General features: G+C 44.3%; 51 protein-coding genes and 1 pseudogene (1 of these 52 running past the window's edge). 36 read left to right on the plus strand and 16 right to left on the minus strand.

Going from position 1 to position 57,671, the window contains the following annotated elements:
* Positions 1 to 564: the 3' portion of an ROK family protein gene (locus FS818_RS07350; protein ID WP_145330967.1), read on the plus strand. 417 nt of this gene lie to the left of the window's left edge; 564 of the gene's 981 nt are visible here — the last part of the coding sequence; its start codon lies beyond the left edge, outside the window; the stop codon is at positions 562 to 564.
* 68 nt (positions 565 to 632) lie between these two features.
* On the opposite strand, the gene FS818_RS07355 is transcribed toward FS818_RS07350, so the two are convergent.
* A complete protein-coding gene (locus tag FS818_RS07355) occupies positions 633 to 1,835 on the minus strand; it encodes an AraC family transcriptional regulator (protein ID WP_186375428.1) in 1,203 nt (400 codons plus the stop codon).
* Between the two features lie 310 nt (positions 1,836 to 2,145).
* On the opposite strand from FS818_RS07355, the gene FS818_RS07360 reads away from it, so the two are divergent.
* Together FS818_RS07360 and uidA are read left to right on the plus strand one after the other, a co-directional pair.
* Positions 2,146 to 3,498, plus strand: coding sequence for an MFS transporter (locus FS818_RS07360; protein ID WP_145330971.1), 1,353 nt, complete (start codon positions 2,146 to 2,148; stop codon positions 3,496 to 3,498).
* Positions 3,499 to 3,580: 82 nt separating this feature from the next.
* A complete protein-coding gene (uidA, locus tag FS818_RS07365) occupies positions 3,581 to 5,368 on the plus strand; it encodes a beta-glucuronidase (protein WP_145330973.1) in 1,788 nt (595 codons plus the stop codon).
* A 209-nt stretch (positions 5,369 to 5,577) separates the two neighbouring features.
* On the opposite strand, the gene FS818_RS07370 is transcribed toward uidA, so the two are convergent.
* The 3 genes from FS818_RS07370 to FS818_RS07380 form a co-directional block, all read right to left on the minus strand.
* Positions 5,578 to 6,324, minus strand: a complete 747-nt coding sequence (locus FS818_RS07370; RefSeq protein ID WP_260989805.1) for an AAA family ATPase — start codon at positions 6,322 to 6,324, stop codon at positions 5,578 to 5,580.
* Positions 6,325 to 6,385: 61 nt separating this feature from the next.
* Positions 6,386 to 6,907, minus strand: coding sequence for a DinB family protein (locus tag FS818_RS07375; protein ID WP_145330975.1), 522 nt, complete (start codon positions 6,905 to 6,907; stop codon positions 6,386 to 6,388).
* Positions 6,908 to 7,145: 238 nt separating this feature from the next.
* Complete coding sequence (locus FS818_RS07380; RefSeq protein ID WP_145330976.1) at positions 7,146 to 7,904, minus strand: AraC family transcriptional regulator; 759 nt, start codon at positions 7,902 to 7,904, stop codon at positions 7,146 to 7,148.
* A 140-nt stretch (positions 7,905 to 8,044) separates the two neighbouring features.
* Here FS818_RS07380 and FS818_RS07385 point away from each other — a divergent pair, with 140 nt between their 5' ends.
* Positions 8,045 to 9,466: a family 43 glycosylhydrolase gene (locus FS818_RS07385; protein ID WP_145330978.1), complete on the plus strand. Its 1,422-nt coding sequence runs from the start codon at positions 8,045 to 8,047 to the stop codon at positions 9,464 to 9,466.
* Between the two features lie 125 nt (positions 9,467 to 9,591).
* On the opposite strand, the gene FS818_RS07390 is transcribed toward FS818_RS07385, so the two are convergent.
* A complete protein-coding gene (locus FS818_RS07390; RefSeq protein ID WP_145330980.1) occupies positions 9,592 to 10,506 on the minus strand; it encodes an AraC family transcriptional regulator in 915 nt (304 codons plus the stop codon).
* 398 nt (positions 10,507 to 10,904) lie between these two features.
* Between FS818_RS07390 and FS818_RS07395 the strand changes: the two genes are divergently transcribed.
* The 4 genes from FS818_RS07395 to FS818_RS07410 all read left to right on the plus strand — a co-directional run bounded on the left by FS818_RS07395 (position 10,905) and on the right by FS818_RS07410 (position 17,068).
* The gene (locus FS818_RS07395; RefSeq protein WP_145330982.1) at positions 10,905 to 11,792 is read left to right on the plus strand and encodes a fumarylacetoacetate hydrolase family protein; all 888 of its coding nucleotides are present in this window, start codon (positions 10,905 to 10,907) and stop codon (positions 11,790 to 11,792) included.
* 48 nt (positions 11,793 to 11,840) lie between these two features.
* Positions 11,841 to 13,307, plus strand: a complete 1,467-nt coding sequence (gucD, locus tag FS818_RS07400; protein ID WP_145330984.1) for an alpha-ketoglutaric semialdehyde dehydrogenase GucD — start codon at positions 11,841 to 11,843, stop codon at positions 13,305 to 13,307.
* A gap of 114 nt (positions 13,308 to 13,421) precedes the next feature.
* Positions 13,422 to 15,386: a YjhG/YagF family D-xylonate dehydratase gene (locus FS818_RS07405; protein ID WP_145332800.1), complete on the plus strand. Its 1,965-nt coding sequence runs from the start codon at positions 13,422 to 13,424 to the stop codon at positions 15,384 to 15,386.
* An 89-nt stretch (positions 15,387 to 15,475) separates the two neighbouring features.
* Positions 15,476 to 17,068: a glycoside hydrolase family 43 protein gene (locus tag FS818_RS07410; RefSeq protein ID WP_145330986.1), complete on the plus strand. Its 1,593-nt coding sequence runs from the start codon at positions 15,476 to 15,478 to the stop codon at positions 17,066 to 17,068.
* Between the two features lie 83 nt (positions 17,069 to 17,151).
* Here the strand turns inward: FS818_RS07410 and FS818_RS07415 are convergent, their stop codons facing one another.
* Entirely contained in the window at positions 17,152 to 18,720 is a 1,569-nt protein-coding gene (locus FS818_RS07415) for an FAD-dependent monooxygenase (protein WP_145330988.1), read from the minus strand.
* Positions 18,721 to 18,841: 121 nt separating this feature from the next.
* Between FS818_RS07415 and FS818_RS07420 the strand changes: the two genes are divergently transcribed.
* Both FS818_RS07420 and FS818_RS07425 read left to right on the plus strand, forming a co-directional pair.
* On the plus strand, positions 18,842 to 19,501 hold the full coding sequence (locus FS818_RS07420) for a TetR/AcrR family transcriptional regulator (protein WP_145330990.1): 660 nt from the start codon (positions 18,842 to 18,844) through the stop codon (positions 19,499 to 19,501).
* A 152-nt stretch (positions 19,502 to 19,653) separates the two neighbouring features.
* The gene (locus FS818_RS07425; protein WP_145330992.1) at positions 19,654 to 20,007 is read left to right on the plus strand and encodes an SH3 domain-containing protein; all 354 of its coding nucleotides are present in this window, start codon (positions 19,654 to 19,656) and stop codon (positions 20,005 to 20,007) included.
* A 47-nt stretch (positions 20,008 to 20,054) separates the two neighbouring features.
* Here the strand turns inward: FS818_RS07425 and FS818_RS07430 are convergent, their stop codons facing one another.
* Both FS818_RS07430 and FS818_RS07435 read right to left on the minus strand, forming a co-directional pair.
* Complete coding sequence (locus FS818_RS07430) at positions 20,055 to 20,618, minus strand: GNAT family N-acetyltransferase (protein WP_145330994.1); 564 nt, start codon at positions 20,616 to 20,618, stop codon at positions 20,055 to 20,057.
* Positions 20,619 to 20,657: 39 nt separating this feature from the next.
* The gene (locus FS818_RS07435) at positions 20,658 to 21,548 is read right to left on the minus strand and encodes a LysR family transcriptional regulator (protein ID WP_145330996.1); all 891 of its coding nucleotides are present in this window, start codon (positions 21,546 to 21,548) and stop codon (positions 20,658 to 20,660) included.
* A 122-nt stretch (positions 21,549 to 21,670) separates the two neighbouring features.
* Here FS818_RS07435 and FS818_RS07440 point away from each other — a divergent pair, with 122 nt between their 5' ends.
* Positions 21,671 to 22,849: an MFS transporter gene (locus tag FS818_RS07440; RefSeq protein ID WP_145330998.1), complete on the plus strand. Its 1,179-nt coding sequence runs from the start codon at positions 21,671 to 21,673 to the stop codon at positions 22,847 to 22,849.
* A gap of 130 nt (positions 22,850 to 22,979) precedes the next feature.
* Here the strand turns inward: FS818_RS07440 and FS818_RS07445 are convergent, their stop codons facing one another.
* From FS818_RS07445 to lpdA, 3 genes are read right to left on the minus strand one after another with little or no spacing between them, the layout of a single operon-like run.
* On the minus strand, positions 22,980 to 24,128 hold the full coding sequence (locus tag FS818_RS07445; protein ID WP_145331000.1) for an ABC transporter permease: 1,149 nt from the start codon (positions 24,126 to 24,128) through the stop codon (positions 22,980 to 22,982).
* Entirely contained in the window at positions 24,109 to 24,534 is a 426-nt protein-coding gene (locus FS818_RS07450) for an HlyD family secretion protein (protein ID WP_145331002.1), read from the minus strand. Before FS818_RS07450 ends, FS818_RS07445 begins: the two co-directional genes overlap by 20 nt.
* On the minus strand, positions 24,531 to 25,937 hold the full coding sequence (gene lpdA, locus FS818_RS07455; RefSeq protein WP_145331004.1) for a dihydrolipoyl dehydrogenase: 1,407 nt from the start codon (positions 25,935 to 25,937) through the stop codon (positions 24,531 to 24,533). The genes FS818_RS07450 and lpdA overlap by 4 nt, the downstream gene beginning before the upstream one ends.
* A 206-nt stretch (positions 25,938 to 26,143) precedes the next feature.
* Here lpdA and FS818_RS07460 point away from each other — a divergent pair, with 206 nt between their 5' ends.
* From FS818_RS07460 to FS818_RS07485, 6 genes are all read left to right on the plus strand, one after another.
* A complete protein-coding gene (locus FS818_RS07460) occupies positions 26,144 to 26,737 on the plus strand; it encodes a TetR/AcrR family transcriptional regulator (protein WP_145331006.1) in 594 nt (197 codons plus the stop codon).
* A 28-nt stretch (positions 26,738 to 26,765) separates the two neighbouring features.
* A complete protein-coding gene (locus FS818_RS07465) occupies positions 26,766 to 27,185 on the plus strand; it encodes a GNAT family N-acetyltransferase (protein WP_145331008.1) in 420 nt (139 codons plus the stop codon).
* A 65-nt stretch (positions 27,186 to 27,250) separates the two neighbouring features.
* Positions 27,251 to 27,625 (plus strand): DUF4180 domain-containing protein, encoded by a 375-nt coding sequence (locus FS818_RS07470; protein ID WP_145331010.1) that lies wholly within the window; start codon positions 27,251 to 27,253, stop codon positions 27,623 to 27,625.
* 250 nt (positions 27,626 to 27,875) lie between these two features.
* On the plus strand, positions 27,876 to 29,480 hold the full coding sequence (locus FS818_RS07475) for a xylulokinase (RefSeq protein ID WP_145331012.1): 1,605 nt from the start codon (positions 27,876 to 27,878) through the stop codon (positions 29,478 to 29,480).
* 6 nt (positions 29,481 to 29,486) lie between these two features.
* Positions 29,487 to 29,738, plus strand: a complete 252-nt coding sequence (locus FS818_RS07480) for a hypothetical protein (protein WP_145331014.1) — start codon at positions 29,487 to 29,489, stop codon at positions 29,736 to 29,738.
* Positions 29,739 to 29,805: 67 nt separating this feature from the next.
* Complete coding sequence (locus FS818_RS07485; protein ID WP_145331016.1) at positions 29,806 to 30,300, plus strand: SMI1/KNR4 family protein; 495 nt, start codon at positions 29,806 to 29,808, stop codon at positions 30,298 to 30,300.
* A gap of 180 nt (positions 30,301 to 30,480) precedes the next feature.
* Here FS818_RS07485 and FS818_RS07490 read toward each other — a convergent pair.
* Positions 30,481 to 31,374: pseudogene (locus FS818_RS07490) on the minus strand (alpha/beta hydrolase fold domain-containing protein); the annotation flags it as partial.
* Positions 31,375 to 31,464: 90 nt separating this feature from the next.
* Here FS818_RS07490 and FS818_RS07495 point away from each other — a divergent pair.
* The 11 genes from FS818_RS07495 (at position 31,465) to FS818_RS07540 (ending at position 41,722) form a co-directional block, all read left to right on the plus strand.
* Positions 31,465 to 32,379: a LysR family transcriptional regulator gene (locus tag FS818_RS07495; RefSeq protein ID WP_186375429.1), complete on the plus strand. Its 915-nt coding sequence runs from the start codon at positions 31,465 to 31,467 to the stop codon at positions 32,377 to 32,379.
* A 180-nt stretch (positions 32,380 to 32,559) separates the two neighbouring features.
* The gene (locus FS818_RS07500) at positions 32,560 to 33,087 is read left to right on the plus strand and encodes a GNAT family N-acetyltransferase (protein WP_145331022.1); all 528 of its coding nucleotides are present in this window, start codon (positions 32,560 to 32,562) and stop codon (positions 33,085 to 33,087) included.
* A gap of 191 nt (positions 33,088 to 33,278) precedes the next feature.
* A complete protein-coding gene (locus FS818_RS29070; RefSeq protein WP_222128654.1) occupies positions 33,279 to 33,407 on the plus strand; it encodes a DUF6254 family protein in 129 nt (42 codons plus the stop codon).
* A 245-nt stretch (positions 33,408 to 33,652) separates the two neighbouring features.
* Positions 33,653 to 34,273 carry a DUF2239 family protein gene (locus tag FS818_RS07505; protein WP_145331024.1) on the plus strand — a complete coding sequence of 207 codons (621 nt, stop codon included), beginning with the start codon at positions 33,653 to 33,655 and terminating at the stop codon, positions 34,271 to 34,273.
* Positions 34,270 to 34,701, plus strand: coding sequence for a DUF1330 domain-containing protein (locus tag FS818_RS07510; RefSeq protein ID WP_145331026.1), 432 nt, complete (start codon positions 34,270 to 34,272; stop codon positions 34,699 to 34,701). Before FS818_RS07505 ends, FS818_RS07510 begins: the two co-directional genes overlap by 4 nt.
* A gap of 26 nt (positions 34,702 to 34,727) precedes the next feature.
* A complete protein-coding gene (locus tag FS818_RS07515) occupies positions 34,728 to 35,621 on the plus strand; it encodes an alpha/beta fold hydrolase (RefSeq protein WP_145331028.1) in 894 nt (297 codons plus the stop codon).
* A 252-nt stretch (positions 35,622 to 35,873) separates the two neighbouring features.
* Complete coding sequence (locus tag FS818_RS07520; RefSeq protein WP_145331030.1) at positions 35,874 to 36,878, plus strand: ornithine cyclodeaminase family protein; 1,005 nt, start codon at positions 35,874 to 35,876, stop codon at positions 36,876 to 36,878.
* Positions 36,879 to 36,891: 13 nt separating this feature from the next.
* Positions 36,892 to 37,854 carry a threonine ammonia-lyase gene (locus FS818_RS07525; RefSeq protein WP_145331032.1) on the plus strand — a complete coding sequence of 321 codons (963 nt, stop codon included), beginning with the start codon at positions 36,892 to 36,894 and terminating at the stop codon, positions 37,852 to 37,854.
* Between the two features lie 380 nt (positions 37,855 to 38,234).
* On the plus strand, positions 38,235 to 39,092 hold the full coding sequence (locus tag FS818_RS07530; RefSeq protein WP_244159223.1) for an ABC transporter permease: 858 nt from the start codon (positions 38,235 to 38,237) through the stop codon (positions 39,090 to 39,092).
* An 18-nt stretch (positions 39,093 to 39,110) separates the two neighbouring features.
* Entirely contained in the window at positions 39,111 to 39,989 is an 879-nt protein-coding gene (locus FS818_RS07535; RefSeq protein ID WP_145331036.1) for a carbohydrate ABC transporter permease, read from the plus strand.
* A 47-nt stretch (positions 39,990 to 40,036) separates the two neighbouring features.
* Positions 40,037 to 41,722: an extracellular solute-binding protein gene (locus FS818_RS07540; protein WP_145331038.1), complete on the plus strand. Its 1,686-nt coding sequence runs from the start codon at positions 40,037 to 40,039 to the stop codon at positions 41,720 to 41,722.
* Between the two features lie 102 nt (positions 41,723 to 41,824).
* Here the strand turns inward: FS818_RS07540 and FS818_RS07545 are convergent, their stop codons facing one another.
* Entirely contained in the window at positions 41,825 to 43,465 is a 1,641-nt protein-coding gene (locus FS818_RS07545; RefSeq protein ID WP_186331769.1) for a response regulator, read from the minus strand.
* On the minus strand, positions 43,443 to 45,173 hold the full coding sequence (locus FS818_RS07550) for a sensor histidine kinase (RefSeq protein WP_186375430.1): 1,731 nt from the start codon (positions 45,171 to 45,173) through the stop codon (positions 43,443 to 43,445). The genes FS818_RS07545 and FS818_RS07550 overlap by 23 nt, the downstream gene beginning before the upstream one ends.
* 260 nt (positions 45,174 to 45,433) lie before the next feature.
* Here FS818_RS07550 and FS818_RS07555 point away from each other — a divergent pair, with 260 nt between their 5' ends.
* The 4 genes from FS818_RS07555 (at position 45,434) to FS818_RS07570 (ending at position 50,014) form a co-directional block, all read left to right on the plus strand.
* On the plus strand, positions 45,434 to 46,474 hold the full coding sequence (locus FS818_RS07555) for an AraC family transcriptional regulator (protein ID WP_145331044.1): 1,041 nt from the start codon (positions 45,434 to 45,436) through the stop codon (positions 46,472 to 46,474).
* A gap of 54 nt (positions 46,475 to 46,528) precedes the next feature.
* Positions 46,529 to 47,320, plus strand: a complete 792-nt coding sequence (locus FS818_RS07560) for an SDR family NAD(P)-dependent oxidoreductase (protein WP_145331046.1) — start codon at positions 46,529 to 46,531, stop codon at positions 47,318 to 47,320.
* 329 nt (positions 47,321 to 47,649) lie between these two features.
* On the plus strand, positions 47,650 to 48,396 hold the full coding sequence (locus FS818_RS07565; protein ID WP_145331048.1) for an ABC transporter ATP-binding protein: 747 nt from the start codon (positions 47,650 to 47,652) through the stop codon (positions 48,394 to 48,396).
* A complete protein-coding gene (locus FS818_RS07570) occupies positions 48,380 to 50,014 on the plus strand; it encodes a hypothetical protein (RefSeq protein ID WP_145331050.1) in 1,635 nt (544 codons plus the stop codon). Before FS818_RS07565 ends, FS818_RS07570 begins: the two co-directional genes overlap by 17 nt.
* 122 nt (positions 50,015 to 50,136) lie before the next feature.
* Here FS818_RS07570 and FS818_RS07575 read toward each other — a convergent pair whose 3' ends face one another.
* A complete protein-coding gene (locus FS818_RS07575; RefSeq protein ID WP_186331771.1) occupies positions 50,137 to 50,958 on the minus strand; it encodes a MerR family transcriptional regulator in 822 nt (273 codons plus the stop codon).
* A gap of 132 nt (positions 50,959 to 51,090) precedes the next feature.
* Here FS818_RS07575 and FS818_RS07580 point away from each other — a divergent pair, with 132 nt between their 5' ends.
* A complete protein-coding gene (locus FS818_RS07580) occupies positions 51,091 to 52,575 on the plus strand; it encodes an MFS transporter (RefSeq protein WP_145331054.1) in 1,485 nt (494 codons plus the stop codon).
* A 254-nt stretch (positions 52,576 to 52,829) separates the two neighbouring features.
* A complete protein-coding gene (locus FS818_RS07585; protein ID WP_145331056.1) occupies positions 52,830 to 53,393 on the plus strand; it encodes a GNAT family N-acetyltransferase in 564 nt (187 codons plus the stop codon).
* Positions 53,394 to 53,400: 7 nt separating this feature from the next.
* Here the strand turns inward: FS818_RS07585 and FS818_RS07590 are convergent, their stop codons facing one another.
* On the minus strand, positions 53,401 to 54,294 hold the full coding sequence (locus FS818_RS07590) for a helix-turn-helix transcriptional regulator (protein WP_145331058.1): 894 nt from the start codon (positions 54,292 to 54,294) through the stop codon (positions 53,401 to 53,403).
* Between the two features lie 130 nt (positions 54,295 to 54,424).
* On the opposite strand from FS818_RS07590, the gene FS818_RS07595 reads away from it, so the two are divergent.
* Positions 54,425 to 57,133 carry a glycosyl hydrolase family 95 catalytic domain-containing protein gene (locus tag FS818_RS07595; protein ID WP_145331060.1) on the plus strand — a complete coding sequence of 903 codons (2,709 nt, stop codon included), beginning with the start codon at positions 54,425 to 54,427 and terminating at the stop codon, positions 57,131 to 57,133.
* Between the two features lie 208 nt (positions 57,134 to 57,341).
* Positions 57,342 to 57,503 carry a hypothetical protein gene (locus FS818_RS28715; RefSeq protein ID WP_186331772.1) on the plus strand — a complete coding sequence of 54 codons (162 nt, stop codon included), beginning with the start codon at positions 57,342 to 57,344 and terminating at the stop codon, positions 57,501 to 57,503.
* The last annotated feature ends 168 nt before the right edge of the window (positions 57,504 to 57,671 follow it).

Raw genomic sequence — 57,671 nt, forward strand, 5'->3', positions numbered from 1 at the left:
GGAACCGGTCTGGGCTCTGGAATCGTTAATGACGGGAAGGTAATCTACGGAGCAACCTCAAGTGCAGGGGAAATTGGACACATGAATATGTATAGAGAAGGCCGTGCTTGCCGTTGCGGGAGTTCAGGATGCCTGGGCAGATATGTATCTGCTATTGGAATGGTTCGAACGTTCACGGAAAAGCTGGAGGCAGGCCGATCCAGTATGATTACGGAGTGGATAGAAGGAGATCCGTCCAGAATTACCGCTCATATGATCTCGAATGCGTATGACCTTGGCGACGTACTTGCTGTTGAAGTCATGCACGAAACAGGAGAGATATTAGGTTTCGGCCTTTCCAATGTCATAAATATGCTGAATCCCGAAATGATTATCGTAGGGGGCGGCATGTCCGCAGCCGGCGATCGTCTCCTTAACACCGTCCGTAATACCGTGGTAAATCACTCATTAAAGCTCGCTTCGGGAGCTTGTACCATCGTGCAAGCCAAACTGGGCGGACAAGCGGGCATGATCGGTGCCGCCGCATACGCGAATCACAGGTTACTTTCGAACACCGGAATGTAAGCATGACTAAACAAACCTTCAAAAGCCGCTTTTACAGCGGTTTTTTGTTGTTTCTGATCCAATTTTGTTTAATCTTTTTTTCTTTGATCTTTAAATTGTTTCGGTGTACATCCCGTATACGTTTTGAACACTTTCGCAAAGTAACTCTGATCGTAAAAGTTTAAGAGGGTAGAAATCTCCGCTAACGTATAGTGAGAATACGTCAACAGATTTTGAGCTTCTTCAATTTTTGTTTTCAAAATAAACTGCGAAATGGAGATGCCTACTTCTTTTTTAAACAGATTGGACAAATAATTCGGATTCAACGAAGTGATTTCAGCCAGTTGTGAGATCGTAATCCGCTCGTTTAAATGGTTGAAGATATGGTTTTGGCATATGTTAATCGGTTTCGAGTATTTGTGTTTTTTACTGCGCTTCACACGTTCCGCAAAATCAAGCAGAGCAACCTCCATTAAATCCTCTACCGCTTGGCTGTCGGTTAAGTCCTCAATTTTAAGAATATAAAAATCACTAAGATTATAAGCAATCTCTTGAAAAACACCACCTTCTACCGCTGATCTTGTTGCAAGCGTGATCAGGGAGATCGCCAGATTCTTTTGACTACGCAGATAACTCGTCTTGGACAACACACTTTTTTTGCCTTGTTTGTGAATGGTATGAAAGGATTCCAACACCTTATCGGTTCTACCCAATCGAATGAAATCAAATACTTTCTTCTCTTTATCAATCTCCGTGTGAATGAGATTATTTTGACGGTCGTCTATGATTTGCTTATACGGTTGCTCGATTTCCAGCGTTTTTCTCCAACGGTCATCCTCATTTTTCATTAAGATTTCGTCTAGCGTTAGCTTTTTCTGATAGAGCATGAAATACATTGCCATACTGAGATTAATGAATTTAAACGTACTCATCACAGGGACTCCGTCGTAATACATCTTCATTTCGTGATGATCCGCTTTGGCTAACAAATCACTTAGAGTCACACGAATGATCTCCTCTGTCATTTTAAAATTGATAACCGGGCCTACGATAATGATTCCTTTCCACTGATGATCCGCAAGAATACGTATAGCGAAAAATTTCTCCAAATAGATTGTTTCACGAAGGACAGGAAGTGGCTCGAGTGGCATGCTGGAAAAGAGCTCTGTCATGATCTTATCGTCAGAGGGAAGTAAGGGATTAAGCTGGAAATCCACAGGGGTAACTTGATAGATCGGTTTATATTCATTATCAAAATAGTAGACGGGTACATTGTATAAATGATGTGTCATATTACATATATATTCAAGGCTTTCATCACAACAGTTATTCATCACCAAGCCTCCGTTCCAGTCTAAGAAGTGAAAAACACATGTGAATATTCCTATTTACATGTGAAACTTACCATATGAAACCTCACAAGACCGATTATAATTTGTCATGAAATCGATTTCAAGCATGGATTTAAGGGGGATCAGCAACTCAATCAATATAATACAAGACCTACACCCTGAATTGAGAGCGTTATCAAATGATCAGATTCATCTTGTAATAAAAATCGACAATAGTTATTCCAAATTTTGAATAAAGAGGTGGATTTTTATGCGTCCTTTCGGATATAAGGATAAATTCGGCTATTTGTTTGGTGATTTTGGAAACGATTTCTTTTTCGCGCTAGTTGGCTCATTTTTAATGGTCTATTACACCGACGTATTTCATATTAACCCGGCAGCGGTGGGAGGATTATTCCTGTTAGCCCGTTTGTGGGATGCCGTAGCCGATGTCACATGGGGACGTTTTGTCGATACGCGTAAAGCAAGCAAACACGGTAAATTCAAACCATGGATTTATCGCATGTCATTTCCGCTCGTGATCTCCGGGGTACTCATGTTTGTTTACATTCCCGGAATGCCCGATGGATTTTATCTCGCCTACGCTTATGTTACTTATATTCTTTGGGGAACGCTTTACAGCACCGTTAACATTCCTTACGGTTCCATGGCTTCAGTTATTACTGCTGACCCAGTAGAACGAACCGTTCTGTCTACATGGAGATCGCTTGGAGCAACATTGGCGCAATTATTCGTAGGCGTGGTGGGCCCGTTGCTGTTGTTTGTAAATAACGAAGCGAATGCAAGCCGTTTTTTACTGGGAGCTGTTATTTTTGGAATATTGTCCATTGCTTCTTATATGGCGTGTTATACATTATCGCTCGAACGTGTTATCCCGGATATGAACGAGAAACCAAATACCAATCTGAGAAAAACATTATATGGACTTTTGAAAAACAAGCCGCTCATCGTCTTCCTGATCGGATCGCTCATTTTCTTGATCAATTTAATGTTGCTTGGCACGGTTAATACGTATTTGTTCAAAGACTATTTCGGTAACGCGCAATTACTTAGTGTGTTCAGTCTGGTGCAAGCTGCGCCTATATTTATCGGAATGCCGTTAATCAAACCGCTCGTAGCAAAGTTCGGAAAAAAAGAAGTTGCCGCTGCAGGCTTTTTACTCTCAACGCTTGTTTACTTGCTGCTGTATTTCATTCCGAATCTTTCCGCTATTCAATACATGGCGATTCTGTTCGTCGGGTTGCTAGGATACGCTCTGTTCAATCTGATCAGCTGGGCGTTTATCACAGATTTGGTTGACTATCATGAACATGTTACAGGACTCCGGGAGGATGCGACGATATATTCCATCTATTCCTTTTCACGTAAAGTCGGGCAGGCCGTTGCAGGTGGTATTGGCGGGGTAGCCATGGCGGCTGTCGGGTATAATGCTGCACTGCATGTGCAAACACCACGTACACTTGAAGGCATTTATTTTTTAGCGACCATTGTACCAGCTATAGGTCTGTTTCTCGTATTTATCTGCATTGCTTTCCTGTATCCATTAAACAAAAAACGTACAGCACAACTTGTAAGCGATATCAATGCAAAACGAATGAACTGATACCCGAGACCCGTTTCACAACGTGTATAAGGCAGGAGGTAGAGGAAGCCCCTATTTTATAGAGAATGAAGGAGATGTTCATATGTTATACCCTATTTTGACCGAGACACGTAATCTAATCGATCTGAATGGAATCTGGAATTTCAAGTTAGATGCCGGAGAGGGATTCAAGGATAATTGGCAAAAGGAAAAACTTCAAGATCCGATGCGCATGGCTGTCCCAGCCTCATATAACGATATCGGAGTAAGCGCCAAAATACGTGACCATGTGGGCTGGGTCTGGTATGAGCGTGAGATCACTTTGCCAAGTGTGATAAATGAAGAGAGAGTTGTATTGCGCTTTGGATCCGTTACTCATGTAGCCAAAGTGTATGTGAACGGGGAGTTTGTTGCCGAGCACAAAGGCGGCTTTTTACCTTTTGAAGCTGAAATAAACCGTTACTTGCACAAAGGGAAGAATCGCATAACCGTCGCTGTAAACAATATCGTAGACGAAACCACCTTACCCGTCGGCTCTATCATTGAGAAAAAACATTCGAACGGGCAAATAACGTTGCACAATCTGCCAAACTTTGATTTTTTCAACTATGCCGGTCTGCATCGCCCTGTAAAAATATACACAACACCAATGACCTATGTTAAGGATGTCACGATCGTAACCAAATTGGACGGACAGGTTCTGTATTCCATTGATGTGGTCGGCTCTGCGTCGGTTAAAGCTGAAATTATCGATGAATCCGGCTCTTTGGTTGCAACATCCGAAGGCGAATCAGGCACGATGATTATATCAGATGTTAGACTCTGGGAGCCGCTGAATGCTTACTTATACACGTTGCGCGCAGAATTGCAAACTGAAGGGAAAACCATGGATGTATATGAACAGCCATTCGGGGTGAGAAGTGTAGAAGTGAAAGAAGGCAAGTTCCTGATTAATGATAAACCCTTTTACTTCAAAGGGTACGGCAAACATGAGGATACGACCATTCATGGCAGAGGTTTTAATGAGGCAGCCAATGTGCTTGATTTTAATCTGATGAAATGGTCGGGAGCCAACTCCTTCCGTACCGCACACTACCCATATTCAGAAGAAGTGATGCGACTGGCAGATCGGGAAGGTTTTGTCGTGATTGATGAGGTGGCCGCGGTTGGCATGCATCTGAACATGCTGGTTGTGCATCGCGGGGGCGTGTTGAAAAACACATGGGACGAGCTTGATACGTTTGAACATCATCAGGACGTCATTCGGGAACTCATTGAGCGGGACAAAAATCACCCGTGTGTGGTCATGTGGAATATCGCTAACGAACCTGCCTCTGAAGAAAAGGGAGCCTATGAATATTTTAAACCGCTGATTGATCTGACGAGAGAGTTAGATCCACAGAAACGTCCGGTGACCATTGTTACTCAAATGGAATCCTCACCTGAGAAGGATCAGATTGCGGAGCTGTTGGATATTCTCACCTTTAACCGATATTACGGCTGGTATGTGGATGGTGGGGATTTGCACGCTGCCAAGGAAAAGCTTCGTGCTGAATTCAATGGCTGGTTAAAGCGATGCCCGAACAAACCTTTCATGATGACCGAATACGGGGCAGACACGGTTGCCGGATTGCATGATGTTGAACCTGTCATGTTTACAGAGGAATACCAAGTAGAATTTTACAAAGCCAACCATGAAGTATTCGATGAATTTGAGCACTTTGTCGGTGAACAAGTATGGAACTTTGCTGATTTTGCCACCAGTCAGGGAATTATTCGTGTACAAGGCAATAAGAAAGGCATTTTCACACGGGACCGTAAACCGAAAGCTATCGCACATGAACTGAAACGACGCTGGACGAGCATACCGGATTTTCATTATAAGGGCTAAGAACGAAACAGGAATATCTATATGAAGGAATATGTACATGAAGCAATCCGAGTGATCAAGAAGTAATTGTAGCGGTCAAGTCATTCTAGTGATCAATAGGTAAGCCAGCTAATCAATATGGTTAGCTGGCTCTTTTTATTTAGTAGCGGTGATAACACAGGTTGTAGGAGCAGGTCAGGAGGTAGCATGAGAATCGATAGTGAGTGTCCTTAACCGTCTGTGTCCGCTCCTTCAAACAACTGCTGAATCATTTTATCCTTGTTATTCAGAAATTCTTTCATGATTAAGAAATGATCGGTTTCCTCCAAGGTCTGTGATTCGATGCCTCCCGGTGTCAGGTTATAGATCTGCGCATCAGGATACGCCATCAGAATAGGAGAGTGGGTAGCAATAATGAATTGTGAATTTCGCTCTACCAGCTCATGAATTCGGGCAAGCATGGCCATCTGGCGAAGCGGCGATAATGCCGCCTCAGGCTCGTCCAGAATATAAAGGCCATGACCGCCAAACCGATGAACAAACGTGGAAAAAAAGGACTCTCCATGAGATTGCTCATGTAACGATTTACCGCCATATGAATCCTTGATGGGAGCACCATAGGAAGGCTCGCGATCCAACTCATCAATAGTTGTTGCCAGATTATAATAACTCTCGGCCCTGAAAAAGAAGCCGTCCTTGGGACGCCGTGTGCCTTTGACTAATTGAACATACTCATACAAGTTCGAATGCGTGGCTCGGGTAGAAAACGTAAAGTTCATCGTGCCGCCTTCGGGATTGAATCCCCATGACACGGCAATCGACTCCATTAACGTGGACTTGCCCATCCCGTTCTCACCAACAATGTACGTAACTTTGGGATGAAAATCCATCGTATGTAGATTACGAATAACAGGCAAGTCAAAAGGATACTCATCATAAGTAGCAATTAGATTCCGTTTAAGCTGTATTTGCCTCAAATAAGCTGGAGATCCTTGCAATTCATTTCACCCCCAGTAACGAATGACATGCCTCTACAGATTATATCTGTACATCATAACGATCGCGAAGGACTGACAAATGATGCAGTTCGTGTCCGGTAATCACATAAGCAATGGAACGAGTAGATGCCGTGTTATCATTGACCTGCCCCATACGCATCCAAGCTTCCGGACTCAGGCGGCGGAGCAGTACAATGGTGGAATACCGTACCGCTGCATATTCCTCAGCCAGATCAACCACGCTATACGTTTCAAAAGGATGACCTTCCATAAGCGTGTCCTGATCATATCCCGGAAGAGAGGTCTTGTCTCCTCTGGCGATGCGTAACAAACGGCCGCTCATAATTCGCTCATTATCAATAAGGTGACCAAAAACCTCTTTAACACTCCATTTCCCTTCACCATAGCGGTAATCGGCTTGTTCGTCGGATAATGCGCGAATTGCGCTCTCCACGCGTTCCGCCTGCTTTTGTAACAACTCAATGACATTTCCTTCAGGAACAAGGTTAATATATCCTTCGTAGAAAGCAGCATATTCCTCTTTGCTCGGTCTTTCGTTCATGTTAACTCTCCTTTAGTGGGCATCATTTTTTGTTTATTTTACCATTAATCTCGGTAGAACCGAAGAAAAGTCTAATAACTACTCTCATATGAGGATTGATCAATAATCGGTCAGGATAAGTCATTGTATGAATGTGCTAAAAACCTTATCTTAAAATTATAAGATAGCGCTACCATTTCACGTAGAAACTTTGAGAAACAAACAAGTCTGTTTCAGAAGTACAGCTGCTCATTAAGACTCACTGATGTTTGAATCGCTTAGGCGATACACCCGTCATTTGTTTGAATTGCCGGCAGAAATGTTCGACATTACGGTACCCGCATCTTTCCGCAATCTCTGCAACCGTATAGGGATGGTGTCTAAGGTACTCTTTAGCCAAACGGATCCGGCTATGGATGACATCATCTATGCAGGACAAACCGAATGATTTCTTATAAATGAGTTGCAAGTATCCCGGGCTGATATTCATGGTTTTAGCCATTGTAGCCACAGTCCATGGGTGACTTGGATGGTTGTGAATAGCTGTCCGAAGTTTCATCAGAGGATAATGCTGCGGGCCAATATTTTTTTGCACATAAGATTCAAGCAGTTTGTTAAACAATGTGCGAAGCAAATAATCGATGGACGATTCCTTGTATCCGTTCTGGAGAGAATGCTCTGCGACAAGTAATTGAAACAGCTTATGACAATATTCAGGATCATCTAATGCAAAAGGTTCACCCAGAGGGAGAGATGTTTCGGTTACATAGAGCTCGTCACTTGCAAAACGTATCCAATCGTTCGCATATCGGTTCGAGCAAGCGCGATAATATATTTTCGAATAGGGCGGATACAAGACAGCACAATGGGGCGGGAATTCTTGTAGTTGACCATTGACCCAGAACAGTGCCGGAGTCTGCGTAATGACCAACAGCCAGCAATCATGACCTTCAGGTATGTCAAACACAAATGGACTGTGATGCTCAGCGTCATATTCAACGTAAAAAATCGTATTCATCGTTTTTCACCTTTACCATGCGTATTATGAGTCTCGTCTACGTGTGCATCGAAACGCCGTTGAAATATGTACATTCTTGGCGTCTCCTAATTATACGAAAGTTATCTTGAATGCAATAGAAAAAAGGAGTGCATTTTCCGATGAAAAAACAAGGTTTAAACCCTTACCTCCCATCATGGGAATACGTGCCTGACGGTGAGCCTTACGTGTTTAACGATAGAGTATATGTATTCGGGTCTCATGACAGGTTTAATGGACATGCGTTTTGTCTGAACGATTATGTGTGCTGGTCCGCACCTGTAAATGACCTTGGGAACTGGCGCAATGAGGGAGTTATTTATCAAAAAACAGATGATCCGCTGAACCCCGACGGTCATATGTGCCTTTATGCCCCCGATGTAACAATTGGACCGGATGGTCGCTATTATCTATATTATGTACTGGATAAAGTGCCTGTTGTTTCTGTAGCGGTATGCGATTCGCCTGCGGGTAAATATGAATTCTATGGATATGTTCAATATACAGACGGCACTCGGCTCGGGGAACGAGAAGGGGATGAGCCGCAATTCGATCCAGGTGTGTTGACAGAAGGAGAGTTCACTTATCTCTACACGGGCTTCTGTGCACCTGGTGACCGTTCCAGACACGGAGCAATGGCGACAGTGCTTGGCTCGGATATGCTAACGATTGTAGAGGAACCGGTATTTATAGCCCCAAGTCAGCCGTATAGTGATGGAAGCGGGTATGAAGGACATGAATTTTTTGAAGCTCCTTCGATTCGCAAAAGGGGAGACCTCTACTACCTCGTATACTCCTCGGTCGTCATGCATGAATTATGTTACGCAGCCAGTACGTCTCCAACTCAAGGCTTTAAATATCAAGGTGTAATTGTGAGCAACTGTGATCTTCACATCGATTCATACAAGCCAGCTGGAAAGCCCATGTATTATGGAGGGAACAACCATGGAAGTATCGTAGAGATCAACAAGGAGTGGTACATTTTTTACCACAGACATACGAATGGAGATGCATTTAACCGGCAGGGATGTATTGAAAAGCTTAACTTTGAAAAGGATGGATTCATCTCTCAAGTTGAAATGACCTCTTGTGGTTCGAATGGGGAACCTTTGGAAGGTAGAGGCGAATACCCCGCCTATCTTGCGTGCAACCTTTTTACCCAAGAGGATCAATTGTATACGGGTGGATTTGGTGCAGGCGCTTGGCTCGACAGTCGTTTTCCGAAAATTACCCAAGATGGCCGAGATGGCGACGAAGAAACCGGATATATTGCCAATATGACGGAATCTGCGACAGCTGGTTTTAAATACTTCGATTGTAAAGACATTCAACAAGTCACGATTAAGGTACGTGGATACTGCAATGGTAGCTTTGAGGTAAAAACCGCTTGGGACGGACCCGTTCTGGGGACAATCCCGGTACACTTCACCAATGTATGGAAGTCGTATGCTGCCGCGATTCGCATTCCAGACGGTAAGCAGGCCTTGTATTTTACATACCAGGGGATGGGCAGCGCGAGCCTGGCTTCATTTGAATTGAATTAACTTCATTTACCTTCGAAAGTTTCAAGCAGCCAGTGGTGAGGGCACTCATCCTTGAGCTGCTTTTTTCTTTTTCACAAGGGAACGCGTTTCCTTTTAAACAGTACGTTCTTCTCCGTCTTTGCGATTTATTTGTCTTGTGTAAGACTCATCACCTCCTGCTGGGCATGCATGCGAAATTCACTTGGCGCGGTGCCTGTCCAGCGTTTGAACTGACGGCTGAAATGTGCATTCGTTTTGTATCCGAGCATCATGGCAATATGATCAATATTCAGATCGGTTTGTTTTAACAGCCGCTGGGCTTCGTTCAGTAACGTTTCCGATAAATACTTGCGCGGTGCCTGACCGTACACTTCTCGGAAAATTCGATTGACCTGTGACGTACTCAAGTTGAGCGATTTAGCAATATCCTGAATCCAGGTTCGGTTCGTTTCCTGAATCTCACTATGTACATGGATATATCTTACCGAGTCCTCGATATACTCAGCAATCTGATGGGCAATCGCCTCTTTTCTGGATACTGTAACGGATGTTTTCTGCGATAACTGTCCGACGAGTGAGCCAAGAAGCTCAAATACAGCGGCATGCACCTTCATTTGTTTCGAGGAGGATAAAGATTCAGACAAATGCTCTGTAGACAGATCATACAACGTAGAGAGGATCGGGGACATGGCCATGGCAAGATTCGATGTTGCTGGATAGTAGGTGTCTTTGCTACGGTTGAGTTCCCGGCAAAAAGAAGTATCATGTACACTGAAATGAACCGAAAAATAGGCAAACCCTTCTGGCCCTGCCCCTGTGCAAGCATGGGTGGTTCCCGGACGAATGAACAAAAGATCTCCTTCAGACTGCTGATGCAGTTTCCCATTGATCATCATATTCATCGTACCCTCCATCATCCAGTGAATTTCATACATCGAATGTTCATGGGATGGATATGTCCAGTTCGAATCTGCTTTTCTTGCATGCAACCCCATTAATTGAAACGACAGACGAACATCAGGCAAACGGCCTAAATAAATCGCTTCTGAATGCTTCGCCACAGCAAGTCCCCCTCATCCTGTACAATTTTTAAGATTGTTTATGTTTGAACTAACCCTTTACACAAAAACGGAGAGGACAGAAAAAAACCTGAAAAAGCGAAGCTAAAAGCTTTCTGAAAGAAAGCTACTTCGGAAGCATAAGCTTCGCCTTTATCACCGGATTTTTCCCTTTGAAAAAGGGAATCCAAAAAATCTGGGGATAACCGCTACTCTCCAGGTTATTCTGTCATCGGAGTGTCCGTGTAAATCAACTCGTTGTGAAACTTATATCCTCATTTTAACAGAAAGTTGATGCGTGAAAAGGGTAAATGGTCGGAGTGATTAGAACATCGTCATGAGACATGGCGAATGCTAATCTAGAATTATCAACCCAATAGGGGCACAGGAGGCACGCTTACATGCGAATTATTCGATTTCTGGATGGAGAACAGAAGTGGCTGGCAGCCGTGACGGATGATGAACAAGCCTATCGTTTGCCACAGACTGATTTCATGACATTGATCTACCAAGCGAGAGAACAGGGCGTTTCAACAGTCCAACTTGTTGAAAGCGCTTTTAAACCTCTAAACAAACTGACCGACGATTGGACAACCCTGCATATTGTCAATCCCATTGAAGCACCCGAAGTATGGGCAGCAGGTGTAACTTATCAGCGAAGCCGGGAAGCTCGTAATTATGAAGCAACCGATGGCAAGCTGGATGCGACTACCTTTTACGATAAAGTTTATGATGCAGAACGTCCGGAAATTTTTTTCAAATCCACAGCTGCACGTACCATTGGACCCAATGAAGCGGTCACGCTCCGCAGTGATTCCACATGGCAGATTCCAGAGCCCGAGCTTGGGCTTGTGCTTGCCGCTGATGGCAGCATTGTAGGATACATCGCAGGCAATGACATGAGTTGCCGGGATATCGAAGGGGAGAACCCACTGTATCTGCCGCAGGCCAAAATATGGCGCAATTCTTGCTCCATCGGGCCAGCGATCCGGCTAGCGGAAACGGTGCAGAACCCCTATGACCTGAGCATTATTTGCGAGATCTACCGCAATGGAGAAATCGTCGTAAAAAGTGAAGCCAGCACGAGTGAATTAAACCGCAAGCTGGATGAACTCGTTTCGTTTTTGGCTAGAGACAACGATTTGTTCGACGGTACGGTACTCCTGACAGGTACAAATATTGTGCCTCCTAATGATTTTACCCTGGAGCCAGAGGATCGCATTGAGATTTCAATTAGCGGCATCGGGACACTGATTAATCCCGTTGTTTCAAATGATTCTAACGCGTGACAATCCGACAATTGGAACTCGAACCACGAATTAGAGAGGATGAAAACAATGAGCGCTTTTCAATTAGAGCAGACCTATAACAATTTTATTAACGGAGAATGGGTGAAGGCTTCCAGCGGCAAAACAGAACCTAGTATCAACCCGGCTAATCGAAATGAAGTGGTGGGGCATGTACCTGCATCTGGCGTGGAAGACCTGAATCAAGCCGTGGCGGCAGCCAAAGCAGCGGCAAAGTCATGGCGGAGATTAACTGGCGCTGAACGAGGTAATTTTCTTTTTCAGGCAGCAAACGTACTGGAACGCAGAGCGAATGAAGTCGCGGAAGCGATGACGAGAGAAATGGGGAAAACGTTCCCTGAAGCCAAAGGAGAAACGATGCGAGGCGTCGCGATCTTGAGATATTACGCAGGTGAAGGCATGCGCAAAACAGGCGATGTCATTCCGTCCACGGACAGCGAAGCTTTAATGTTTACAACGCGCGTACCGCTTGGTGTTGTTGGTGTAATCGCACCGTGGAACTTCCCGGTAGCTATTCCGATCTGGAAAGCTGCACCTGCGTTGATCTATGGCAACACGGTTGTTCTGAAACCTGCACAGGAGACAGCGGTTACAGCAGCCAAAGTTTTGGAATGTTTCGAAGAAGCAGGCCTTCCGGCCGGCGTTCTCAATCTGGTGTGCGGTAAAGGCTCGGTGATCGGTTCTGCACTGGCTGAACATGCAGATGTGAACGGAATTACCTTTACAGGCTCCAATGAAGTGGGCAAAAGGGTCGGTGCTGCTGTACTGGCTCGTGGGGCCAAATATCAGCTTGAAATGGGTGGCAAAAACCCGGTTATCATTGCTGCTGATGCTGATCTTGATTTGGCGGTGGAAGGAACGATTAGCGGCGGCCTGAAATCAACGGGTCAGAAATGTACGGCGACCAGCCGTGTCATTATTGAACGAAACGTCTATGATGCTTTCAAGGAAAAGCTTCTGGCAAAAGTTGAGGAAATTCGTTTGGGTGATGGTATGTCTGGCGAGAGCTGGATGGGTCCATGCGCAAGCGAAGGACAGCTTAATACGGTGCTGAGTTATATTCAAAAAGGACAGGATGAGGGTGCAGTTCTATTAGCCGGAGGAAACAGACCGGACAGCCCTGAGCTTGCAGAAGGATTTTATGTACAGCCGACGGTATTTGAAGGTGTCGGATCCCACATGTCAATCGCTAGAGAAGAAATATTTGGCCCGGTGCTAGCCTTAATGCCTGTAGATTCCATTGAAGAAGCTATAGAGCTAGCCAATGATAGTGACTATGGATTAAGTGCTTCGATCTATACGCAAAACGTTGGATCGATGCTTTCGTTTATTCGTGATATGGACGCTGGACTTGTAAGAATTAATGCGGAAACAGCGGGTGTTGAGCTGCAGGCTCCGTTTGGCGGTATGAAGATGTCCAGTTCCCATTCCAGAGAGCAAGGTCAGGCTGCTATTGAATTTTTCACCGCAATCAAAACCGTCTTCGTGAAGTCTTAAACTGCGGGGAGGGATATTATGTACGAACAGATTCGATCCATTATGGATGAAAATTCGCCTGATCTGAGTAACAAAGTATCCCAATCAGGGGTAAAGACAACCAATTCCGACGGAATGGCGTTGGATCGAAGTGAGAAGCAGTCGGGCCTCTTCACGATTCAAGCGCATGCTCCCGGGGTGGAAGGGCGTCTGCCACTAACCGATGATTTGCTGCGAAATGCGCCAAGCGGCGACTTGTTCGGCATGTCCCAGAATGTTGGCATGGGATGGAAGCCTGGGGAGTTAAACGGCAAACAGTATCTGATTTTAAGTACGCAAGGCGGTATACGCAATGAGGACGGCAGTCCGACGGCACTCGGTTATCATACGGGGCACTGGGAGGTCGGACTGCTGATGAAAGCGGCGGCAGAAGAATTGTCCAGTCGCGGCGGAATTCCGTTTGCGGGTTATGTCAGCGACCCCTGCGACGGCAGGTCGCAAGGTACGACCGGTATGTTCGACTCCCTGCCATACCGAAATGATGCCGCGATGGTGTTTCGCCGATTGATTCGGTCATTGCCGACACGCAAGGGTGTGTTAGGCGTGGCAACATGTGATAAAGGACTGCCAGCGATGATGCTTGCTCTCGCGGGTATGCCTCAGCTGCCAGGTGTTATTGTTCCTGGCGGTGTTACCCTGCCGCCTACGGATGGAGAAGACGCCGGGAAAATCCAAACGATCGGTGCAAGGTACTCGAACGGGGAGCTTTCACTGGAGATGGCGTCAGAGTTAGGATGCCGGGCTTGTGCTACCCCGGGCGGAGGCTGTCAGTTTTTGGGGACAGCTGCTACAGCTCAGGTTGTAGCAGAGGCGATGGGTATGACCGTGCCTCATGCCGCTCTCGCACCGTCCGGGCAACCGATCTGGATCGAGATGGCTCGGCAATCTTCGCGTGCCCTGATCCAAATGGAGAGCCAAGGGATCAAAATGGCGGACATTGTGACCGATGCGTCGATTCGTAATGCGATGGTTGTGCATGCGGCCTTCGGAGGCTCTACTAATCTGCTTCTTCATATTCCTGCCATCGCACACGCGGCTGGTCTAACCTTACCCAATGTACAGGACTGGATTCAGGTCAATAAACATGTTCCAAGACTGGTGAGTGCGCTACCCAATGGCCCCATTTTCTACCCGACCATTCGGGTTTTCCAAGCTGGTGGTGTGCCAGAAGTTATGCTTCACCTTAGACGACTCGGTTTGTTGGATGAGACCGTGAAGACGGTAACAGGAACATCGCTGAGCCACGTCCTGGATTGGTGGGAAGCATCCGAGCGTCGGCATGTTATGCGAAAACAATTGCAAGAAGCGGATGGCATCGATCCGGACAGTGTCATTATGAGTGCGGAACACTCTCAGCGTCTCGGCATTTCCTCTACCGTTACATTTCCAACGGGCAACATCGCTCCGGAAGGGTCTGTTATCAAATCAACGTCCATTGACCTGGATGTACTGGATGAGCACGGTGTATACCGTCACCGGGGTACGGCCAAGGTATTTACCACGGAACGCGAAGCCATCCGTGCAATCAAAACAGGAGGCATTATTGCGGGTGACATTATTGTCCTGCTTGGACGCGGGCCATCCGGAACAGGGATGGAGGAAACGTATCAACTCACCTCCGCACTTAAACACCTGTCCTTTGGCAAACATGTTTCGCTCATTACCGATGCCCGTTTCTCCGGTGTATCTACCGGTGCGTGCATTGGTCATGTTGGCCCCGAAGCGCTGGCCGGAGGCCCGATTGGCAAGCTGCGAAACGGTGATTTGATTGACATTGTGGTGGATCGGAACACGCTGGATGGAAGTGTTGATTTTGTCGGAGCGGAAGGGATCGAGGTTTCTCCCGAAGAAGGGGCACTGATCCTTGCACAGCGTCCTTTTCATCCAGATATGCGACCGGACCAGGCACTGCCTGATGATACACGCTTGTGGGCAGCGCTACAATCGGTCAGTGGAGGCACCTGGAGAGGGAATGTATACGATGTTGACCGGATAATAACAGCCCTTGAGGCTGGCAAAAAGGCTCTCGGATGGCAATGAGGCATCTGAAATCAATGCATTTTTATAGCATGTGCTAACCAGTCCAGCAATGATTATACCGCCATTACTTTTTACCGGAGGTTGCTTTGATGAATACGACTACAACCATGATTACCAATCCGATTCTCACTGGCTTTCATCCCGATCCTTCCATATGCCGGGCAGGAGAAGATTATTATATTGCCACATCCACCTTCGAGTGGTTCCCGGGTGTACGTATTCACCACTCCAGGGATCTGGTTCACTGGCGTGCACTACCTTCGCCATTGACGCGACAATCTCAGTTAAACATGGAGGGGAATATCAACTCTGGAGGCGTATGGGCGCCTTGTCTCAGCTATGATCAGGGTGTGTTCTATCTGATCTATACGGATGTGAAGAGCAGGATAGGTGCTTTTAAAGATACTCACAACTACCTCGTGACTGCAACGGATATCGAAGGCCCTTGGTCCGATCCGATCTATCTGAACAGCAGCGGTTTTGACCCTTCATTATTTCATGATGAAGATGGACGCAAATGGCTGGTGAACATGATTTGGGATCATCGTAAAGGCAAAAACCACTTTGCGGGTATTGTACTTCAGGAATATTCGGTTCAGGAGCAAAAGTTAGTCGGCTCTGCGATCCATATTTTTAAAGGAACAGAACTGGGCCTGACAGAGGCACCGCACCTGTATAAACACAACGACTATTATTACTTAGTCACAGCTGAAGGTGGAACAGGTTACGAGCATGCCGTTACAGTTGCTCGTTCACGTACATTAGAAGGCCCGTATGAAGTTGATCCGACCAATCCGATACTCACCTCACAAGGTAGGACGGATTTGAAACTGCAAAAGGCGGGGCACGGAAGTCTCGTTGAAACGCAAACGGGCGAGTGGTATATGGCACATCTGGTAGGCAGGCCTGTTCAGGAAAAACATTGTATCCTAGGGCGTGAAACGGCCCTGCAACGCTGTACGTGGAGTGAGGATGGATGGTTAAGGCTTGCAAGCGGGGATCGATATCCAGAGCTTCAGGTATCCGCACCGAATATCCAACCACATCCGTTTGAACCGATAGCGGAGATAGACCACTTCGATCATGCAGAGCTTGGTAACGACTGGAATACTCTTCGTATCCCGCCGGACGAAACCTGGCTGACACTGAAGGAACGTCCTGGCTATTTACGCTTGTATGGGATGGAATCGATGAGTTCAACGCACAGACAAAGCATGCTTGCTCGCAGACTCCAGACTTTCGCGTGTGAAGCCGAAACATGCCTTGAATTCGCGCCGGATCATCCACAGCAAATGGCTGGACTAATCCTCTATTACGATACGCGGGATTACCTCTACCTTAGGGTGACGGATCATGAAGAAAAAGGACTATGCCTTGGCATCCTCCAGTCTAAATACGGAGTGTATGATGAGCTTTTGCAGGAAGACATTCCGCTGCAGGCAGGCAGCCGAATCCGCTTAAAAGCAGTGGTTCAACATGATCGTGCCTGCTTTTACTATGCGTCAGGAGATCCTGTAGATTCATGGATTCAAATTGGTGACTGGACGGATATTACGCATCTATGCGATGAATCCCCGGAATATATCCGGTTCACGGGAACCTATATTGGTCTTTGTGTGCAGGATCTCGGCGGAACCCGCAAACATGCTGACTTTGATTATTTTCGTTATACTACATCATAAAAATAAAAAAGGAGGCTCCTGTTTCTACGGGAGCCTTCTTTAGGTTGAGCGACAGAAGTTTCCAGCGGTTAACTGCGTTTTAATTAGTTCGCGTCATAAATCGAATTCAAGTATTGCAGGATCGATGCGCTTTCCTCCATGGAGGAGCGTAGCGCGATGTAGCCGTCGGGACGAATCAATATAAGTGTTTCGCTTGTAACATCGTACATACGATAGGCATTACCCGCCGTGTCAATGATGCATTCTTCCCCTTCGACATATGATGGCACAATGCAATGCATATGGAGTTCATCAAAAGTGAATTCCTGCAAAGAACGGTGATCTGTACGGATTACAAAAGCTAAAAGAGTCCAGTGCGGGCCACGCAACAGGTCAAAGACATCTCCTGTGAACTCAGAACCTTGCAGACCCTCTGCATTAGGAGCACGATCTCCAGGCATTGAACGGGTAACATCAGCTTGAAGAGAGGGGAGGGTAAGAGAACTTGCGCGGTAGGAAATAAGAAGCCCGCTCGTCAGATCATCAGATACGGTGCTCAAGGATTGGGATAATGCTCCTCGTTCCGTCGCTGTCCCTAAGATGGCTCCCATTTTTTTAGTGCTATCCTCAAGCACCGCTTGAGCCACGGGACGGCGTTCTTCATCATAGGTGTCCAGAAGTGAGTTGTTCGCTCCGCGTATGACGGCTCCCAGTTTCCATCCTAAGTTGTAGGCGTCCTGCATCCCGGTATTCATGCCTTGCCCTCCGGCTGGTGAGTGAACATGCGCGGCGTCGCCGGCGAGAAAAACACGACCATTGCGGTAAGATTCAACCATTCGCACGTTGATCCGGTAAATAGATAGCCAAGAGGCATCCATAAGCCGAACATGTCCAGCACCTGCACGCCTTTTAAACATATCCTGATATACTTCTAACGACGGCTTTTCGGGTTCCTCGGTCTCTGACGGAATGGTAGCTTGCAGCTGCCAAATGTCGGATTTCGGTAATGGTGTTACTCCGACCATGCCCTCCGGAGAAGTCCAGATATGGATATGATTGCGATCCAGTCCTTCCAAACGTACATCGCCAAGATACCACCGTTCATGATCGTGTGTCTCCCCAACCAACGGAAGATGGATAAACTTGCGAATGCTACTTTTCCCACCATCAGCGCCAACCACATAACGGGCATGGATTTGCTCTTTTCCTTCTGGTGTATTGACCGTTACCTGCACACCCTCCGAATCTTGAACAAGTTCTACAGCGTCCATCCCCAACTCAACTTTACCGCCAAACCTGGTATATTGGTCGCGTAATGCCTTTTCCACATCAAATTGAGCAATCCAGACCGGTTCAGGATAAGGTGAGCCCAGTTCAGCGCTGGCCGCAACGGTAATCGAAGACTTAACCAGACTGCTGCCGTCTTCGGTGTAATATCGCACAGGCAAATCAATGACTCCTGTGTCCATGATGTATCGGATGGCCTCTAAATCATCAGCGACTTCAAGTGATCGGGGCTGAATTCCTTTTGCGCGAGACGCTGTGTTGTATGAGGTGCCTCGCTCAATAATCCGATGGTCTACGTTTCGACGGGCAAGGTCGCAAGCTAGTGTAAGTCCTGTTGGTCCGGCCCCGACGATGAGAACATCAACAAAAGACTGCACGGTTTCCATGAAAGAATCCTCCTTGGTCATACAATTTTATAGAGTACATTAACTAAACTACACCGTGCAGTGTAATTTGTAAAGTCGAACTTATTTTTGCTAGTATAGATATAGGGGGGGAAGCTTAAGGATGGATACTACGGAAACAAAAAAAATCCGCAAAGGCTCTTCGGACAAAAGAGTTAAAATTATTACGGCGGCACGAGACCTTTTTTTATCCGATGGATTTGATCGTTCCAGTGTGGATGCAGTCGCAGCTAGAGCAGGCGTTTCCAAACGGACAGTGTATGATTATTACGGTGACAAACAGAACTTACTGATTGCAGTTGTAGAAGAAACCAGTGGGGCCGTTTTGGATATGATCCAACAGGCGATATCTGAATATCTCTCGGAGTTTGACGATCTGGAACAGGCTCTCATTTTGTTTTGTGAGCGATTCGTCGCTTCGGCAAACGGTTCTACGGATTATAGCGCTTTGATTCGTCTCATTACGATGGAAGCTGCCAACCTGCCAGTCTCGTTTTTGGAAAACCTGGATAATGCAACCGAAGAGGGAATTCTCCGGAGGTTCGCTGAGTTTGGACAAAACGGACTGCTTCATGTTCCTGATCCTGAACTGGCTACGAAACACTTCGCTGCCTTAACATTTTTATTGGTATTTAATCAACCAAAACAAAGTGGGGCTATACAGAATGAACAAACCAAACGGATCATCACGGAAGGCGTGCGGGCCTTCCTTCGCGCTTATGGACCACAAACCATTCGTCACGAAAATGAAACGATGCACTGATTATTGTCTTTGCTTCACGATACAGACTATTTACGAATAAACTCACTTGGAGTAAAAGTAGACCTTCCAACACTTGTTGTTGGAAGGTCTGTGAAGCATGTGGTGTAAATTTTTGCTGTCGAACACAAAACTACATTCTGGAGGGAATACATATGAAGCAATACAAAGTGATTCACCCGCATCAGTCGAATTATCCAGACCCCATTGTGTTGGCTAAGGGAGATATTGTGCATTACGGAGAGGAAGATACTGAATTTCCGAACTGGATTTTTTGTGAATCTATAGCGTCTAAAAAGCGTGGATGGGTGCCAAAGCAAATCCTCAGCACACCGAATGAAGAACAACAAGCTGAAGTCCAAGAAGACTACTCCGCGCTTGAATTAAATGTGATACCCGGTACTCTTGTGCAGAAAGAGCGTGAGTTAAACGAATGGAGTTTTGTGCATACGACTGAAGGTGACAAGGGGTGGGTACCCAATAAAGTCATCACCCCAGTAGAACAATAACCCTCAGACTCTTTTATATATAAAAAAAGCAATATCTTTATAACAGATTACTGATGCTTGTTTAACCATTCCGATTGCAAAATCGCGTATTGATACTCATCGATCCATTGACCCTTGGACATGTAATTTTCGAGCAAATGCCCTTCGCGTCTCATCCCTAAACGTTCCAGAACGTGAATAGACTTTGTATTTCGCACATCGGCAAAAGCACTCAATTTATGTTTGTTCAGTGTACCAAAAACATAATCAAGCAGGGCGCAAAGTGCTTCGTGCATATATCCTTTTCCCTGATGCTCAGGCGCGAGAGTAAATCCAAGCTCGACAATTCGAGGATCGGCTCCAAGTGTATGAATCGCACAATCCCCGATGATCTGGTCAGACGTAGCCAAAGCAACGGCATATTGAAACCACGTACCTGGCTGATCCGGGGAAGATGCCGATTGACGGCTGACAAATGATTCCGCATCTTGGAGCGTATAATTTTCCCAGGACTGATAACGCGCTACATCCGGATTAGAACGATAGTGATAGAATGACTGAACATCCTGCATACCGAACCTTCGAATCACCAGACGCTCCGAATTAGCAAATACATCGTATGATTTCTCCATTTAAAAAACCCCATTCTTCTCTTTAGATTTTCACTTTTTCTAATTTGTTTTTGATTTAAAAAATTCAATCAACCATTCCGATAACTGCGCCTGCGCTTTGCTGATGAATCGATCGGCGTAGTAAGTCAGCTCCATGTGTCGAACAGGCGCAGGCGCAGCAATAGGAATCGTTACGATATCTTCCCAGCCCGAATGCTGCTTTAACAGTTCTCTCGGCTGTATTGTCGCGCCAATGCCAGCAGCTACAAGTTGAAGCAGGGAGGATGCAGAACCTGCCTCCATAACCGTCGTTAACTCCAGGCCTTGCTCCCGGAAAACCTCATCCACCAAATCTCTGCCAATATACCCTTTGGGATACATGACCAGCGCGAGCCGTGTCAATTCTTCCAGGGTTATTTCATGTCTTTTCGCAAGATCACTGGATTCATGAACAAACAGTTCGTAAGGTTCACTTCCCAGCGGAATCTGCACGAGACGCTTGTCATGAGGACCACGCAAGCCAATGCCAAGATCTACTTTATGTGTCAGTACTTCGTCTCGAACGAAAATGGTTGAGAAAGCCTGCAATTTCGTGTCAGGGTACCTTGTCTTGAACTCCACAAACAGCGGAACGAGTTGAAAATCAAGATCAGAGGGCAACACAGCGAGCCGGACCGTTCCGCGCTTCTCCGATCGCAGCTCTTGAATCGCACTTTTTGCATCCATTTCAGCCTGAATCATTTTCATGCCGTATTGATGGAGAAGTCTGCCTGCCTCGGTGGCCACTACTTTTTTGCCAATCCGATCGAAAAGGGGCATCCCGACTTCCGCCTCCAGCAAACGTATCTGCTGACTCAACGTAGGCTGTGAAATTCCGAGCACCTCAGCGGCTTTCGTGAAATGAAGATGCTCGAATACCGCCATAAAATACGTTACATTCCGAGTATCCATTTTTCCTCCTCCGCAAATAATAGTATTTTACTATCATAATAATACAAATTATTGGATTGATCAATGAATAAGGCGGACGTATACTCAAATTGACTTCAACAAGAATCAGGAGGAAGAGTACGATGAAAAAAACATTTTATTTATTTGCTCTATTTATTGCGGCTTTGAATCTGCGCCCGATCATTACTTCCGTGGCATCCATAATGAGCATGATTCAATCCGAGCTAGGCATAAGTGCATTAACAGCAAGTCTTTTGACCACCCTGCCTGTCCTGTGCATGGGACTGTTTGCCCCAGCGGCCACGACGTTAAGTCAGCGGATCGGTTTGGAGCGAACTATTTTCATCTCACTGCTTCTTATTACTCTCGCCACTGCACTTCGCAGTGTAGATCCATCGGTTACCATATTGATAGTTACCGCATTGGTCGGGGGGATTGGTATTAGCCTTGCAGGGCCATTATTGTCTAGCTTTATTAAAAAGTATTTCCCGGCAAGCCCTGGCATAGTCAGTATTTACTCCGTATCCATGACGATTGGAGCGGCACTGGCATCCGGATTGACCATCCCGATTTACACACAACGTCAGCATAATCTTTCGTTGGCTTTGTCCTGCTGGGCTATTTTGGGGATTGTTGCCGTACTCTTCTGGGTTGGACTTATTCGAAAAAACAAACCCGCCAGCAGCAGGACAGAGCGCGTTAAACTGCCGCTGGGCAATAAAAAAGCAATTCAATTTACTTTGTTTTTTGGCTTCATGGCCAGCATGTTTTATAGCTTGACGGCCTGGATTTCGCCAATCGCCCTTAGCTTTGGATACAGTTCACAAAGCGCAGCGATACTGCTGACCGTGTTTACATTAATTCAAGTTCCTGTCGCATTACTGATTCCGAATCTTGTAAACCGCTCGGGGAAGATCAAACTATGGCTTGTCTTGTGTAGTGTGTCAGAACTCATCGGCCTTGTGTTACTCTTGTCACCTATGCCCATGCTTCCAGCTGTTATTTTTCTCGGTATCGGGGCTGGTGGATTGTTTCCGCTAGCGCTGATGCTCCCTATTATGGCAACAAATACGGCCGAGGAAGCCGGAACGTGGTCAGCGATGTCTCAGATGGGAGGTTACATTATGGGGGCTTTCGGTCCACTTATTATTGGCTGGATTTTCGATCTCAGCGGTCATTTTTACGGTTCCATTATGGCCATGCTGGTCATTGTACTGTTAATGATCAGTGTACAGCTGTCCATGAACATGGGGAGAAAAGCTGTAGAAACTCCTCATGATAATAAGTTACAAAACAACTGAGAAGCGAAGTGACGAAAGTCAGGTTAGATCATTCCGTTAGAGCGCTTAAGTTGTTTCAGATCCTACACAAATTCACAGTACAAATCGCCGCAGCTTATTCGTTTGAACAGGTTTGCGGCGATTGTTCATTTTATGCAGTTCCTGCTTCAAGGTTCAACAATTGCCTGCGCGATTCTCGCCGCAGAACGAATCCGATACCTAATGAAGCCATACCTATGATCAAAATACAAGCTCCCAACTCCACGCTGTAAAAACCCAACTCACCGTTCCGGAAGGCCATACCCCGGATCAACCGATTCAGCCAGTTCATAGGCAATGCCCATGCGGTAACCTGAAAAAAGGCTGGAAACGCAAGCGGTGTTAATTGAATACCCGTCACCAGAAAAGAAGGGTACAGGATGAGGCTCATTCGTGAACCGACTTTGGATACGTTTTGAACCGAATATCCGAGCAGCATCGCCAGTAAACATAATGCCATCGAATATAACAGTAAAGGCACGATAAACACATAGGGTGCCACTTCGAAACGCATCTGTCCGACCTGTTTTAACAACCCGTAACTGAGCAGGGATGAGCAGGTGCTTAATATCGCATAAGGCAGAACGCGAATCCAGAGCTGGAAGGGAGAGCTTCCCGCAGACAAAAGCTTGCCTTCTTGCCGAAGACGGGGAGCGATCGCTCCGGCTGCACCAGTGGTGAGCATTAATATAATGATATTTACAAATCCAATCACCATCGTGCCTATATAACTGGAGGTTGGATTATATAACATGCGTTGCACGAGAGACAACGGGGATACCAAATCTTTCGCTGATTTTATGTCCATACCTTCTTGGGTAAGACGAGTTATGGCAAGGGTCGTATTTTCGGTTGTCACAATCTCCTGAATTGCAGGACGAATACCGCCAAGGCTGGAGGGCATCGTATTATCCATCCAGATGCCGATACTCGAGGATAATCCCTTATCTTGTCGCTGCTGCAATCCGTCTGGGATAACGATGACTGCCACAGCCTGTTCATTCGCGAGCAGTATATCTGGAGAAAGCCGATTGGGAAAGACGTTGGTAACCTTCATCAATGGTGAGGCATTGATCGCTTCAATAAGCTGTCTTGAATAGGAAGAGTGATCCTCGTCTACTACCACAACAGGTGTTTCGCTCAATTGATTCCGGGAAAACATCAGCCCGAAGAATAGAGCAGCAACTAGAGGGGCAACAAATATGACCATAATCCATTTGCCCCTGCGCAGGTGATTCCATTCATCTGTCAGTGATTTCATCAAGCTTCACCTCCGCAGTCATGCCCGGAAGCAAATCCTTGCTTGCCGGAACCGAGATACGGAGCAGATACATGCTCAGATCGGCTTGCCCTTTTTCCCGCGACATGCGCATATTGGCAAATTGAGGTGAGGGAGCTACCGAAGTTACCACCCCTTCTTTTACAAGAGGCTGCTCCAAATAAGGAAAGTGAACGTTTACCTTCTGATCTGCATGGAACCGCTCAATCTGTGATTCCGGAATATACAGATCAACGTAAAACGCTGCTGTATCAGGCTCTGTATTCAATACTCCCTGTTTGTTATTCTCCGCCTGACTTACGGCATCTGTACCTTTTGCAATCAACAAACCGCCTGCCAAAATAATGATTAACATAATAACGATATACAAGCCCCATTTAGATCTCATGATGTGGTCTCCCTCGTTGTCATTTTTTCCATTTTTCCACAAGCTTGTTCAGCTGCCTCCATAATGATCTCCCCCAGCGTCGGGTGAGGATGAATGGTCATCGCCAAATCTTCCACCGTTGCTCCCATTTCAATCGCAAGAGACAACTCGGAGATCAGCGTAGAAGCTTCAGCCCCGACAATCTGTGCACCTAATACAAGACCCGATGCAGCGTGAGCTACGATTTTCACAAAGCCTTCGGTTTCTTTAAGAGCAAGTGCACGGCCATTGATGGAAAAAACAGATTTTCCAACAACCATGGGAATGGATCTTTGTTTACACTCTGTCTCGCTAAGACCAACGCTAGTGACTTCCGGATGAGAAAAAACAACTAGCGGAATCGCTTTGTAGTCAATGATAGAGGGTTTACCCGCGATAGCCTCCGCAGCAATTTTTGCTTCATACGAAGCTTTATGAGCTAAAGCAGGGCCTTGAACGATATCTCCAATAGCATAAATATGCGGGATGGATGTTCTGCACTGACCGTCAATCTCGATCAACCCTTGCGGAGTAGGGGACAGACCTATATGTTCAAGACCTAAGGTTCCATCTGTGTTCGGTTTTCTGCCTACCGTAATTAACGCATATGAAGCTTGAACACCGTTGCGTTCATTCTGACGCATATAGTGGAGATCAATGTGACTCGCATACTGGTCTGCTCCTGTAACCTTAGCTCCGGTTATGATGGTTATGCCGTCCTTTTTCAGTTGACGAATAACAGGTTCAACAAGCTCTGCTTCGAATCCGGGCAAAATCTGTCCGCCCCCCTCAAGCATCGTAACCTTGGTTCCAAATCTCGCAAACATCTGGCCGAGCTCCACGCCAATATAACCGCCGCCAACCACAACAAGGCTTTCCGGAATTTCGGGCAGGGATAGCGCTTCGGTGGATGAAAGAATCCGTCCGCCGAAGGGAAGAGCGCTTATTTCAATTGGACGGGAGCCGGTTGCCAGAATGAGATGTTTAAAGCTTATTTGCTGCTCAACAGTCTCTGCGCGATGAATCTTAGCAGTATACTCATCAATCAAGCTAGCTTCACCTTCCAGCACAGTAACACCCGCTGTTTTCAGCAAAAAACGCACTCCTCCGGATTGCTTATCTACTACGGCTTGCTTGAAAGCCTGAGCCTCCTGAAAGGAAACGCCTTGATCGACAGCGCCCCATTGCCTGCGTAAAGTAAAACGCTCTGCTTCACCGATTAGCGCTTTGGATGGAATGCAGCCGACATGCGTACATACGCCTCCGATCTGTTGACGCTCTACAATGGCTGTTTTCATGCCCAGTTGTGACGAACGCAGGGCGGCGACATAACCTCCAGGGCCTGATCCGATGACTAGGGTATCTACGGCTTCTAATAAATTCATAATGGATACCTCCAAAATTAAAATATGATGATCATAATATATTATAGTCATCATATTTTAAAGGAGTCAATACTCCATTTATGATCATTCTCCCTCCACTGAAGACATTAATCTATGAAATTGACATTCGAAAATATGATAAATATAATATTTAAAAAAGCGATCCATTGGATGCAGACATAGTCAAAAAAAGGAGAGGAAGCAGGATGCCTTATCCGAAAGGGCACAAAATCAAAGTCCGAAACCATATTATTACTAGTGCGGCTAAAGCGTTTCGAACCCATGGCGTGCGGAATATAAGTCTTCCATATATTATGAAAGGTGCTGGGCTGACACACGGGGGATTTTACTCCCATTTTGAAAACAAAGATCAGCTAGTGATGGAGACCTGCCATTTCGCTATAAGTGACACGATAGAGATGCTGCAAAAAGTTGCTGATAAAAACAAAAATAAAGATCAGTCTCCAATTGAGGCTGTCATTGATTTTTATTTAGGCTCCTTGCATCGGGATCAGACGGAAGTTGGCTGCATTTTGCCTGCATTATCGGGAGAGATTTCTCAATTGTCGGAGGATATTCGGCAAGCTTACACACAAGAGCTGCAACGTTTTATCTCGTTTATAACAACTATGGCTGGAATGGATGCTTCTTCTGGGTATGCGCTGGTAAGCAGCATGGTGGGCACGGTTGCTTTGGCACGTGCGGTCAGTGATTCGAAGCTCAGTGATGATTTGTTACAAGCAGGCCGTACACAGGCCAAACAACTGGTGAATACCGGCTCCAAGTCACCACTAAATTGATGAGACAGATGGATGGGGGATTGATCGAATGATCATTAGAGAAGCGAGAAGTACAGACTATGCACAATTGAGACAAATTTATTTGGATTCCCGGAGGGAAAGCTTTCATTGGGCTAAAGCCGATGAGATGACTCTTGAAGACTTTGACCGGGATACATCGGAAGAAGAGATCCTTGTGGCAGAAGCAGGGGATCAAATCCTTGGATTTGCTTCACTATATGTGCCTGACCGTTTTGTTCATAATTTGTTCGTACACCCGAAAGCGGCCGGGAAAGGCGCAGGTAAACAGTTACTCCAGCAATCGATAGCCAGATTAGGAACACCCGTTACGTTAAAGTGTGTTTCAGACAATCATAAGGCGCTTTCGTTCTATAAAAAGCAGGGCTGGAAGCCTGTTGTTGAAGAAGGCGAACCAGGAGCAAGATACTGGGTGCTTGTATATGAATAGATGCTAACGTATATTTAGATGATTTTTGATATTAGTTACAAATATGAGATGAGGGAGCAGCAGACATGAACATTCAACAAATAAACAAAAACGGAGTATCCGTAGCATACGTTACAAGTCATGAAAAATTAATCACGGATGTGCAATCAGCCTTGGACTTAATGGCAACTGTTAGATATGAAGTAGCGGACTGTAACCTGATCATCGTTAATAAATCGGAAGTGAGCGAAGCGTTTTTTGATTTGAAAACACGTCTGGCTGGTGAAGTGTTGCAAAAGTTCATCAATTATCAGACCAAAATTGCGATCATTGGCGATTACTCAGGGTATACCAGCAAAAGTCTGAAAGACTTTATCTATGAAAGCAATAATGGTAATGATATATTTTTCGTTCAAGACGTGGATCAGGCTATTGAGAAACTAAGCAGCTTGAAAGCATAAAGCCAACAGATCGACTGTGTGGTCAAAATATAGCATGAGCGTTCCTTCAATTAAAATAATCGCATTATCGAAAGACATTTCTTATTTTCATTTGCCAAAAATGTGGTTTTACATCCATTTCAGGCAGGTGAGAATCGAGTGTGTCTTTTTTTACATTTTATAAAAACAACTTAGTTTATCCGATATACAAAGTGACGTAAACATGTTATTATCACACCAAGTTCAAGTAAAAGGTGGTGCAGAGCTCCTAATGAATCAGCATCTTAAACGAGCGATCCTCAGCGGAAATACCTCGCTTGGCATTGAATTTGGATCAACACGGATCAAGGCTGTTCTGATCAATAACAAGTATGAGATCATTGCTTCCAGTAGCTATGAATGGGAAAATCAATGGAATAATCATTACTGGACCTATCACTCCCTTAAGATGGTTAAAGGGTTGCAAGAGGTGTATGCTCAACTGAAGCAACAAGTTATGATGAATTATGGAGTAACGCTGAGCAACATCGGTTCCATCGGACTATCCGGCATGATGCAGGGTTATCTTGTTTTGGATAGCGCGGGAGAACTGTTAGTTCCATTTCGGACTTGGCGTAATCTCACAACGAGTACAGCAGCAACATTGTTAACCCGGGAATTCCAGTACAAAATTCCGGAGCGCTGGAGTATTGCGCATCTATACCAAGCGATCTTAAACGATGAAGAGCATGTAAGGAACATTAACTATATAACAACGTTGTCGGGTTACATGCATTTTCTTCTAACAGGCAATAAAGCAATCGGTGTAGGGGATGCTTCCGGCATGTTTCCGATCAATAGGGTGACAAAAGGATACAATGAAGAGATGATCAGGCAGTTTAACGAATGGATTAGTCATAAAGAATATCCATGGAAACTTGAAGATCTTTTACCTTCTGTACATTCGGCTGGTGAACATGCAGGTTATCTTCATGAAGCTGGTGCGCGTCTCATTGACCCGTCAGGCGACTTACAAGCCGGAATTCCGTTCTGCCCTCCGGAAGGGGATGCAGGAACGGGCATGGTAGCTACAAACAGTATTCAAACATACAGTGGCAGTCTATCTGCAGGCACGTCTATTTTTGCTATGATTGTTCTGGATCAAGATATAGAGGTGTATCCCGAGATTGATATTGTGGCTACACCTGATGGAAGGCCCGTTGCTATGGTTCTTGCCAACAACTGCACAAGTGATATCAATGCATGGGTCAAAATGTTTCATGAGTTTTACGAAGCGTTAGGACATAAAGCTGAGGCCAGTTACTTATTTCATGTTTTGTTTAATAAAGCGCTCGAAGCAGACCCGGATGGCGGCGGTTTGCTGAGTTATGGTTACTATTCGGGTGAGAAAATTACCGGTATGACCCAAGGGCGTCCCTTATTTGTTCGTTCTCCAGAAAGCCGCTTTACGCTCGCTAATTTCATGCGGACGCATTTGTTTAGTGCGTTTGGTGCATTAAGGCTCGGAATGGATATTTTAACTCAGAGGGAGAATGTAAAGGTTGAGCATATCCTGGCACACGGCGGATTATTCAAGACGCCCCTGGTTGGCCAAAAAATGTGTGCGGCTGCACTTAACGTTCCCGTATCTGTCATGGGGACTGCTGGTGAGGGCGGTGCATGGGGAATAGCCGTATTGGCCTCCTATATGGTTTGTAAGCAGACTAACGAAAGTTTGACAGATTACCTCAATCTGAACGTATTTAAAGACGTCGAAGCACGGAGGGTTGATCCGGACATTGCTGATGTGAACGGATTTAACCGATTTATGGAACGGTACACGAAAGGAATAGCTATTGAGCAAGCAGCAGCTGATCATTTTACAGAAAAGAGATGAAATCCATTGACTGAATTCGTTTGGGGAATATTTGCAGCAGATGCCTCTGCACACTTTCCTAACTTTTTTCCCATCGGCATGTACGGCACGAGGGAGCAGGCCGTGAACGAAATCTATTCTTTACCCCGAGACCACAATTATCAATTGCTGCGATTACCGCTAAATCAAAATTTTGCGTTCTACCACAAAAAAACGGGTAAGCTGGCAGGAATGGATTCGATCCGTCACGAACATTTCCATTTTAAAGATGAAGGTTGACTCAATACTGCTGCATTGAATAGTGCCAAATGTTGAATCTTGTGGGGGGAGGGGGGGACTTTACTATATGGATAAAACCATTCTGGAATTTGTGACTTGGGCTGAGTCAAACGGTTGGATTGTAACTCTTAAATCTGAATCTGACCTCGATTTGGATCATCGGTTAATCACAAGATATACGAATATTCCCGCGGAATATAGAGCGTTTTTGAGTGCGGTCAACCAATGTATGACTCCTAGCGAGCAGACTTGGTTCCTATGTGAAGCTGACTACAACAATCGCTCTGATTCAGAATTCCACTGGAATGAATATGAATTAATCAGCCTGGATGCAGCAATGGACGATGAGGCGTGGCGATCAGAAATCACGAGTTGGTGGGATCAATATCTGCCGATTATGATGTCGGTACGTGATGGTTATTCCTTTTATGCCATTGATCTATCCAATGAAACTGGTGCAGTTGTATACGGGGAAGAACCTGAATTTGAAGAGGTCAACAAAGTCGCAGATAATTTGCATCATTTTTTACGACAAATAATGTCCGATTCAATTAAACTTTAATAAGCAACGGTTATGATGTTGACGAGAATCCATATCCAACGAACCGAGTATTTGAAGGAAGTGCTGAGGAAGTTTAGAAAAGCCGCTATGGAGCGGCTTTTTAAATTTAGGTTTAGATTAGACTTTTTTACAATAACATCTTTAAAATATCTTTTTCCTAAAAGTTATCGATACTTCTGCTTATTTTTGGATAATCTCAACAATCTGTTTAAGCGCCTTTTTCGCTTCAGGTATCGGAAAAACGGGGAAGACATGATTCATTTTTGGATACTCAAAATAGTTTATGTCAACCGACTGACGGGCAGCTTTTTCTCTGAATTTTCGAGCATCCGGAAGGAAAAGTTCATGTGTACCAATAAACAGGGAAATCTTACCCAGATTTTTAATTTCTCCATGAATCGGACTCACTAAATAATGTGAACGAGGTGTTTCACCAGCGTAACTCTTTCCAGCTTCAACCAGCATGTCCCAATTCAACATGGGCTCTTTATCAATCATGGCAAGGACTTGAGGGTTGTTTAAGGTGATATCAAGCCACGGAGAAAGTAGAATAATGTCCTTAGGCTGTGGCAATTCTTGCTCTAATAAATATTGTGCAAAGGCTAGAGAAAGACCACCTCCGGCAGAATCGCCCATGATGACCATATTTTCAGGTTTCGCTATTTTTAATAGATGCTGGTACACCTTAAGGACACTTTCTATTGCAGCCGTATATTGATTGTCTGGAGCTTTCGGGTAGATTGGCACAAAAATCGTGCAATTCAATTGCTCCGTTAAGTTGTGCAAGAAATGCCAGTGCCAAGTTAGTGGTTGCTCAACATATCCTCCGCCAGGCAAATATAAGACAATTCGTTCGTCGGAACGAGAATTTGATTTTAAAATATACGTATCCAGAGGCAGGTTACCGTCTTTAGTGATGTTGTACTTTTGTTTAAGTTTAGCAGGGACCTGATAGGATTCGCTATTAATCTGACTGCGTTTCTCCATAAATTCATTTACGTCCAGCTTTTTTTTCGTGATTCTAAGCAATATTTCTACAAGAAAACTTCGTATACTCCGCATCATATCGCCCTCCTGTAATGAGAATACTTGATTTTAAACATAAAAGATATTTAAATATAATTTAGTATCATTAATATATATTTAAGGATAAGAGGAATGAACATGAATATTTCACAGTTGCAATATTTGCTTTCCGCTGCACAATGGGGTTCATTTACGAAAGCTGCAAATGTACATCATCTTACCGTACCAACCATTAGTCAGTCGATCAAACAATTGGAAGATGAGCTGAACACAGTTATTTTTCACCGGACAAAAAAGGGCGTCCTTCCAACAGCAGAAGGGGAGTTGATTCTCCAGCATGCGGCAGCCGTTCTCAAAAATATTGAACAGATGCAAGGTGCATTGCTTACTCTAAAAGAAGAATCCTTGGAGAGTATTACAATCTCCAGCATTCCGGGTTTTGTTCCTCAAGTGGTGCAGACGATGCTGGAATTGATGAAAACCTATCCGACACTTAGAGTTCAGATGATCGAGGGGGATACTCAGAAAGTCATGAAGGACGTTCAAGAGGGTCATGCCAATATGGGCTTGTTATCGTACCCAAAAAGCCAACGGAACACTTTATTTGATTGGGTCCCCATTGTTGAAGGTAACGCAGTATTGATCATGAACACCCGTTCACCTTTACGGTTTTTCCAAACGATAGCGCCTGAAGACTTACATAATGAAGTATTTGTCCTATATAAAGATGAACAGATCGAAACTATCGCACACACGTTAATGTCCGCCAATCATACCAACCGTATCGCCTTGATCACCAACAATATGGATGCATTATGTCAAATGATTGTTTATGGAAATGCCATCACGATTGCTCCCGATTTTATATTAAATGCGTTGTCTTCGATCTATCTGGAACAATTAGTCACGGTTCCTTTGCAACAATTCAGCGCAGAGAAAGCCGTTCTGGGAAGAATCACACGAACAGATGAACCCATTTCTAAAATGACGGGAGAATTTACAACCAAGCTGGCAAATCTCGTGCAAAACGCAAAAGGCTCTACGTTGGATTAATCCAGTGTGAGCCTTTTATTATTGTTTATGTAAGAAACAAGTTAAATTATACTCTGCCTATTTAGCGACTGATTCTACACAATATACTAATGATATGGATACAACATAATCGCCAGGATAGCATAGGTGTCCGGCCAACTAAGGGCTCTGAAAAGACAACAATATATTGCGGAGGTTACAATGAAGGCGACAATTCAACAAATAACAGATACCAACAAAGAACCATTTGAAAATTTATTTAATTATTATCTCTATGAGCTTTCCGCTTACTCACAGGAGGATGTTGGAACAAAAGGTACATTCGAAATGGAGGATATCTCGCCATATTATAAGGATGAACGGTTGTATCCTTATTTCATCACATATAATGAAAAAATGGTTGGATTTATTCTGGTTACTTCTCCTCCCTATGTTGCAAACGAAGTTGACTATTCGGTGCAGGAGCTATTTGTATTGCCCAAATATAGAGGCTCGAATATAGCCAAAGATGCTGTCATGCAAATCTTCAAAATGTATTCGGGTCGGTATGAGGTGGGGATGTTCAAATCGAATATGAAGGCTGTTAAGTTCTGGACAAAATTGATATCAACACTTGATGTTTCGGTCTCCGTAGAAGATGGTTCCATTGAAATTCAAGGAAATGTATTGCAGACGATTGGTATGAAATTTACGGTGTCCTGCGAGTCTATTTACAACATTCAGAATTAACATAGCCTGAAATTAGAGCAGAGTAGTCGATTTATAATATTCATATAATATAGCCTATTATACAAGTGAGCATTTTTTGAAACAGCAGTCTTGAAGCAGACTGCTGTTATTTGTAGTATGAATGAAAGTGACTTGTTCATGACATCCTACAGAAGTAGTACCATTCTCATTTCCTGAGGAGGAGATCTTATATGGCTCGCCAGAAGAAAAGGCAGGAAGCTGCTTGGAAGTCACGTAAGCAAGAACAGCACCCTCATGGTAAAATCAGATCGCTCAAAGAAATATCAAGCGAATATGAAGAGAAGAATACTACGGACTAAAAGCATGACTGTCGGCGATATTTGCCGACAGTCATTTTGCATTTATATTTGATTTTTAACAGCATTTTTATATGCAATATGTTCTCCTACGGCAGTCAGTGAAATAGTTGCTTTTGTTACTGTGAGGGGATTTTTTATGCGAAAAGAAGCCTAGGTACTGATACGTAAATTTTACCCGGGTAATATTGACTTTGTATTTTTACCCGGGTATAATGCATTAAGAAGTTCATTAAAGGAGGGTTAACATGCAGGATTCACCTGTCGAAATAAACTGCACTGCCTTTGTAGGTAGAAAACATGTGGCCAGTGGCACATTACGAGACGTTGTTAAAGTCATAAAAGAAAACTGGGAAAAGAGTGAATTCGTTGATTTGCTTATTTTTGACGATTCTACTGGAAAACCAATAGATATTGATTTCCGAGGAAGCTTAGAGGATGTATTAGACCGCCTTAACGGCAAGCCCAGAACTATAACGGATACCAAAGAGAATGAACAACCCGTTCGAAGAGCCGGACGCCCCAAACTAGGCGTAGTATCTGGTGAAATCACTTTACTCCCCAGGCAGTGGGACTGGCTTAAAGCTCAACCCGGAGGCGCTTCGGTAACCCTGCGAAAACTGATTGATGAGGCTCGCCGTTCAGGGGAGAACGGAAACAAAGCTCGTGCGGCACAGGAAGTAACCTATCATTTCATGACGGCAATGGCGGGGGATTATCCTCAATACGAAGAGGCTTTGAGAGCACTATATGCCGCGGATGAAAATCGTTTCTACGAATCGATTAATCATTGGACACCCGATATCAGAGACTATATTAAGTCTTTAGCCAGTAATGCATTCACGCAGGAAGAGAGGAAAACAACATGACTGAACCCATCCGATACATTGAACCTACTCAGAGCAGCGGCATGAAGCTTGTGCGACGAAACATGACTGGCAGTATATTCATGTTGAATTTATTGAGTTTTCGCAAGGTCGCAAACTATACGTCCCATCCTGAACTAGCCCCTGAACAACCTATAAGCGGAGCAGAAGCTTTTCAGCGTTATATTCAACATACGCTCCCGTTTTTACAAGAAAGTGGAGGCGAGATTATTTTTATGGGAGAAGGCGGGGAATACCTGATTGGTCCCGAAGCTGAACAATGGGATTTAGTGATGCTGATTCGTCAGAGTAGCCTAGAGTCATTTATGGCCTTTTCGAATCATGCATCGTACTTGAAAGGAATCGGACATCGAACTGCGGCAATCGAAGATTCCCGATTACTGCCTCTCTCGGAGTTGCCCAAATTTTAATTTTTATTTTTAAGGAGAACATCATAATGAATACGTTAAGAGTAAACGACATTGATATTGCCTATGACAGTTATGGCAGCGAAAAGAATGAAACCATTCTATTAATTGCAGGGCTCGGCACACAGATGATTCGTTGGACGGTCCCATTCTGTGAGATGTTAGCAGCACGTGGATTTCGAGTGATTCGTTTTGATAACCGAGATACAGGGTTATCTACACATTTTAGCAATCATGCCACATTAGATTTCGAAGCATTGGCCAAAACACTCATGTCGGGAAAACGACCAGAAATTCCTTACACACTTGATGATATGGCTAATGATACGATTGGATTATTAGATACCCTTGGGATTGAGAAGGCACATATTGTTGGGCGCTCAATGGGTGGTATGATTGCCCAGCTTGTGGCCAGCAAATATCCCGAGCGTGTTCTCTCGCTAACTTCAATAATGTCAACTACAGGTAACCCAGAACTTCCACCAACATCCCCGGAATTCATGGCGTTAATGACTCGGCCAGCACCAAATCCAATGGAGGATGAAGCGGGGTACTTGACTCACAGCATAGCTTTTGCCAAACGTATTGCGGGAACAGCTTTTCCTTTCGATGAAGATGAGTATCGTTCACTCATTCGAGAAGAAATTCAGAGAGCTTATGATCCGGGCAGTATTGGCAGGCAAATTGCAGCTATTGCCGTTTCAGGAGATCGGCGTGCACGTCTGGCAAAAGTAAACGTTCCAACCTTAGTGATTCATGGCGTGGATGATCCGATGTTTGTTCCCGCTTGCGGCAAAGATACGGCCGAAGCTATCCCCGGTGCAGAATTTATGTTACTTGATGGGATGGGGCATGATCTGCCGGCTCAACTGTTCGAAAAGGTTATTGACGGAATCGAACGGACAGCCCGGCGCAAAGGATAGCATATACATTGGACTTCAGACAAATATAGTGGCTTAAAATTACCATATTTAAAGTTATGTAAACTATAATGAATAATCGTTGTATTCTCAACAAAGTTCAGCTAAAATAAAGCTACAAATTTTATATCATGCTTGTTTTTATCCCCGGGTAAAAACGATAAGAAGCATTGAGTCTCACTCCCCACTAGGGCCTACGTAATGTAGGAGGGATGAGATTCAATGCTTTTTTTGATAAAGAAGGAGGAGTACCAGATGCGATTTTTAAGTGATCACGATGTCAGACAAGGATTGAATGTACCTCAGGTGATACATTTAGTGGAAACAGTATACAAGGCTCGGAGTGAAGAGAACACGGAGACTTGGCCGACAATCTTCTACGATTTTGTTCCAGGCAAGGCAGATATGGATATCAAATCAGGATATCTGAAGAGTGATAAGGTATTTGGGCATAAAACAATCACATGGTTTGCCGATAATGAAGCGAAGCAACTCCCTACTTTGACGGGGCTCATAAACGTATTTGATGCTGAAACAGGCAGACCTCTAGGAATAACCGAGGCATCCTTTATTACGGGTATACGTACAGGTGCTTCGGGAGCAATCGGAGCAAAATACTTAGCAAGAACGGACTCTGAAACTCTCCTTGTCGTAGGCTCGGGCAATCAGGCAATCTTCCAAATCGCTTGTGCCTTATCGGTGCTTCCGAACTTGAAAACGGTATGTGTCGCCGCCAGGGACCAAGAGAAGCTGAGAACTTTTGTTGACGTAATACCACACAGACTTCAATCTGAATTTGGCACGAACATCGAGAACGTTACGTTTGAAGCAGCGGAATCGCTAGAAGAAGCTGTAAAAAGCAGTGATATTATCATCACCGTCACATCATCCCGAACGCCGATCATTAAGAGGGAGTGGGTAAAAGAAGGCACACACCTTTCTTGCATAGGTGCAGATATGGCGGGGAAACAGGAGATTGACTCGAACCTGGTGTCACAAGCCGTCTTATATGTAGATGATCGGAAGCACTGTATAGAAGTGGGCGAGATTGAAATACCGCTGAAAGAAGGCAAGATTGCAGAAAGCCATATATGCGGTGAGATCGGGGATTTGATTTTAGGAAAAACAAAGGGAAGAACCTCAAACGAACAAATCACCATATTTGATGCGACAGGTATGGCGATTCTGGATATATATGCAGCGAAAATGGCATTGCAGACTGCAGAAGAAAGAAATCTCGGCATTAAAATAGACATCTAGAGGAGAATTTGAAATGACTTTTAGCTATGAACATGTGTTACAAGCATATGACCGCATCAAGAAACATCTGAAGCATACACCACTTGAGGAGTCATTCTATCTAGGTGATCAGAATAGGAGATACTTTTTCAAACTGGAGTCCTTCCAACGAGCAAAGAGCTTTAAAATCCGAGGGGCTTTAAACAAAATGATGACGTTATCCGAGGAAGAAAAGAGCAGAGGCGTTGCAGCCATTTCTTCAGGTAACCACGGTAGTGCTGTAAGCTACGCGGCTTCCATTCTCGGAATTCATCCCGTAAAGGTAATCGTTCCCGAAACGACGGCCCAAAGCAAAATTGATAAAATGAACTATTTCGGGGCAGCAGTGATGAAATTAGGGAAAGATTTTGACGAGGCTCATACGCTCGGCATGAAGTACATTCATGAACATCATTTAACGTATATTGATCCTTATTACGAAGATCCGGAAATTTATGGTGGACAAGGCACGATAGGCATTGAAATTTTAGAACAAAATCAGGATATCGACACGATCGTCGTTCCAGTAGGTGGCGGGGGGCTGATAACGGGGATTGCGGTGGCTGCCAAATCGATCAAGCCGTCCGTCCGAATTGTCGGGGTGCAAACCGAAGCCTGCCCGGCCATGATTAAATCTTACGAAGATCATACCTTATATGAACAATATCCTAGCGGGGAATCCCTCTGTGACGCACTGCTTGGTGGGGTCGGAAAACTGAGTTACGAGATGGCTAAAGATTATGTTGATGATTTTATTGCCGTATCGGAGCATTCGATTGGCCAAGCCGTAAGTTTTCTGGCCAAAGAAGAAAAATACATTATTGAAGCAGGAAGCGCTACTGTAGTTGCGGCGATTATGGAACAGAGGGAACGAATCGGCGGTCGAAATGTCGCACTTGTATTAAGCGGTGGCAACATCGATGGAGACGTACTCCAGCGTATTTTATCCAAATACTAACCCTTGAACCTTAGACTTTAGATTAGACGTGTCATGTAGTGTTCAGTGGGATTACAACTTTAAAATCAGAAGCCCTCGTACCTCTGGAGTAAACGCTCTATAGGCATGAGGGTTATTTTCGTTCAACCGACGTGTCATATTAACAATTTGTTATCGAAGTTATCGTTTTATCATGTTGACTTCGGCGCGGTGAATCTATACTGAATATACGGAGATACAACAGAGCTGACGCCTATCTCTGCAGAACATAGAGAAAGAAGGGGAGCACACGAATGAGTAATGCCAAAGCCACCACACCCACGAAAGCCGATGTGATTCACCCGAGTCCCCGGCGCACCAAACGAAAAAAAGGCTTTAAACGAACACTGGCACTGGATCTTATGCTCCTGCCAGCAGTTATCTTGACGTTCATATTTGCGTACATACCGATGGGCGGATTGGTCATTGCTTTTCAGGATTACAAGCCCTGGCTCGGGTTTGCCAAATCTTCCTGGATCGGATTGGAACATTTCCAATTTCTGTTCAGCATGCCTGAGAATGTGCAGGTGATCTGGAACACTTTAATTATTGCGGGAATGAAACTGATTGGAGGCCTGATTGCACCATTGGTCTTTGCGTTACTCCTTAATGAAGTACGGAAGGAAACCTTCAAGAAAAGCATACAAACATTCGTTTATCTACCGCACTTTCTATCATGGGTTATTCTTGGGGGAATACTGCTGGACATGCTGGCAACAAAAGGTATGATCAATCAGTTTCTTGGGGCCGTGTTTGGTCTGGAACCTATCTTTTTCCTCGGAGAAGGTACCTGGTTTAGAATCGTCGTGGTCACCAGTGATATCTGGAAAGAATTCGGATTCGGCGCGATTATCTTTCTAGCCTCTCTGGCAGGTATTAATCCGGCACTATATGAAGCTGCTGAGGTGGATGGGGCGAGCCGGTGGCAACAAACCTGGTCCATTACGATTCCTGCTCTGATTCCGATCATGATTGTCGTAGGAACGTTGTCACTCGGAAATATTTTGAACGGAGGATTCGACCAGATTTTCAATCTATATAATCCGCTCGTTTACGATAAGGGCGATATCATTGATACCTTCGTTTATCGGGTAGGTCTCATCGACGGGAAGTTTGGATTCTCGGCTGCAGTCGGGCTGTTCAAGTCGGTTGTCGGATTCGTTCTGATTGTGCTCGCATACCGTGCAGCTTATAAATTTGCAAATTACCGTATTTTCTAGAAAGGAGACCTTGCCGGCATGTATCATAAAACAAAACCTTACAAAGTTTTCACCGTGTTTAACTATACGTTCTTGATTTTATTATCGTTACTCTGTATTATCCCGTTGATTCACATTCTCGCGGTCTCCTTCAGCGGTAAAGCAGCTGCCAATGCGAATCTGGTTGGACTCTTTCCGGTTGAATTTACTTTTGATGCTTATGAGAAAACATTGGCTAATGAAAACTTCATCCGTTCCCTATGGGTTGCTGTACAGCGAACCGTGCTGGGTACACTTCTCAGCATGATCGTTGTCATTCTGGCAGCCTATCCGTTATCCCGGGAAAATCGGAGCTTCAAACGTCGTAATATCTACACGTGGTACTTTGTGTTTACAATGCTGTTCAGTGGAGGCTTAATTCCGTTCTACATTCTTATTCAGAAGCTCAATTTGCTCAATACGATGTGGGTGCTTATTCTTCCGGGAGCCGTATCTGTGTGGAATATGATCCTGTTATTGAATTTCTTTCGCAATGTGCCTAAAGAGCTGGAGGAAGCTGCCTTTATTGATGGTGCGGGTTACTTTCGAACATTGGTCTCTGTCTTTTTGCCTGTGTCGATGCCAGCTATCGCTACGCTATCCTTGTTCTCCATGGTAGGGCACTGGAACGCCTGGTTCGATGGTTTGATTTTCCTGACAGATCACGAAAAGTATCCTCTCGCCACCTTCCTGCAGACGATCATCGTTCAGCAGGACTTCAGTAAAGTTTCTGTGCGTCCCGAAGACCTCGAGAACATCTCACAACGGACGATCAAGGCGGCTCAGATTTTCATTGGCATGGCACCGATCTTGGTGGTGTACCCCTTACTGCAACGCTTTTTCGTTAAAGGGATTGTACTTGGTGCTGTTAAAGAATAAGACCCATTCAGGGTTAACTAAATTTGATATGATATGGGGGAGACAACATGTTTAAAACATGGAAAAAGCCGCTTCGCATTCTGATGGCTGCTACAATGTTATCTGGTGTACTCGCAGCATGCAGCAACGATTCTACATCACAGAAAAATCCTAACGACAGTAATGAATTTTATTCCGCACGGTTTGAAAATGGCAAGTATGTTGAACCGGTTACCATTTCGACGGTGTTCCCGATCACCAGCAGCTTGAAGTTCAAAAATGGGGAGAACATTGAAAATAACGTGCATACAAAGTGGGCTCACGATACACTGGGGATCGATATTAAGTACTTATGGACGGTCAGCGAACAAAATAATGCTTACCAGACCAAACTTCGTCTCATGCTCACATCGGGTCAGAAAATGCCGGATATTATTTCTTTCCGCGGCAGCCAAACATTAATTAGTGATCTAATTGAATCGGGTCAATTCGTGGATGCAGGAGAACTGTTCGATAAATATGCTTCGGATACGTATAAAAAAGCGATGGCGGAAGATCCAAATGTATGGAATCCCTACATCCGTGACGGTAAACGAATGGCAATCCCTATTCTGGAGAACGCTTACAACAATGATCCAGTGATGTACATTCGTGAAGACTGGCTTAAGAAGTTGAATCTGAAAGCACCAACAACATTAGATGAATTGGAAACGGTAATGGATGCCTTCGTCAATCAAGACCCGGATGGAAACGGGAAGAAGGACACCGTTGCTCTCTCTGTAGGGTTCAAAAACAATTTGAACACATGGATGGCAGAATCCGGCTGGATCTTTGGCATGTTTGGAGCGATGCCGAATCAGTGGAATAAAGCAGCAGACGGTTCGCTTGCATACGGCTCTATCCAGCCCGAGATGAAACCGGCACTGGAGAAGATGAAAGAATGGATGCAGAAAGGTTACATTGATAAAGAAGCAGGGCTGTATGATGAGCCCAAAGCCGCTGAAGCATTTACTGCCGGCAAGTCCGGTATTATCGTTGGCCCTTATTGGATGACAGGCTGGCCCATCCCGGATCTGCAGCAAAATGTGCCAGGTGCTGAATATAAAGCATATCCACTTCCTGCTGGTCCCGACGGTAAAATGGGACGCCACGGAACACCAATCAGTACGGGTGCTGTCCTCATTAACAAAGATATGGAACACAAAGACGCATTCTTTGTATACCAGAACTATCTGTTTGATCACTGGGCTAATCCGGACAGCACAACATTCGTGCACGGGTTTGCCAAAGGCTATGATTATGATATCGGCCCTGACGGTGAGGTATATAAAGAGCAGCAAAGCGACAAAATTCCGGGCGGCTGGATTGATGCGATCCGTTATTCATTAACCTTTGATGGAGCGATCATTCCTAACCTGATGATGAATACGTTAGCTGATCTTGCGAATGGCAAAGAGCCGACCACTCAGTATGAGAAAAACCTGGCGGACCGAATCCCTGAACAGATTAAGGCAGCCAAAATTGTCATTGATCAAAAAGATATTGTAATGCCTCAGATGTTCACGGGTGTGCCAACGAAAACACAGGTTGCCAGAGGTGATCTGCTGACCAAGCTGGAGAAGGAAGTATTGAACAAAATCATTTATGGCCAAGCGCCGATCGAGGAATTTGATACTTTTGTGCAACAGTACATGACTTCTGGAGGTAAGGAGATCACGGAAGAAGTCAATGCTTGGTATGACACGATAAAATAAAAAAACGAACCGCGCTTCATGTACAAGGGATTTCATTGACCTGTGTACGTGAAGCGCGGTTTTTGCTTTTTTTTACGCTAACTTTCTTCACGATACGCTGCTTTATTGCTCCCGGTAATCCTGCGGTGTCATCCCGAATTTATCGCGAAACACCTTGATGAAATATTGGGAGTTGGCATACCCCAGTTTTTCCGAAATCTCATATACCTTATCCTGCGAGTGGTTGAGCAGGTAGAGGGCAAGATCCATTTTGACACTTAAAATATATTCACTTAAGCTGATTCCTTGAAATTGTTTAAACAGCTTGGAGACGTATACCGGATGCAAGGATACATGATCTGCGATCGATTGAAGGCTGAGGGAGTGCAGATTAGAAGAAACAAACGTCTTGATCTGAAGAATAACGTCATGTTGCTCATCAAAAGACTGTTCTTCCAGCTTTATACGCAGCCGATCAAGCATGTTATCCGCCCAATCCGTAAGTTGGGAAACTGAACGAAAGGGCACTCGAGGAACCCATTCGTTTCCTACCAGATCAGACAACAGCGCTTGATTTTTGTGGGCAATGTAATGAAAAGCCGATAACAATACAATCTGAATCTCATCCAGATGTTCTTCGGTTTGTTCAGGTAATGCGTCATAACCGGTCTTGATCCGGTGCATGCGTTCTTTGAACACATCCCATTGTCCTGTTTCAAGCAGATGATTAAAGGTAGGAGGTTCATACAAAATATGTAGGGAGCGTATGGAGACAGAGCGGTAGCTTTCCTCCAGAGGGAAGAAGTATCCGGTACCGTTACCTACTTGCTTTTTAAGGGCCGATATGGCCTGCTCGTACATGTCACGGATATCATGCTGGAGTGTACCCGTTTGGCTAAGAATAACCGAAATGCCTCCTTTCAGGTATTCATTGACATTGTGATGCAACTGCAACGAAAGATGGGTGAGATCTTGATTTTTCTTCATGGGTCGCTCGCTGTGATTCGTCTCTGGTGAAGTATCAATTTCGTTGGCTCCAGGTCCAGCGGGCTTTAACAAAAAGACCAAATAATCGTAATGATCCCTGCAGTGCCAGGTATGAAAAGCCGTATTAAATAACTCACACGCAATGTTGGTCACAGCGTATTCAAACAATTGCAAACTGGTCGTCGTATATCTGGTGAAATGCTCTTCCAGCCGCACCAGAACAAGCTGTACGTCATCTTGGGCTTGGAAGGGCAGATGATAATGGCCCAACTTGTCGTTCAGAACATCTTCTGAATAACGATTACCTTCAATCAGTTGATTCAGTAATCTGTCCTTTAGCGAAGGCAAGTGCTCACGAAATGAGTTCATGGCCTGTTCATAAGACAAGGCCCTGCGAATCTGCTCTTCAATGGACATCACTGTTTTTTCCAGACAGGATGCCAGCTTTTCGACATCCAGCGGTTTCAATAAATACTCGACAACACCGAATTTCGTCGCTTCTTTGGCATACTCAAACTCGGCATAACCGGTAAGCAAAATGCAGGGAAGGTTGGGTTTCACCGCCTTGATCTGCCGTATCAGTTCAAGTCCATTCATGACGGGCATTGAAATATCAGTGATTACAATGTCTACCGTCTGTTCCTCCAGAATGGATAATGCCTGCATGCCGGAGTATGCTTTGTGAATACGCTCAATACGGTATTGATCCCATGGAAATGAGATCTCAAGATCGTCAATCACATAGGATTCATCGTCAACTAACAGAATCTGATGCATCTGCGATATCCTCCTTATGTATAGTAATGATGCATGAGGTTCCTTCATATAGGGTGGACTCTATAGAGAGGCCTGACCGTTTGCCGTAGGTGAGCCTCAATCGCTGATTTACATTTCGGACTCCTGTTCCAATCTGTTCCTCTGGACGCGTTAATTCATCCATATGTTCGCTGATGAGTGCAAGCCGTTCTGCCGGCATGCCTACGCCATTATCTGCAACCGCGATACGTATGAACTCCTGATCCTGCGCTGCACGAATTGTAATTTTCCCAGAACCCATGGAAGGTTCTATGCCGTGTTTGACACCATTTTCAACGAGCGGTTGCAGGATCATACGAGGAATACGAATAGATAGAAGCTGTTTTGGCACATCGATCTCACAGGTAATGCTTTTTTTTCGCATATGTATGATGGACATGTAATTGCTCACAAAACGAAGCTCTTCACCAAGCGTGGTATCCATATCTTCAATGCGGTGAATATAACGGCAATAGGAAGCCAGTTCCAGGGTCATGGCGGTTACAGATTCATAGTCTTTTACACTGGATTTGCTCTGAATATAGTTGAGGCAGTTATATAGAAAATGTGGATTGATCTGGGCTTGATACTGCTTCAACCTGGCCTCTTTGACCGACAGCTCTCCAAGTAGCACCTGTTCGATTAACGTCTGGGTATTCTCGGCCATTCTGTTAAACGACCGGCCTAATATACGAAACTCAAGAGTCTGCGTTTCATCAACACGGCTGGAGAAATCTCCCCGGTCAAAACGATCGATCGCTTTGCGCAGACGAATAATCGGTTGTTGGATCTGATTTCGCAGCGCCAGCGTGTACAGCAGAGAAAGCAGGAGCAGCGCCACAAGGGCCAGCACAAACAACGTATTGTTACGTGAGATAGACTGTTGCAATTGATTGGTAAGATGGTAATCAATAAAGTACAAATCGAGAATGCTTGCTTTCATATAACTGATGAAATAATTTTGATCCTGATATGCAATTTCGAAGAAACCGCTATCATTTCTGATCTGTGGAATAACCTGTGCGTCAGCTTCGGCAAGTTGTGAGGAGCCTGCTCCCCGGATTGCTGTCTTAAAATGCGAGTCATAAAGCATTGGTGTCCCGGAAGTATATTCAGACATCATTTTCTGCAGCACTTCAAGTGATATCCGGATCTCAATGTACATCGGACCTCGATGTCCCTTGGTAAGATGCGAATAATACCCCGTACCATCCTTGTTCATATGTAACGTCCATTTATCTAAGGGATCTTTGGACATGACGAACGGCTGAAATGAAAATTCACGATCCGAAGATACAGTAGCTTTCTCATCCGGATAATACAGAATGATCGTATTGTTCCATGCCGTTGAAGCACTATTAAGAGAAAGCTTCTCCATCAGCTCCAGTTTGGCTTTGTATTTGGCAAAATCATTCCCGTAAGTGAGGGCATACGTATACCCTCTAACCGACTGATCCTCGGATAATGTCAGCGCATTCATTAATACCTGCTCAAATTGATTAGACAGCTGGGAAGACATGAACCGTACTTCTCCCAGTTTATTCTTCTGCAACTCACGCTGAATTTCATCTACGTTTAATCGATAGATCCACCAGAAGATCAGGATGATTAGCACAAACATCAAAACCAGACCCAGCCCAAGCTTTTGAAAAATAGAGGCGTTTTCTTTTGAAAACCTTTCCTTCAACATATTTTTTCCCCCTGTGCAACAAAGAAGCATAATGACTATCTTTTATTCTACAGCATACGGCTGTATTAGGGGAAAGAATATGAGGGTAAGGGAGTCGCTTATGCCTTAAAGTTTATAAATAGGCGTAATTCGTTAGTCTGTTGTCACCCTGTGCTAGATACATATCAGAAAGTTAAGAGTATCATCATATTCATGAGTCAGCGAAGACAAGGAAGGTTTGTCATTCGAATATGTCAGTCAGCAGAAGGAGGTACAGATGAATGTCACCCTATTCCTATAACCGTATCAAAATGCCACAAGGTTTCTGGGAAGGGCTATGTCAATTAGGTATTTCCTCACAGGATGTAGCTCGTAAAGCCGGATTACCGCTTACCATCATTTCCGAAACGACGGTAAATACCGCTCAATATTATGCTATTTGGCAAGCGTATTCTGACCTTGCAGGCGATATTGCCCAAGGGATCATCAATCTCGCAACCGGTTATGAAGTAACGAAGTATCCGCCGCCGATCTTAGCCACTTATCATGCCCGTAATTATCGCGATGCATTGCATCGGATGGCCAGGTATAAACAACTTTGTCCTCCCGAAAGATTAAAGATGGTTGAGGAGGGGGAGGGTTTTACAATTGATCTGGAATGGATCGTCACCGATCAGACTTGTCCGCCATTACTGGTCGGCATCACATTAGCATTCCTGCTTGAATTGGGACGGAAGGGAACAGGACGGACTCTTATTGCAAGTGCAGTAGAATTTACCCAGCCGATGGGAGATAAAAAAGCTCTCGAAGCTTATTTTGGTAGCCCGGTCCGGACAAATGGCAGTAGAAATCGGTTGACGTTACATCGAAAAGACCTGGATCTTTCTTTCCTCACCTACAATGAAGAGTTACTTGAGATTTTGAGCCCTGCACTGGATCATACGCTACATGAACACAAAGTAAATCGTTCCATGTCGGACATGGTCAAGTGGATTATGAAGCGTAGCTTAAGTGCCGGACGTCCAGAAGTACAAACCGTCGCTAAGGAATTGGGCATGAGTGACCGCACATTACAGCGCCGATTAATGGATGAAAAAACAAGTTTCGTACATCTGCTCACGCAGGCAAGACATGAACAAGCTCGGGTGTACTTGGCAGACTTATCACTTAATATCAAGGAAGTCGCATTTCTGATCGGATATGAAGACCAGAATTCATTTTACCGTGCATTTCGTGCTTGGGAAGGCGATACACCTGCCAATTGGCGAAGCGAACATGCGGAAAGATACGCCAAACTAGAAGATGCTTCTACAGGAAGATAAGCACTTATTACATTTAACTAGAAATCAACCAGACAGAAAAAGGAGAAATGGTTTATGGATATGGGATTAAAAAACAAAACAGCGTTGGTGACAGGATCGACAAAAGGGATCGGTAAAGCGATTGCTCTGGAATTAGCCAAAGAAGGGGTCAATGTACTTATCAATGGACGATGTGCTGAAGAGGTAGAACGAGTCGTTTGCGAAATCAAATCTGCCTATCCGAACATTTCTCCTCAAAATGCGGCTGCCGATATTGTCAACGCCACTGAACGTGAAGCTTTGTTCAAAACCTTCCCACAGGTTGATATTCTGATCAACAACACCGGGATTTACGAAATCATGTCCTATTATGATGTAGACGACACGGTATGGGAAAAGTATATTCAGACGAACGTTCTTTCCGCAAACGCACTGACCAAATTTTATTTGCCAACCATGCTGGACAATGGCTTCGGAAGGGTCATCTTTATCGCGAGTGAAGAAGCTGTGATGCCTGGACATATGCCGCAATATGCTGTAACCAAATCCATGCTACTCTCTTTATCGAAGAGTTTAAGCCAATTGACAAAAGGTACGGAAGTAACGGTCAATACGATCATGCCTGGACCAACCCTTTCGGAGAATGTAGAGCAGATCATAGAGAGTGTCATCCAGGATGAGAGTCTGACCTTTGTTGAGAAAGAAAAAACGTTCATGGCGGCCAATCTTCCCCAATCTGAGTTGCAACGTTTCATCAGACCAAGCGAGATCGGAAGACTAGCAACATTTGTATGCAGCCCTTACGCAACGCCATTTAAAGGTTCACCGATCCGTATGGATGGGGGAATGGTTCCAACCATTTACTAGTGAAGTCCAGCCATAAGCGGTTTGCATGGATAGGAACTAACAAGAGATTATAAAAATAGCCTAGCGGACTATCATTCGATAGTTCGTTTTCTTTTATTCGCTGATACAACAAGGAATAATATAAATCAAGATCGAATACAAGATAAGTAATTGTCTAATTTCCCAAGATTAACTACTGGGTTCCATTAAGACAATTTACATTCTAAAGGGATGCTAATGAATATCCTTTTATGAAAAAAAATTGAAGGGATGGATAGGTATGAAAACTAAACAATTAATCAATTTGTATATGAACGAAAAAAAGGGTTTTGAAAGCGAGGAGCTAATTAATGAAACTGGTATTACAGAATTTAAGGAAGAGTTTTGGTGAGAAAAACGTATTAAGTGATGTAGATTTTCAGTTCGAAAAGGGAAAAATCTATGGCCTTCTTGGTCGAAATGGCGCCGGAAAAACAACCTTATTCAATTGCCTAGGTGGCGAGATTCATACGGATAGCGGCACAATGGAACTTATTAACGAATCGACATCGTGTCACTTGGAAGTCGATGATGTAGGCTATGTTTATTCCCTGCCCATGTTACCGGAATTTCTGACGGGATATGAGTTTGTACGATTTTTTATAGATGTTAACGTTGATGTAATCGAAGGGCGAGGAGATGACATTGATGGCTTATTCGACATGATGCACATGACATTAGAAGACCGCCACAAGCTCATTAAACAGTATTCACACGGAATGAAAAACAAAGTTCAAATGATGCTGTTCCTGCTGATCAAACCCGCAGTGATTCTCCTGGACGAACCTTTGACTTCCTTTGATGTCATCGTTGCAAGCGAAATGAAACAGCTGCTGCGTGATCTGAAAAAGGATCATATCCTCATTTTCTCAACCCATATCTTACAATTGGCAACGGATCTGTGTGATGAGTTAGTTATTTTAAATCATGGGAGTTTAACTCGGATTTCACCTGATCTTCTTACTCAACCCGACTTTGAGGAACAAATTATTAAGTTATTGCAACATGAAGGCGAAGAGGGTAGCCAGAAGGAGAATGCCGATGCAGGGAATCTTTAATACGATTTCTCGCATGTGGCAGTTGCAGGTGATCACGTTAGTCAACCGTTTAATATATTTCCTGCAAAGGTTACCGGTTGTAGGCACCTTCATTCGTGACCGATCATATGCTGCTTTCCGGGCGAAACGAACATTAGGTGCAATCGCAGTTATTTTGATGTTCGGTGCGGGTTTAATAGAGAGCTTACTCTACTTCTGGGGTATGCTTGTACTGCCTATCCTTTTATGGACAGAAGATCATTATACAGGGCGAGTTGCGCTGGTTCTTCATATGTATTTTTGCATTAGTGGCGTGATGGGTGCAGTAACGAGTGCGAAAGTGCTGGAAACAAACAAGATGAAGTATACTGCGATCAAGTTTATGCGAATAGCGCCAACTCGATTTATGCGAGCTGTACTGTTTCACAGGTATACCACATTTTTCTTGTATCAAGGGATAGCCTTTACGCTGGTCTCCTTATTTTTTAATTTTTCGATCAGCCATGTATTGCAGGTCGTGGGAATCATGACTTGTTGGAGAGTCTTATGCGAGTTTTTACATTTAGCAATATTTCAGCGGAGGGGCTTTGTTCTCATACAGAAAACGTGGGCTACGAGTTTAACAATGTTAATCTCACTGACTCTTGCTTACCTTCCTTTAACCCAATGGAGCATTCCTTTATTCGGGGCTGCGATATTGGATCACCGATGGCTTGTGACAATCATCGTGTTGTTAGGGACTATTGCTGGGTATGTTTTGCTCAAATATACGGATTATGCAGGCGCAGTACGCGCAGTAACAAATTATGCTGATCCGCTCTTGAACGCAGAACTCATGATAGCAGATATTCAAAAACGAATGATCCAGTCTACAGGGAACGACTTAAGTTTACTATCCACTTCTAACTCTGCTGTCGTCGAGCAGAGCACCCAGAGCACCTTAGACAAAAAAGGATACGAGCAAATGCACGCACTCTTTATAAAGAGGCATATTAGTCTCCTTCGAGCACCGTTTCGAAGACGTATACTAGCCATTATAATCTTAGGCTTGATCTTGTCTGTCTTGACACTTATTTTCAAAGACCGTATTTCTCTGGACTATGTAGGAAGATTTACACCTTTACTTATCATGGCTATGCTTAATCTGACCGTGGGTAATCAGATCTGTAAAGTGTTATTTTTCCATTGCGATATGCCACTTATGCGATATGCATTTTATCGCAAGCATGCGAAACAGCATTTCCTTTTAAGGTTAAAATATATATTAAGCACCAATCTAAAATTAGGCTTGTGTTTTGCGGCTGTCATAAGTGTGTCTGTACTCATATTAAGTGAGGGACGGAATATAGATTCACTTCTTGCGATCTGGATTTTAATTATTACGCTGGCTGTCTTTTTTTCATTACACCATCTATTGTTGTACTATGTGCTCCAGCCCTACACAGCCGAGCTGGAGACCAACAATCCTCTTTTTACAATCGTAAACAGTCTTATCTCATTAGGCATGGTTGTCGCGATTTTTATAGGGCCAACACTTTGGGTATTAACTACTGCACTAATTGTGTTGACTGTAAGTTATCTGATTAGTGCGTTACCTCTTGTAAACAAATATGCTCATCACCATTTTAGAGTCAAATGAGAGTGAACGTAAGGATTCACTATCTTCGTAAAATGACTTTAATCTAAAGTTTAATATCAATCCTCCCTTTTAAAAAGAAGGGGGGATTTTGTTATTCATCTGGCTTTCAAATGAGGAAGAGACTAATGTGATACCTGAACAAATATCCGTATTTTATAGTCGTCTGGGTTCTTTTCTGTCCAATAGTTGTGCAGTTCCAATGCATATGCATCTCCGCTTACTATCATTCCTTTACGTGCAATGTACTTTTTAATGACAGAATATGTTTGTGACATGCTATCGTATGAGCCTTTGTGATCTATAACTGCATATAAACCTGCAGGTTTAATAAACAGCTTTTCTTCAGGAATGGGGGCCTTTATTTGGTTAGCTATGTATTCAGGATAATCGCCCCCGGATTGAAATCGGTCTTTACTTATAATCGTCCAAATCGGAAATTCATGATCGATATAATGTGTTTCACAATAGTCCCGATGTTCGGTTAATTTTTTGGCAAACTCCTTATCACCGTCACCTGCATCCAGTTGGGTAGTTATAAAATATTCCTCTAGGCATTCCAGAATCTTTGGTGCGTTTGGTAACTCTACTGTTGCTTCCTCTGTCATCTTGATGGCACTTGTCAGAATATTTTGCATTTGAGTAATTCTACGTTGTTCTCTTTCCAACTCCACCTGTTTTTCTTTTAACATATTTATGAGTAGAGGCGTATTTTGCTTCTGAAGAAACACCTTGATTTCCTCTAGTGAACTCCCGGCTTTTTTGAGCACAATAATCAAATCAAGTACAAGACATTGTTGAACGGAATAATAACGGTAGCCTTTAGAATTGACAAATTCAGGTTTTAACAGTCCAATATCATCGTAATGAAAAAGGGTGTGTTTAGTCACTCCGCATGTTTTAGCTAGCTCACTGGTTGTGAAATATTCGTTTGATATATTCGACATTTTTCTATCCTCCATGCCTTTATAGCTATGTATTAAATTCGCTGAAATTGTTTATTGACTATAGGGTTACCCTATACATTATAGTTCAATATGCTAAAAGTTTAAAATAATTCGTATGGAGGAAGATTACTTATGTCAACATTCAAACGCTGGATGATTTTATTCATTGTATCCAGTGCACTCTTACTCATCGTCATGGATATGACGATTCTTTACACGGCTATGCCAACGTTAACACATGAATTAGGTGCGACTGCTTCACAAAAATTATGGATATTAAATGGTTACTCCCTTGTTATGGCGGGTTTGCTTCCCGCAATGGGGACATTAGGAGACCGCCTTGGTTATAAACGGGTTTTCTTAATAGGTTTGATTATATTTTCAATAGCTTCACTTACTGCGGCTTTTGCCCCCAACCCCTATGTTTTGATCGCGGCAAGGGTACTTCTTGCTGTTGGAGCATCGATTATGATGCCTGCTACCATGGCAATCGTCAGAGTTACGTTTACGGATCCGCGTGAGTTAGGCTTGGCTATTGGTATTTGGGGTGCTGTTGCCTCAGGAGGTGCAGGACTTGGACCCATTATTGGTGGACTTCTTCTCGAGTATTTCTCGTGGGGATCTGTATTCTTAATTAATTTACCCATCGCAATACTAGCATTTGTACTAACCATATTGCTCGTTCCAAAACATAAAGGTGATAGAAGTAAAAAGTTTGACTTAACCAGTTCAATCCAAATTATGATTGCCTTGGTGACTCTAATTTATGCGATCAAGGAGTTTACTCGCCGCGAAGGTTCGGTAACTTTTGCAATCATTGGAGCTGCTGTCGGCATTGTGGCACTTGTTATCTTTATACGTCGTCAGAACAGAAGTTCCGATCCGCTTATTGACCTTTCATTATTTAAGATACCACTGTTTACCACAGGATTTATTACGGCATTGGTAGGTTTATTTGCTATGACGGGAATCCAATATATTGTGACGCAACGCCTTCAATTAGTTGAAGGTTTCAGCCCACTACTAGCCGGAGTGTATACGTTAACGATCCCTTTTGCATCCGTCATTGCAGCCCCAGTGACCGGAATGCTCTTGAATCGCTTCAATGTGATTTATATCAAGAGTGCTGTTCTATTCCTAACAGCAGCAGGGTTAGGAATCTATCTTGTACAATTGGATTCAGGCATTGCTGGGCAGGTTCTTGGACTAGCGGTTTTCGGAGTAGGCTTAGGTGGCGGAATGACTGTGGCTTCTCATTCTATAATGAGTAGTGCTCCGTATGAAAAAGCAGGGATGGCTGCATCGATGGAAAGTGTGGGATATGAAGTTGGCGGAGCTACAGGAATAGCCATAATCGGAAGCCTATCCGGTCTTGTGTACACGTTAACCATGAAAATCCCAACAGGATTGAATGTTTCAGTAAAGGTGAAGGATAGTTTGGATGAAGCTTTAATCGTAGCAGAAGGGCTTCCTGCATCAGCCTCAGAAACATTAAAACAGGCCGCACAATTTGCATTTGATCAGTCCTTTTTCGCTGTTATCGTAGCCCTTATTGTGTTATTGGTAGTTGCTTCATTAAGCATGCTATGGGTTGGATCACGATCAATAAAAAAATAGAAGAATCGCGGCGCTTGGGATAAGGTGAGGAGGAACAGGCTCTGAATGCTGTCCAGAATCATTATAAGAAAGTAAAAACTGTGCGTGCAGGTTTGAGGAGGGGAGCGCTCTCCCATTGAAGTCGCTTTTATAGCGGCTTCTTTGTTTTGATCAAGACAAGCTGACTTAGTCTTATAAATAGTATAATTAATAGAACTCGCTGTTGATCGACAACATGAGACAGGAATTGTGATAACCATCTGGAGGCGATTAAAGTGCTGGAATTAGAGTTTACAACGATAAAGACCTGGGATGAAGCCTTGTGGGCGCGGATAGAGCGGATCTATCGAGAGGCTTTTCCATACGGCGCCAAGACAAAAGTGATTCTGCACAGTATGCTGGATCGTGGAATTGGTTATTTACACATGGGCGTGCATCAGGGGGAGGTAGTTGCTATGGCGGTTACTGGACTGGTAGGGAAGGGGGAGGAACGTTTGCTGATCATCGACTATCTCGCGGTTGAGCAGAAGTTGCGCGGATCAGGCATAGGCACGTGGATGTTGAAACAGCTCCGGGCTTGGGCAACAAGGGAACATGGGGTCGAAGGCATAATTATCGAGGCGGAGTCCGGGACAACAGAGGCTCATCTGGAACGAATTCAGTTCTGGCAACGGAACGGGTTCGTTCTAACCTCCTATGTTCATCAGTATAGCATGGTGCCAGAACCGTATCAGGCAATGATGTTGCCACTGGGCAGAAGCAAGCATGTGCCTGATGATGGTAAAGCACTATTCCGTTATATCAATGCTTTTCATAGGGTTGCTTACCGGAAGAGCTAGACGCAGTCTAGGTTATACGATTCTCACTGCGATATTTAGAGGGAGACTGGTTATAATATTTTTTAAACGAATGACTGAATCGTTCCGGTGTGGAAAAACCTGCCGCGATAGCTACCTCTCGAATCGGCAAATCGGTCGTCAGCAGAAGCTGCGCTGTAGCCTCCATACGCGCTTGCCATTTTTTGTCCTTAAACGACATTCCGTATTGCTTCTGCACGGTCCTTTCTGTCTGCCTCGTGCTTAGTCCAATTTTATCTGCAAGCTGTTTCAATGTTATCCATTGATAATCATATAAGAAACTGTTCTCAATGGTCACAAGCCTGCTATCATTTAATGTTTTAACCGGTGCATTACGTACCGCGGTGGGATCTTGGCGATAATGTCTGATCGTTAGCGCTACAATCATCTCCAGTATGTTCGTTGTCATTTGATGAAAACCTATATGTTTGAGTGACACCTCCCGAGCAAGCATCTCAAATAAAGTCATCATGTTTTCCTGATCGGGGCCGATCCAGAAAGGCGTATCCAGCAGCCACCTGGAGAGAACCCCCTTCGTCGGAAGATCCCTTGTATTTTGCTTCAGTTGGAGGGGTCCCGAAATAATCTCGAAGAAAATACAATATTCGGCCATGGGGTCCGTTTGATCTGGAATTTGCTCATGCTCGACCTCAGGGCCAGTCATAAACAACGTGCCGGGCGTTAAGGAATAATGCTGGCCGTCGGCAATAAGAAGCCCCTTACCGCTCGGAATATAATGAAGCTCATAGCTTCCATGACTGTGGCTGTGTTTGGGCATCGTTTGATGAAAATAACCGAATTTTACATAAAGTACGTTAAGGACAAGGTCATCGAGTTTTAACTTGATATCCATATCATTAATATCTATCGGGGGTAGACTCATCGTTTATTCTCCTCTGTCGTAATGCGACATCATGAACGGAACTTGGTCGGCTCTTGTGATAACACAACTCCCTTGCTCATCTCTATAATTATATCTATGAATCCATGAATAGGAAACGGGGGAGAAGAAGTTGGGAAAAACGAGAACTAATCTGTACAATAGAGGCAATTATGCTCTGCATTATACCGAAATACCCGTTTTAAATCCGGGGCACGCTTGGAGAGATGGCATGGTAAGTGGAAATGGAAGAAACGGCTATATCACGTCAGGTTCACCGTATTCCGACAGCTTTATTTTTCAACATATGTGGTTCAATTTCCCTTCCGCTGACCCCAGAGAGATACCACCAGAACTGACTAGTCAATTGCAGGAAGCCAGACAAAATGTGTTTGAACAGAATGACCAATGGAAAATCAAACACGACAATGGCGAGACCCGTGTAAGAACATTCTATTACAGTTACCATCCGGGTCATCAGCTTCGCTTGAACATGATAAACAGAGGACAAGTTTCAGATTATAAACGTTGGACGAACTATGAAACGGCTGAAACTGGCGTAAAATATCGTGATAACGACGGCCTGTGGGTACGGACTTCGTTTACATCCAGAATAGATGACGTGTCCATCACCAAGCTGGAGCATTCCGATCTCGGCAAAAAAATAAATATGGTATTGCAGCTTGATGATATTTCACATATGGATGGAGCACATAATGGGATGTCCGAAGTTCGTGCACTTCGATACAAAAAACTGGTGGACCCCGAAGCCCGTTATCTTGCTCAAGTGGCCCATTATCCATCTTATGCAGGCAGTGAGTTGTGCCATGGAGGATATGCCGGAGTCACTCAGGTTATTGTTGTTAATGGTACGAAGGAACGTATTGTGCTGGAAGGCTCAGGCGAGGAGATGAATGTAGGGCAGGAACAAAACCCGGCAATTCAGATTAAAGATGCGGATGCCGTATTTCTGATCACAACTTCGGGACGAACTCATGAAATGGGCAGTATAGAGAACTTTGCCGACTGTTCAAGCTACTTCCTTGTAGATGAGCTGTTACAGCACACCCAGTCGGTCGTGCAGAAGTATAGTCATGCACAATGTGCATTTGATTATGAACAGGCACTTTCATTACATGCCGCATGGCATTCCCGTGAATTTAATACTGTACGTTTTGCTCTGGGTGGCGATGAGGAACACAAAGATGTGGATAATCTGAAACTCATTGAACTGCAACAGGCATCCCCAAGCCGAATTAATCATGCTTTTATGGAACAGGTCTATAACCAGGGACGGTATGCTATGATCTGTTGCAGCGGAAGCAGCGCACCTCGCTTATACGGGATGTGGACAGGCGAATGGAATCCGGGATGGAGAGGCATTTACACACTTGATGCGAATGTGAACCTGCAGGTCGCAGCCATGAATACGGGGAGTCTGACACAAGCTCAGCTTGGGTACGTCTCATTTTTCCTCAGAAATGCCCCGGATTTCGAAGCTAATGCCCGTATGGCCTACGGCATGCATGATGCGATTCAGGTAAGTGTTAACTCGGACGGAGATCGTGCTATGCATGTCGAATATGATAACGACTATCCTTTTGAATACTGGAATGCCGGTGCGAGCTGGTGTTTACTTCCTATTTTTGAATACTGGCAATGTTTCGGCAATCGCGATATTCCCATTGTGGAGGAGATGAACATCGATCGTCTGCAATCGCTTTTATCTGTTCATGACAACGGCTTATCCGATGAGGCATTCTTAAGTTTGAAGGAACGCGGTACGCTCAATCTGCTTCAAGATATTTTGCTACCGCTGCTCACCAAGCAAGCTAACTTCTGGGAACAAATCTGTACACCTGAGTATTTCACAGATGTTACGGGACAATCGCGTTATGAGCCAGGCAAACAATCATTGCTTGCTGGTGAGCGTTATATGATTATTCCTACGTATTCTCCTGAAAATCATCCAATCGGTTATAACAGTACCATCACCGCAAACGCTACGATGGACATTTCTGCTGCACGAGATGGATTAAATATGGTTATTCAAGCGGAGATGGCTTTAAAGCGCCGGGGATATGAGAAAGCGGTAGACAAGTGGAACAAATTGATGGAACAATTACCAGCATACCGTTACGATAAAGATGGTGCACTCTGTGAGTGGGCCATGGCCGAGTATATTGAAAACAACAATCACCGGCATCTGAGCCATTTATATGCTGCCTGGCCTGCGTATGAAACCCACAGTGATGCTGACCTTGCATCGGCTTCTGCTGTAGCTCTGGCAAACAGAGACCAGTTTAACACAACGGATGCAACAGCAGGACATGGCTGGATGCATAAGGCACTCGTACATGCACGCTTAAAAAATGCAGATGGTGTCCTTCATTCACTCCTGCCGATGATGACCGCAGAAGGTTATTATGATTCTTTGATGACCGATCATGATACCAACCGTAGAAATCATTGTTATTGTACGGACACCGCTTTTGGTGTAGTTGCTGCGGTACAGGAAGCACTGCTCTATTCCAACACGGGAGAGATTGAAGTCTTGCCTGCACTTTCTTCAGACTGGGTGTCCGGTAACGTCGACGGACTAATGGCAAGAACACAAGTGAAAGTAAGCCGTTTGTCATGGGATCAAGCAACCGGGACAATAAGCGTAGTTTTGTCTTCACTTATTCAGGATAACGCCATTCGACTGAGTTCGGGATTGCCATGGACAACCGCGCTGGTTGATGGAGTGGGGGCACAAGTACACATGAATGGCAGACAGCAATATGTGAACTTAACACTGCAAGAAAACCAGGAGACTTCGATTGTTTTCCGTAGGACTTGAATAGGGCTTAAATCTCAAAGAAGTGGAAAACGGCAATATTGTAACAGTAGCAAATACCTTTTACAAATATTATCAGTAGGTTATAATACAATCACTAGATGAAATTACCCAACAATAAAGTGAAATATTGTTATTCTTCAGTGAAGTTTGCTTCATAACTCATTTGCTTTAACAGAACAAATTTCATAAAAATATGGGAGGTATCGTTATGGTCAAGAAGAAAATTTCCACAGCCCTGAGTGCAACTTTAATCGTTTCTATGTTAGCGACTGGTGTAATCGTTGCGATCCAAGGTAAAACGGCATTAGAGGCAGCAAAATCAGCAGGGGATAAGAAGGTTGAAGTCATCAAAGGTATTGAAAACAACTGACACGACAGTCACTAGAATCAAAAGTTTGCAACATGATAGAATTTCAATAACATAATTAATGGATTAACCTCAGAATAGTTATATCATCTGAGGTTTTTTTCATTAGTACAAATAATCCCCTTGAACATCATTGTTCGAAAGATGATTTGAGTAAATGGAGGGAGAAGC

This window comes from Paenibacillus xylanexedens (assembly GCF_007680605.1).
Taxonomy (GTDB): domain Bacteria; phylum Bacillota; class Bacilli; order Paenibacillales; family Paenibacillaceae; genus Paenibacillus; species Paenibacillus xylanexedens_B.

Bases quoted from the DNA above. Each gene is read 5' to 3' on its own strand.
- FS818_RS07355 (WP_186375428.1), bottom strand. From the start codon at position 1,835: ATGACACATCATTTATACAATGTACCCGTCTACTATTTTGATAATGAA.
- FS818_RS07360 (WP_145330971.1), top strand. From the start codon at position 2,146: ATGCGTCCTTTCGGATATAAGGATAAATTCGGCTATTTGTTTGGTGAT.
- uidA (WP_145330973.1), top strand. From the start codon at position 3,581: ATGTTATACCCTATTTTGACCGAGACACGTAATCTAATCGATCTGAAT.
- FS818_RS07375 (WP_145330975.1), bottom strand. From the start codon at position 6,907: ATGAACGAAAGACCGAGCAAAGAGGAATATGCTGCTTTCTACGAAGGA.
- FS818_RS07380 (WP_145330976.1), bottom strand. From the start codon at position 7,904: ATGAATACGATTTTTTACGTTGAATATGACGCTGAGCATCACAGTCCA.
- FS818_RS07385 (WP_145330978.1), top strand. From the start codon at position 8,045: ATGAAAAAACAAGGTTTAAACCCTTACCTCCCATCATGGGAATACGTG.
- FS818_RS07395 (WP_145330982.1), top strand. From the start codon at position 10,905: ATGCGAATTATTCGATTTCTGGATGGAGAACAGAAGTGGCTGGCAGCC.
- gucD (WP_145330984.1), top strand. From the start codon at position 11,841: ATGAGCGCTTTTCAATTAGAGCAGACCTATAACAATTTTATTAACGGA.
- FS818_RS07405 (WP_145332800.1), top strand. From the start codon at position 13,422: ATGGCGTTGGATCGAAGTGAGAAGCAGTCGGGCCTCTTCACGATTCAA.
- FS818_RS07410 (WP_145330986.1), top strand. From the start codon at position 15,476: ATGAATACGACTACAACCATGATTACCAATCCGATTCTCACTGGCTTT.
- FS818_RS07415 (WP_145330988.1), bottom strand. From the start codon at position 18,720: ATGGAAACCGTGCAGTCTTTTGTTGATGTTCTCATCGTCGGGGCCGGA.
- FS818_RS07420 (WP_145330990.1), top strand. From the start codon at position 18,842: ATGGATACTACGGAAACAAAAAAAATCCGCAAAGGCTCTTCGGACAAA.
- FS818_RS07425 (WP_145330992.1), top strand. From the start codon at position 19,654: ATGAAGCAATACAAAGTGATTCACCCGCATCAGTCGAATTATCCAGAC.
- FS818_RS07430 (WP_145330994.1), bottom strand. From the start codon at position 20,618: ATGGAGAAATCATACGATGTATTTGCTAATTCGGAGCGTCTGGTGATT.
- FS818_RS07435 (WP_145330996.1), bottom strand. From the start codon at position 21,548: ATGGATACTCGGAATGTAACGTATTTTATGGCGGTATTCGAGCATCTT.
- FS818_RS07440 (WP_145330998.1), top strand. From the start codon at position 21,671: ATGAAAAAAACATTTTATTTATTTGCTCTATTTATTGCGGCTTTGAAT.
- FS818_RS07445 (WP_145331000.1), bottom strand. From the start codon at position 24,128: ATGAAATCACTGACAGATGAATGGAATCACCTGCGCAGGGGCAAATGG.
- FS818_RS07450 (WP_145331002.1), bottom strand. From the start codon at position 24,534: ATGAGATCTAAATGGGGCTTGTATATCGTTATTATGTTAATCATTATT.
- lpdA (WP_145331004.1), bottom strand. From the start codon at position 25,937: ATGAATTTATTAGAAGCCGTAGATACCCTAGTCATCGGATCAGGCCCT.
- FS818_RS07460 (WP_145331006.1), top strand. From the start codon at position 26,144: ATGCCTTATCCGAAAGGGCACAAAATCAAAGTCCGAAACCATATTATT.
- FS818_RS07465 (WP_145331008.1), top strand. From the start codon at position 26,766: ATGATCATTAGAGAAGCGAGAAGTACAGACTATGCACAATTGAGACAA.
- FS818_RS07470 (WP_145331010.1), top strand. From the start codon at position 27,251: ATGAACATTCAACAAATAAACAAAAACGGAGTATCCGTAGCATACGTT.
- FS818_RS07475 (WP_145331012.1), top strand. From the start codon at position 27,876: ATGAATCAGCATCTTAAACGAGCGATCCTCAGCGGAAATACCTCGCTT.
- FS818_RS07485 (WP_145331016.1), top strand. From the start codon at position 29,806: ATGGATAAAACCATTCTGGAATTTGTGACTTGGGCTGAGTCAAACGGT.
- FS818_RS07495 (WP_186375429.1), top strand. From the start codon at position 31,465: ATGAATATTTCACAGTTGCAATATTTGCTTTCCGCTGCACAATGGGGT.
- FS818_RS07500 (WP_145331022.1), top strand. From the start codon at position 32,560: ATGAAGGCGACAATTCAACAAATAACAGATACCAACAAAGAACCATTT.
- FS818_RS29070 (WP_222128654.1), top strand. From the start codon at position 33,279: ATGGCTCGCCAGAAGAAAAGGCAGGAAGCTGCTTGGAAGTCACGTAAG.
- FS818_RS07505 (WP_145331024.1), top strand. From the start codon at position 33,653: ATGCAGGATTCACCTGTCGAAATAAACTGCACTGCCTTTGTAGGTAGA.
- FS818_RS07510 (WP_145331026.1), top strand. From the start codon at position 34,270: ATGACTGAACCCATCCGATACATTGAACCTACTCAGAGCAGCGGCATG.
- FS818_RS07515 (WP_145331028.1), top strand. From the start codon at position 34,728: ATGAATACGTTAAGAGTAAACGACATTGATATTGCCTATGACAGTTAT.
- FS818_RS07520 (WP_145331030.1), top strand. From the start codon at position 35,874: ATGCGATTTTTAAGTGATCACGATGTCAGACAAGGATTGAATGTACCT.
- FS818_RS07525 (WP_145331032.1), top strand. From the start codon at position 36,892: ATGACTTTTAGCTATGAACATGTGTTACAAGCATATGACCGCATCAAG.
- FS818_RS07530 (WP_244159223.1), top strand. From the start codon at position 38,235: ATGCTCCTGCCAGCAGTTATCTTGACGTTCATATTTGCGTACATACCG.
- FS818_RS07535 (WP_145331036.1), top strand. From the start codon at position 39,111: ATGTATCATAAAACAAAACCTTACAAAGTTTTCACCGTGTTTAACTAT.
- FS818_RS07540 (WP_145331038.1), top strand. From the start codon at position 40,037: ATGTTTAAAACATGGAAAAAGCCGCTTCGCATTCTGATGGCTGCTACA.
- FS818_RS07545 (WP_186331769.1), bottom strand. From the start codon at position 43,465: ATGCATCAGATTCTGTTAGTTGACGATGAATCCTATGTGATTGACGAT.
- FS818_RS07550 (WP_186375430.1), bottom strand. From the start codon at position 45,173: ATGTTGAAGGAAAGGTTTTCAAAAGAAAACGCCTCTATTTTTCAAAAG.
- FS818_RS07555 (WP_145331044.1), top strand. From the start codon at position 45,434: ATGTCACCCTATTCCTATAACCGTATCAAAATGCCACAAGGTTTCTGG.
- FS818_RS07560 (WP_145331046.1), top strand. From the start codon at position 46,529: ATGGATATGGGATTAAAAAACAAAACAGCGTTGGTGACAGGATCGACA.
- FS818_RS07565 (WP_145331048.1), top strand. From the start codon at position 47,650: ATGAAACTGGTATTACAGAATTTAAGGAAGAGTTTTGGTGAGAAAAAC.
- FS818_RS07570 (WP_145331050.1), top strand. From the start codon at position 48,380: ATGCAGGGAATCTTTAATACGATTTCTCGCATGTGGCAGTTGCAGGTG.
- FS818_RS07575 (WP_186331771.1), bottom strand. From the start codon at position 50,958: ATGTCGAATATATCAAACGAATATTTCACAACCAGTGAGCTAGCTAAA.
- FS818_RS07580 (WP_145331054.1), top strand. From the start codon at position 51,091: ATGTCAACATTCAAACGCTGGATGATTTTATTCATTGTATCCAGTGCA.
- FS818_RS07590 (WP_145331058.1), bottom strand. From the start codon at position 54,294: ATGAGTCTACCCCCGATAGATATTAATGATATGGATATCAAGTTAAAA.
- FS818_RS28715 (WP_186331772.1), top strand. From the start codon at position 57,342: ATGGTCAAGAAGAAAATTTCCACAGCCCTGAGTGCAACTTTAATCGTT.